The organism is Allobosea sp. RIT-PG3_2 (genome assembly GCF_057321085.1).
Map to the genome: position 1 here is coordinate 797,964 of NZ_JBXWCA010000002.1, position 54,835 is coordinate 852,798.

The following is a 54,835-nucleotide window of genomic DNA, read 5'->3' on the forward strand; positions in this document are numbered from 1 at the left end:
TGTCGGTCGCGCTGCGCCTCTACGAGCTCCTCCCGGAGGCGCTCGTTCACGCCTTCCAATTCCGTACGCAAGGCACCTAGATCGAGTTCTGCAGGCATTGCCTCGCTCTTAACCGTCTGATCGAGAACATCCGCCAGCACAGTGTGAAGGAATTGCGAGCACTCATCCTCATTCTCCGGTGCTGGAACCAGGATCTGCGCCAGAAGAGCTAGCGCCAGCCCTCGCCAAGCGACCACCTCGTATGACTGCTGAACGATTTCGGTTGGATCATCGGACATCGTTGGTTCTCCTGCTCGGAGGCGGAGGTTGTGCCTCGCCAACCTTCCACCTCGCCGCTGTGTTCCCGCCAGATATCGGGCTTGACTCTTAAGCTCTCACTGAGAACATAAGAGGAACATAAAGCATCGTTCTAGCAGGTAAAGCCAGTTGCGGCCACAGCCGGTATTTCAGTCGCTCCGCGACCAGATCGAGCGGATCGAGGGTAGAAGCGCCCGCGGTCGGACGGTCTTGCCGTTCGGAATCGCGACGGTCGATTCACGCTTGCCTGGTGGAGGCCTCGCGCTAGGAGCTCTGCATGAGGTCGCGGGTGGCGGCAACGGCGCGATTGACGGTGCCGCAGCGGCTTTGTTCAGTGCCGGGGTTGCCGCCAGGAGTCGTGGCAAAGTGCTCTGGTGCCTCACCCAAGCCGATCTGTTCGCGCCGGCAATGGCGCAGGCGGGGTTGATCGCTGATCGCGTGATCTATGTCGAGGCCGGCGATGACAAGACGGTGCTCGCCTGCATGGAAGAGGGCCTGCGCCATGGTGGGCTTGGCTCTGTCGTTGGCGAGGTCGCCCGCCTCTCGATGACCGCCTCCCGGCGCCTTCAGCTGGCGGCCGAAGGTACCGGCTCTATCGGCATCGCGTTACGACGATGGCGACGCGAAGTCGACGCCTCTGATTTTGGTCAACCCACGGCAGCGATGACCCGATGGCGGGTCTCGGTTCTTCCATCGACAGCGCTGCCGGTGCCGGGGGTAGGGCGGTCGCGTTGGCTGGTCGAACTGATCAGGGCCCGGGCGGGCGAAAGCGCGGATTTCGAATTGGAGGCATGCGATGACACGGGTCGTCTCGGTCTTCCTCCCGAACTGGTCGATCGATCGGTTCCGGCGGATGGCTGGCGACGCGGCGCCTCCGCCTGAGGTCCCGCTCGTCCTCATCGCTCGCGACGGAAGCAGGAGGCTAGTGCAGGCGGCGAACGCCGCTGCACTGGCAGCCGGGCTTCGCGTCGGCATGCCGGCCACGAAGGCACAGGCGCTCGTGCCTGGCCTGTTGCTTCAGGAAGCGGATCTCGCTGCGGACACTTTGGAGTTGGAACGGCTGGCGATCTGGCTGCACCAGCGCGTCGCCCCGATCGTCGCGCCAGATCCGCCCGATGGCATCGTCATCGACACGACCGGTGCCGACCATCTCCATGGCGGTGAGGCCGACATGCTGAATGCCATCGTCGGCCGCCTGGCAATGTCCGGCGTCGAGGCCAGGGCCGCAATTGCCGATAGCTGGGGCGCCGCCCATGCACTCGCCCGATACGTGTCTCAGTCGACTGTTGTTGCGACGGCTGGGCATCAGGCGCAGCCGCTAATACCGCTGCCGCTGGAATGCTTGCGACTGCCCGCCAAGATATCGAACGACCTGCGCGTTCTGGGCTTCGAGACAGCCGGCGACATCCTCGGCCAACCGCGCTCGCCGCTCACGCTGCGCTTTGGGCCGGAGATCGGCCGCCGGTTGGCTCAGGCGCTCGGGGAGGTCGCCGAGCCCATCGTCGCTATCCGCCCGCCTGACCTCATCGAAGTTCGCCGCGCTTTTGCCGAGCCGATCGGTGCGCCGGAGACAATCGCTCGCTACATCGGCAAATTGGTCGCTCAGCTCTGCGATCGGCTCGAGGCGCGCGGTCTTGGCGCTCGGCGCCTCGATCTCGTCTGCCATCGCGTCGACCGCGGACTTCAGACAGTCCGGGTTGGGCTCGCCAAGCCTGTTTGTGATGTGAAGCGACTAACCCGGCTCCTTTGCGAGAAGATCGAGGCGATCGAGCCTGGCTTCGGCATCGAGATCATGACGCTGGCAGCGACCTTGGCTGAGCCCCTCGAACGAAAGCAGGCGGTCAGTTCCCTGGTGGAGGAAACCAGCGCGGACGTCTCCGGCCTCATCGACATCCTCGCCAACCGCGTCGGTGAGCGGGCGGTCTATCGCATGGCACCGGTTGCCAGCGATGTACCCGAGCGCTCTGTGCGCCGTGTCGCGGCGCTGACTGAGGAGACCGGAGCGGTTTGGCCAAGCCACTGGCCGCGCCCTGCCAGGCTGCTACCGAGACCGGAACCGGTCGAGACCATGGCGCTGCTGCCGGACCATCCACCGGCCTGGTTCAGCTGGCGCGGGATCCGCCGCCGGGTCCGGCGCGCAGATGGCCCAGAGCGTGTGTTCGGTGAGTGGTGGAAGCGCGAGGCGGAGATGGTCGCCGTGCGCGACTACTTCCGGATCGAGGATGATGCCGGCGAGCGCTACTGGCTCTATCGCGCAGGCGATGGCGAGGACGTCGCCACGGGCTCGCATCGCTGGTTCCTGCATGGCGTGTTCGGATGACCGCGCGCTACGCCGAGCTTCAGGTCACCAGCCATTTCAGCTTCCTGCGCGGCGCCTCCTCGGCCGACGAGCTGTTCGCCCAGGCGGCGCTGCTCGGCATCGAGGCGCTCGCTGTCGCAGACCGGAACTCGCTCGCTGGCATCGTCCGCGCCCACGAGGCGGCGAAGGCTACCGGTGTCAGGCTGATCGTCGGCTGCCGGCTCGATCTCACTGACGGCATGTCACTGCTGGTTTATCCGACCAACCGACCTGCCTACTCGCGCCTTTGCCGATTACTCTCGATCGGCAAGAAGCGCGGCGGAAAGGGCCGCTGCCACCTCGAATGGGCGGACGTCGTCGCCCACGGCGATGGTTTGATCGCGGTGCTCGTGCCGGATCTGGCCGACGAAGACTGCGCCTTTCGCATGCGACGGCTTCGGGAAGGATTTGGCGATCGCGCCTATCTCGCCCTGTCGTTGCGGCGCCGGCCGAATGACCATCTCCGCCTGTATGAGCTATCGAACCTCGCGACCCGGATGCGTGTGCCCACGGTCGTGACGAACGATGTCCTCTTCCACGAGCCATCGCGGCGGATCCTGCAGGACGTCGTCACCTGCATCCGTCACAACGTCACGATCGACGCCCTCGGAGACCGACGTGAGCGCCATGCCGACCGCTATCTGAAGCCGCCGGAGGAAATGCACCGGCTCTTCGCGCGCTACCCTGAAGCCCTGGCCCGAACGCGGCAGATCGCCGACCGTTGCCGCTTCTCACTCGATGAGCTGGCCTATCAGTACCCGGAGGAGCGCGATGATCCCGCGCTGACGCCGCAGGAGACTCTGGCAAGGCTGACCTGGGAAGGCGCCGCGCAGCGGTACCCCGAAGGTCTGTCCGAAAGCGTCCGAGCGAGCCTGAACCACGAGCTGTCGTTGATCGAGAAGCTCGGCTACGCGCCGTACTTCCTGACGGTGAACGCGATCGTCCGCTTCGCTCGCTCGCGCGAGATCCTCTGCCAAGGTCGCGGCTCGGCGGCGAACTCGGCAGTCTGCTTCGTGCTCGGCATTACCTCGATCGACCCCGGCCGCAACGACCTGCTGTTCGAGCGCTTCGTTTCCGAGGAACGCCGCGAGCCGCCCGATATCGATGTCGACTTCGAGCACGAGCGGCGTGAGATCGTCATGCAGTGGGTGTTCGACACCTATGGCCGCGATCACGCGGCTCTGTGCTCGACCGTCATTCGCTACCGGACGAAGGGAGCCTTACGCGATGTCGGCAAGGCGTTGGGTCTGCCCGAGGATCTCATCGGCACATTATCGTCACAGGTCTGGGCCTGGTCGGAGGAGGGCGTCGAGAAGCGGCACGTCGAGGAACTGAACCTCAACCTGGGTGACCGCCGACTGCGCCTGGCCCTCGATCTCGCCCGGCAGCTTCATGGCACTCCGCGGCACCTCTCGCAGCATCCCGGCGGCTTCGTCCTCACCCATGACCGCCTCGACGACCTGGTCCCAATTGAGCCGGCAGCGATGGCAGATCGTCAGGTCATCGAATGGGACAAGGACGATATCGACGCGCTGAAGTTCATGAAGGTCGATGTCCTCGCCCTGGGCATGCTGACTTGCATGAAGCGAGGTCTGGACATGCTCGCGGACCATAAGGGTATCGCGCTCGACCTGGCTTCGATCCCGCCGGAAGATCCTCGGACCTATGCGATGATCCGCAAGGCCGACACGCTCGGCACATTCCAGATTGAGAGCCGCGCGCAGATGTCGATGCTGCCCCGGCTCAAGCCCCGCACCTACTATGATCTCGTTGTGCAGGTCGCGATTGTGCGGCCCGGCCCGATCCAGGGCGACATGGTCCATCCCTATCTCCGCCGGCGTGAGGGCCGCGAGCCTGTCCACTACCCCAAGCCCGAGCTGGAGAAGGTTCTGGGCAAGACTTTGGGCGTGCCGCTCTTCCAGGAGCAGGCGATGCGCGTCGCGATCGAATGCGCCGGCTTCACGCCCGGCGAAGCCGATATGCTGCGGAAGAGCATGGCGACCTTCAAGTTCACCGGCGGCGTGTCGAAGTTCAAGGAGAAGCTCGTCGCCGGCATGGTGGCCAACGGTTACGAGGCCGAGTTCGCCGAGCAGACCTTCCGACAGCTCGAAGGCTTCGGCTCCTACGGCTTCCCTGAAAGCCACGCGGCCTCCTTCGCTCTGATCGCCTACGCCTCAGCCTGGCTAAAGTGCTGGCACCCGGACGTATTCTGCGCCGCGCTCCTGAACAGCCAGCCCATGGGCTTCTACGCGCCGGCGCAGATCGTGCGCGATGCCCGCGACCACGGTGTGGAGGTTCTACCTGTCTGCGCCAACGCCTCCCGCTGGGACTGCACGTTAGAGAAGACCGGCGACGAGACGCGGTTTGCCGTTCGCTTGGGGCTCAGGATGGTCAAGGGGCTCGCCAACGCTCATGCTGCCGCGATCATCACGGCCCGCGCCCGCCTGCCGTTCGAGTCGATCGAGGACCTCTGGCGCCGGGCTCGCGTGCCGGCGGCAGCATTGGCGCAGATCGCCGAGGCTGACGGGTTCAGGCCTAGCCTTGGGCTGGCGCGGCGCGAGGCAATTTGGGCGATCCGGGTTCTGCGAGACGAACCTCTACCTCTGTTCGCGGCGGCGACGGATCGGAGCGCCGTGGAGACGCCTGAGCCTGGGGTTTTGCTCAGACCGATGGCCGCCGGCGGCGACGTGGTCGAAGACTATCGCCACGTGGGGCTGTCGCTTCGCGATCATCCTGTTTCGTTTCTGCGCCAGGACCTACGCCGCAGGGGCATCGTCAGCTGCCAGGCCGCAATGGATACGCGCGATGGACGCTGGCGCGAAGCCGCCGGCATCGTGCTGGTGAGGCAGCGGCCGGGCTCGGCGAAAGGCGTGATGTTCATCACCCTCGAGGACGAGAGCGGTATCGCCAACCTTGTGGTCTGGCCGAAGGTGTTCGAGCGCTTTCGCCGGACAATCCTGTCGGCCGGGATGATCGCCGTGCGCGGGCGCATTCAGCGTGAGGGAGAGGTCGTGCACCTGGTGGCACAGAGGCTCACGGACCTATCTTCCGACCTCGCCGGCGTCGGCAAACGCGATCAGCCATTCCCGCTTCCTCACGGACGCGGTGACGAGTTTCATCATGGCTCGCCGACGCCTGATCCGCGCGAGCTGCCGCCGAAAGGAATGCGGACGCGCGACATCTACGTACCGGATCTGCACATCGACGCGATCAAGGTGAAGACTCGGGACTTCCGATAAAACGTCGACGTTCTCGGGAAAGGATGCGGAAACTCTATTATTCGGCACGTACAGCCCTTGGGCTCTGGTCAACCTTGCCTTCACCGGTGCTTCGCCAGGATGAGTCTGCTGGAGGTGCCTATGCCTACGAGAGAAGAAGTCTACGAAGTTGCCGACCAAATCAGGGATAGCGCTAAGCGCGTCTCAGTCCGAAGCGTGCAGAAGATGCTTGTGAACGGCGGCTCTTACCGATCGATTGGCGAGCACCTGGCATCTTGGAAGGCCGAGCGATCCTACCAGCACACTCTGGAGAGCGCCGGTCTCCCTGAAGCTCTTCAACGTCAGTTGGCTGCGTTGGGTAAGGTTCTCTGGGAGCAATCCATGCAGGAGGCTACAGCTCGGTTCGCGGCCGATCGTGCGCGTATCGAAGTCATCCGGGCCGGCGAAGAGCAGTTGCGTGACGAAGGCCTCACGCTCGCCGATTTGGCGGAAGCGCGTATAGCCGCCGCCGAACGCCGAGCCGAGCAGCTTGCGTGTGAGCTCGCGGTCGCTCGTCAGCAAATTAAGGGACTCACGCGCAAGCGAAAGATTCTTAGCGCAACCGGGCCCGGTGCTGCCGCAATCCGACGAAATGAGCGCAAATCCTCAGGGGAGACGTGGGACGAGTTGATGGTTCAAATCCACGCCTGGATGGAGCGGATGGCAAACTCGGGGAAGGGAGATGGCAAATATCACCCTGCAGAGCTTTTGGCAGCGCTGCCCAAGAAATTGGTCGATGAGGCTGTCAAACGAGGCGAGACAATGGATGCGATAACTCTTTCGAGCCGGATGACCACTCGGGCGAAGCACAAGAAGTTCTTTGTCCGAGAGGGGGAAACGGGGGCGTTTGCGTTACTGCCAGGGTATCGGCCGGCAGCAACGGGTAACAGGTAACGTTTCCCGTTACCTTCCGCGCGTTTCAAATATGTAGCGCGACCGAGAGTGCGCGCATCGACACAATCAGGGTGCGAGCGCGGGATTTTGGTGGGCCCCACCTGCCGGTTTGGGGATCGCAAGGCTCCTGCCTTGTATGGACCAGCGGAAATGCTGATCTCTCACTCATGCTCAATAATCGCGTTCGGGTCATCGACCTTGAGACGGCCGGCGAGGGCCCACACGACGTCTGTGAAATCGGTTGGCAGGACGTCTCGCTAAGGGGTGATGGACACTGGGAGGTCACGGAGGAACGCGGTGCGTTTCTCGTCAATCCGGGTCGAGCCATCTCCGCCGATACGATGGCGGTGCACCATATTCGGGATGAGGATGTTGCTGGCGCGCCGTACTGGAAGGAGATAGCGCCGTCCATCCTGAAGCCAGAGGGCGGAGTATTGGCTTTGGCGGCGCACCGAGCGGCGTTCGAACAGCGATACTGCCGACCGCGGCTGAGCGCGGGTGCTCAATGGATCTGCACCTGGAAATGCGCCTTGCGCCTGTGGCCGGAGCTGCCCCGGTTCTCAAACCAGATGCTTCGGTATCAACGGAAGCCGACGGGGCTAGTACACGAGCTTGGCTTGCCCGCTCATCGCGCGATGCCCGATGCGTACGTGAGCGCGCACCATCTCCGCGACATGTTGAATGAGGCTTCGATCAATCAGCTGATTGCCTGGAGTGCGGGGCCAGGCTTGTTGCCCCGCGTGCCGACGGGGCCTGATCGCGGTAAGGGATGGGATCAAGTGAGCGCGACATCGTTGTCCGAACTCGCCGCCAGTCGGGATCTCGATGTTCGATTCAGCGCTCAAACTGAGCTCAATCGGCGGAACGGCGGGAAGGAAGTCGACCGAGAGCCGGCACAGGCACGCTTGCTGTAAAACTCCCCTGCACCGTCCTCTACGCTTCAACGCCACGGAGCGCCATAGCCTGAATATCGCCCCGATCACAGAAGCGACCGGTGATGACGCCGCCGCCGCCCGGTCGCACTGCCGGGCAAGCTATCTGGTCGTGCTCAGTTGCCGAGTGGCGCAGGACGGATCCTTATACGCTCACCACCGCCCCGCTGCTGGAAAGAGCCACCTTGGCAGACATCATTGCGGCTGACGGCTGATCGACATCGCGAAGTTTCGACATGCTCATGTGATGCTCGTTTAGGCCACGGCACTGACGGATAGCGTGGCCAGTGCGATCCTTCCATTCCCGAAGCATCCCAGCCGGCAACGGCTCTGCCCCGGAGAGAAAGAGGCGCATGTGCTTCGTAGCTTCCTTGTTGAGGCGGGCATCCTGGAGGAGCTGGTCATAGCGGGCGGGCCCGCCGATCATGCTCGTCACCCGCGGCAGATACCTAAAGAACCAGTCCTTCCCGTGATCAGGTAGCAGGATCATCTTGGCGCCCGCGAGCAAGGTCGCGTTCGTAGCGGCGAGAAGGTCGTCAGTGTGCAGGTTCGGCAGGGCATGGAGCAGCACGTCACCCTTTGTGAAGCTCCATTGATCTACCAGCGCCAGCCCGTCGGACCACAGTTTGGCGTGGCTCACCCTCTCACCCTTGAAGCTCCCGGTCGTGCAGGAGCTATAGAGGATCGCGGCGATATCATCGGACGCACGCTCAACGTCCGCAAAGCGTGGCATTGCAAGGAGCAGCTTGTCGAAAAACCTGGTGGTGCCCCGGTGCCAAGGTTGCCACACACCCAGTGTTTGTAGCTTGGCGCCAGCCATTTTCGCGAAGGGCTTGACTGCATCCTTCCTGCGAGGATCGCAGACGAATATACGGGGCTTGGAATCGCTCAGACAGTGAGCGATTTCAGCCCCGTTGTAGGCGTTATCCAGCGGCACGAAGATCGCGCCGGCTCGTATGATGCCCAGATAGAGCTTCATGGCCTCCACGCTCTTTTCTACTTGCACCGCGACGCGGTCCCCCGGCTTCACGCCAAGCGAGACCAGTACGTTCGCAGCGCGCGCGGAACCTGCGAGAATCGCGTGATATGACCAGCTTCGTTCGTAATCAGCTGTGACAAAATGGGTATCCAGCTCAGCTACGCGCGAGCTGATTAGATCGAAGAGATGATTGCCCATAATTTTGGGTCCTTACGGTCGTGCTCGTGGTCGCGAAGTCGTAGCGGTTGCTAGATCCGCGCAGACCCACGCTGAAAATTCGCCGCCACCATTCATTCGCTCCAGCCAGATGCCATTGCATCCGTCGCTAGAAACGAGGAACATCGCACTCCAATAAGCCGTCGCGCGCTAAGAATAAAAGAGGCGACTAGCTGCAACATTTCCGCGTAGCTGAAGCAAAATTTAGCAGTAACATAAAATTGAGCCGACCCGCAGGGGATGGTATTGATCTATATGGGGACGGCGCACTGCGAATAAGTCGCCAAGAGTCAAACTTCTTCGAAAATGTAGACGTGAGCGTCCGCCCTATCGTTAAACAGAGAGTGCCGGAGTCTTGCTTTCGGTGAATGGAAAGCCGGAGCGCTATAAGCGCTCAAAGGTGAATTCCGGCCGCATTCGCTCCGAACAATTGCGCGCCGGAACACAATTCGAATTGCACGAAGGGGAAATATCTGCCGCAGCTAGAGGGTGTCAGAAATGTGCCAAACTAATGAAACATGACCTTCGTGGGGCCGCGGCGGCGATCAGAGCGGCGGCCTCTGGCTTCTGTCAGGACCAGGCAGCTCCGGCCCTAGCCGAGAGACTGAATTCAAAGGAGCCAGTTCTCACGGGAAGACGCGGTGCCTCGGGACGTCAAACATGAGCTCCCGATCGAACGCGGATGAGGGACTCACATACTCGGAAATCTCCGAGAGTTCCTCTAGCAATTCCCCTTCACGGACCATGTCCTCAGGCTCCTGGTCGGCGCCAAGATCCATGGTTGTAAACTCGATGAAAATGTCGACATCGCCAACGAACGGCTCGTCGCGCAGCAAGCTTCCGAATAGGTCGATGGCCTTCACCTTCACGCGAGCGTTCGCAACTGCATTTGTATCCGCTGCCCAAGCCAGCACGCTGGCTAGGATCTTTTCGGCTTCGGCCCGAGCGATTTTGGGCCGATCGGTGTATTGTGAAAGCGCCATACCCTTGGAAGTGGGCGACAATCTCTCTGGTACGAGCCAACCTTCTGAGATCAATTTCTTTTGGATCTGGAGAGCGTCGACCTGCGAGACAGCCAGCTCTGCTCCGATAATTTCTACGGTCATACGCCGGGGCAGCGGTACCCTCAGGCCGTGGACGTCCTGATAGTCGGGCTCGCTGTCGAGAAATGCGACGAACAGGTCACGCATCATTAGCGGGTCCATCCCCGCGACCTTTTCCGGCAGGTCCATACGATTTTCGCCTCATCGCAGGTTTAGAAGTTGATGGGGTGAGCAGACGACCAGCTGCTTCGCGCCCCGGGTCATGGCAACATAGAGATGCCGTCGGTCCATAGGGGCAGGGTTTAGAATCACGGCGACGTCCGCCTCCAACCCCTTTAGAAGCAGAGTGCTGCCAACAGTCCGCTTTGCAAGCGGCCGCCCGACTAGACGCGATCGCTCACGGATTGCGGCTGCCGCAGCGGCGGGAGTCATACCTTGCTGCCCGCGGCATGCCTTCAGCATGTCATAGCCGCCTCGCAAGATGGCAGGCCTGTGAGCTCTAACGCCGGGCTGCGAATTGATTTTCTCCAGGAAGTCCGCCGCTCCCGCATACGAAGGGTTATCCGCGAAATCGAGTGCAGCCCGCTCAATCTCTGTCGCTGCTGCGCGCGCGCGACCCGCTTGGAGAATGCGGAGACGCTCGATAAGTGCTGTTGCGCCGACGTTCGTCATAACGCTCCCTGCAAACCGAACGACGTGGTCGGCGATACCCGGAGACTGCAGGTCGAAATCCTCCCCAAACGAGATCAAATCCCGCATATCTACGTTCTCGACCACGACTCCAAATGGGATCTGGCTGGCGAAGTCTCGCTGAGCGGACGGATTGGTAGAATCAGCCAAAACGAGTACGCGAGAGTCTGGAGAAGGAAGCGCTATCGATCCGGCGCGTATACGATCTCGGTGGTCATTTTTGCCATCCAATCGCACCCATCGAACGTTGGGCGGTGCATTTCCAAGATCAATCGGGCCACCACTTATCAAAGTCTGCCGGACTTCGAGCAGCCAGCGCCCGAACCTCTCTTCGCCGGCGTTGATCCACCGATACGGTGTGCCCAATTCGCCAGCGGTCGGGAACGTAGCTTTCACCTGCGCCTCCCAATCTGCCACGGGTCCAGCGAAGTTGAAAATCGCCTGCAATGGATCCCCCAAAACGCAGGTACGAAGCGCGGTGCTCGCGTGAACAATGATCTCGTGCTGAGCGACAGAGCAATCTTGGTATTCGTCGACGATTAGCTGATCATATGTCGCTGCGAGAACATCGTGAATGTGTCCGGCAGCCAGCAAGCCGGTCGCCGCTGCTCGGATAGCTGGATAATCGCTTCGCGCGTTGGACATCGAGAGGATTGCCGGATCATGGCCGCTGCGCTGAGGAAATGAGCTCAGCAATTTCATAGCCCAGCCGTCGATCGTGGCCAGCCGATAGGATGAGGAGGGAACTCTCTCACGATCCAGGCGCCCGCGAAGAGCGGCAACGCCTGCATTCGTATGCGTCAGAACCAGAATGGGCTTGGGCGCGCGATGCTTGGCGAGCGCAACAGCAATGAGGTGCGTCTTTCCGCAACCCGCGGGCGCAGTGACGGAACCTCTGTCGATCGAGAGAAGGTCGATCTCAGGCACCTTCAAACATCCAGTTGTACAGAGCTGTCACCGTTGCCTGGAATTGCTCGTCGGCGCTTTCCCAATCTGGAAAAACCAATTCGCGCGCAATGCCTTCCATCCGTGTCACCGACTTAAACCAAGGCTCCCGTTTTGACCGGGATGCAGCGCCGAGTGTGCGGCGTAGACCGGCATCTAGCGTTTGTGCGCTGGTGCATTGGTTCAGCGTGTGCTGTCCATTCGAAGCGGAGCGAATATGCTCGTTGACCGTGTCGGCATCGAGAAGAGCCACAGCGCGTTGGAGAAGTTTACCCGCAACTTCGCTTGAAAGGCCCATGAAGAGCTCGTCTTCCAGTGCACACCCTGCGCGCCATTTGAAAACGGCGCCGCCCACCCTTTTAAACGCTTCCTCGTCAGCAGCATCGGGCTGGACGTCGTCATCTCGCAATACGGCTACACGATAGCCCAACGACTGGAATGCGCGGGCGCGAGCGTAGATTTGGCTGACGCCTTTCGCATCCACCAGAGCTACGCCGTTTGCCGTGAGCGTTTTGACCTTCTCGTCGCCGAGAAACAAATCCAGGCCTCGGAGAAGGCCGGCTTCGCTCGCGCCCTCACAGACTATCACTGTGGGGGCGAGGAAGGCCTCAGGATAAAGTCGCATCGTACCTTGGACGCCTTCATCGGATCCCACGACCGCGATCGAGTGCTCCTTTTCGAGTTTGCGAACGACATGGAGTTGGTCGCCACGCAACTCGCGGAGCGTGATCGGCGAATGTGTGGTGATGAATGCTTGGATAGGCGGTTGCTCCTCCTTCGCGCCAATAGAGCCGAGCAGACGCAGGATCCGGTGTGGTTCCAAGCCATGTTCGAGCTCATCGATCAGAAGAATACTCGACTGGGCTGACGCCCGACGTTGAAGACCAGCCAGCAAAAGGCGCGTCGATCCGGTCCCAAGAGCGCGCAAGGGCACTCCGTCTGCGCTGTGAAGCGCGATCGTCCCCCCCGAGAATGAGACCGAGTGGGCATCCAGCGTCGCCTTGATGCCGTCGCTTAGGGAAATGCCCAGCTCCTTCGCTGTCTCTTCAACAACACGAAGCGTCCCTCCCAGCTGGCTGTCGGCAACATCTCCAAATACGGAACGAGCTGTGCGCGCAGCCTCTGCCAAGGCCGCCGTCATATCGGGGCGTTCGTCGGACAACCGGTTCAGGATGGATCCGCGGCGCCAGGCCAAATTGTGATCAGCGAGGGCCCCAACCCTCGTCGGAGCAATTCGAGCACGGTCGGACCACGTCAAGAACCGCGATTGACCAGCCCCCTCCGCTCGTTCCGAAAACAACGTCCAAACCGGGTCCAGGTCGCCCTGTACGGTCAATCGCACACTGAGGACGGTTTCAGATTGTGCCTCCGGCTCGTCCTCCACGATTCCCTTCGCGGTGAATCCGCGCAGATAGCTTCCATATGCCTCTAGGCTTTTGAGGGAATCATCAAGCTCGCCCACCGTTACCGTGATGGTGATGGGTTTCGATACGTCGAGAAGGTGAAAATCGGCGTCTGTGAACTGCAGAACGCGACGAGCCCCGATGCAGTAATCGATCGCATCCAGAATCGACGACTTGCCCGCGTCTCCAGGGCCGATCAGACAATTTATCCCCAGGGAGGGGTTCCAACGCAATTTCTGCACGCAACGGAAGTTATCAATCTCAACGCGTCGAATTCGAGCCATCGCCTTCCCCCCAACTAGGGCTGCTGCAATAGGCTGGCGTGCGTCCAACCCCAAGCAGCAGTGTCGCCAATTTTGATCCAGCCGCCGCGCTTCTCGAAGACGCTGACGGTGGTTCCAGTCGGCACGACCTTCACCGACGCAGCGGTTCGATCAGGCCCATTTCGGACGTTCGCGGTCTGCTTGACGACCATCTTCTCGATTGCGCTCGGTGCTGCTGCAGGAAGAGCGGGCGCTGAGACTGTTATGGGCGCAGACGCCCCTGCTGACGGGATTGGAGCGACCTGAGCCGGCGCGGAGATAGACGATGAACTGGTGCTCGGCCGTTCGGCGCTTATTATCGACACAGCCGGCGTCGACGAGATCACGGCCATGGGAGCAGAAGTCAGCTTCGGCCGCATAAGGTTGGAGACGGGCGCATATGCAATCAGTCCGGCAAGCAACGCCGGGATCGCAATCACTTCGTAGGCGCCCAGCACCTTCGGCAAGGCGGGTAGCAATGCATCGGGATCCTTTTGGAGCCCCTCGCTCGTAGCCGCTGGCTCGACGACCGAATTCGAAGCCTTCGCCTGCCGTCGAAGTGCGCCCTGAAAGCTGGTAATCGCATTCCCGAAAGCCAGTGCTGAACCGCAATGGCTGGCATTATATGCTTCTTCAACCCCATTCCTCGTCCTGAACCTGATCTCGCCGTAGAGAGCGATCGGGATCTGGAAATTCTCTGAAAATCGGCGGTCGGGCGATCCGTCCTTGTTCGACTTGTGCCAGGCGTGCCCAACGATCTCAGCATCGGGTGGGACCGTTTCACGCTCGATGAAGCGGCATCCGTATGTTTCGACCGTGAGATCACGCAGGTCGATGAGGGCGTAATCGCTGCTCGCCTTGTCCCTAATGAGCATGAAGCCCGGAAAGAGGTCTAGATCGCCGCCGTTGGCGTTCTCAAAACGGTGCCCGCCGCCAGACGTGGCCACGATGCCATCGACGACTTCCCTCAGCCCGACAGGCGTCCGCGTGACAGTCTCGTGTGCGGCGGAACGGGTGCGGAAACGGTCGACAGCTACCGAGGATGTGACGTCCCAGAATTTCGCGGTCTGGGAGAGCCGGTCGAACGTCTTCCTCACTTCCGCCCATGCCGACCAGGTCTGGGCGTCGAGATCGATTTCCACCTTGATCTCTGTCGCGATGATGGCCGCGGCGACCTTCAAGGCTTCGTCTTCCGCCTCTTCGAAAGCAGCGCGCGCAGCGGGGATCGAGGATTTCATCACAACGCGAAGCGGCAACTGTTCGCGGCGTCGGAGTTTCCGCCAGGCGCGACGTCGATCGGCAATCGCCTCGGTCATGTCCGACTGGAGCAAGGCCTTCTGGTGCGCTGCATCGTTGATCAGCTTTTTCAGTCCCTCGAGGTCAGGACTGGTCAAACTCGCCACCTCGGCGCTCTTGATCTCCCCGACCAGGGGTCCTTGTTGCGGCTCAGCGGCGGGGCGGATCTGCTCGGGTGAGGCTGGCGGTTCCAGATAGATTTCAGCGGGTGTCGACGCGGGTTTGGCGCGGCGCGGCGAACTCAAACTCTGAGTGTAAGAGATGCCGGTTCCCGGTAGGCCGACGGTCAGGCGACTGCCGCGCGGACCGATGTTGACCATGGCACCCGGCACGCCGGCGCTCACGCTGACGCCGCTAAGGCTGAAGTTCACCCTGACGCCGGGGAAAAGCCGAACGGAACGCCGAAACCTAAATCCCATGAAGCGTCCTTTCCGCTGTCACGATCAGGCTGACGCGGCTGCTGGGTTAGAGGGTAGGAGAGCTTCTGGAGCTCTCGGCTGGCTTTGCAGGCGTCTGCTGTTCTTTCAGGTTCTTCCCGATCAGATCGCCGCGTGACCGGATGACGTAAGCCGTGACGACGTCACGAACACGGTCCTCCGCGATCTTTCGGACCAATGTTCGATCTGATGGCCCACCGGATTCATTCTCAACAAGCTCGGTGGTGACCTTCACGAGCGCATCGATATCGTTCTGGCAGAAGATCATCGCCGCCTTAGCGACGACCTCCGCCCTCTCGTCGGTCAGGAGCATGGTCGCACCTTCCTTGCCGATGCAGGCGAGCGTCTTCGTGCGAATAAGGTCTCGTGTCTTTTCCAGGAGTTCAGTCCGTTCGACGCGAGCCACCTTGGCGCGTGTCTCGGCTTCAATCCGCTGCGCTTCGGCGTGCGCGGCAGCGGCCTCCCGCTCGGCCTTTTCCTTTTGCAGCCTGGCTTGCCGTTCCGCGCGCTCCCGCTCTTCATTGGCCTGCCGCTCGGCCGTCCTGCGCTCAGCATCTGCCCGGGAAGATGCGATCTGACTGGCCAGGCGCACGCGCACGGCTCTCTCCAGATCCGTCAGATACGCACCGGTGTAGAATGCTTGACCGCCGAAGCCGTAGATTGCGTCGTGGGTCGATATCATCACCGAGATCGACTGAGCGCAGATCGATACGGCCCGGTTGATGAGCGGCTGGAAGCTATCATAGGCGACAGCTCCGTCGAAGCCATCGTCGCGGCGGACGACGGCGGCTACGCAATCGGTCGCTGCTCGAACATAGGGAACGTGCTGCTTTCGCTTTTGTGCTTCTGATTGCGCCGGTGTTTGCGCCACAGCCGGCAAAGCCGATGCCACCAACGCGGCGAGCACAAGAAACGTACGCATAGTCCTTCCCCCAGAGCGTGTGTGTTTTACCAATCCTTAACCGCAAGTCGAGTCGGACATCGCGCTTCGGTTAAGATCTAGGAATGGCCTCGATTGCACGCTGTCACTTGCCGCGAGCGTGCGGTTCGGATCGGTCTCAGCTCTCCGGAGGCTCACCGATGAAATCTTGTGGTTACGACAACTTGCGGTGTTGCCGACACGAGTAGCGCTGCGTAATGGCTTGATGACTGCCGATATTTGTCCGGGGGGACGAGATGGGACGCCGGGTGTTCTTTAGCTTCCATTTTGCCAACGATCATTGGCGCGCTGCTCAAGTACGCAGCATGGGTGCGGTGGAAGGAACGGCCGAACTCAGCGATAATGACTGGGAGGCCGTCAAGAAGAAGGGCGATGGCGCAATTTCCCAATGGATCGATGATCAGATGAAGGGAACTAGCTGCACGATCGTGCTGGTCGGATCCCAAACTGCCGGACGAAAGTGGATTGATTACGAGATTAAGCGCGCTTGGGAACTCAAAAAGGGCCTTTTTGGCATCCGGATTCACAATCTTCTGAATTCGTCGAGCAAGACTGATTTTGCTGGGAATAATCCCTTCGCCTCTTGGAACGTTTCCGGGCAATCGTTGGCGAACTTGATCAACCTTTACAGTCCCTCCGGCGCTGATAGCAAAGCCGTCTATAAATCGATTTCCGAGAATATCGATAACTGGGTTGAGAGCGCGATCAAGGCGCGTGCCTGATGTCTGCGGCCAGGAAGCGCTTCCTGAAAGAGTTTCCAGAAGCGCTGCTCGATGACAACGCAGCCGCCTTCATCGGAGCGGGAGTGTCCATTGGAGCCGGATATCCTTCCTGGCGCGACTTGCTCCATGATATCGGCGAAGAGCTGGGCGTTGATGCCGGAGATGTGCACGATCTCGCGGCACTTGCTCAATGGAGTATTGGTACGACAGCCGGACGAACCCGGGTAAATCAAGTCCTCCGCCAAAAGATCGCTCCGAGGCACCCTGTGCCCATGGCACTTCAGGTCCTCTCGCGTCTTCCGATCAGGGACATTTGGACGACCAACTATGACAGCCTTATCGAGCGAGCTTTTGACGATATCGCTCGGCCAATAGAGCTGATCTCGGCTGAGGCCGACTTAGCGGTCAAGGTTCGACCCGGAGCTGCTCGCCTCTACAAGATGCACGGCTCGATTGATCGTCTGGATGACATCGTTCTATCCACCGACGACTATGAGCTATATCGGCGGCGGCGGGGTGGATTCCTGCCGCTCCTCCAAGCCCATCTTACGAGCAGCACCCTTCTCTTCCTCGGTTTAAGTTTTACCGACCCGAATTTGCGCCACGTACTTGGCTCGATCAAAGACCGCTTTAGAGAATCTCCTCCCGAGCATTTTGCGATCGTGCGGCCGCCGCAGGAGAATGAATTTCCCAACAAACCGACTTTCGAGGGGCGTGCCCGACAGCACGCATTGTGGGCTGCGGATTTGAAGCGCTACGGGCTTCAAGTCGTCGAGATCGACCACTATGACGAAGTTGACGACCTGCTTCATCAAATTGAACGCCGTGTGGCAGCTAAGCGCATCTGGATCAGCGGCAGCTGGCCGTTGGAGATTGACCAAGCCGGATTACAGCGTGCTTCGAAGGTATCTGAAGCAGTCGGCGAAGAGCTAGGCAAGGCTGGCTACATGCTTGTGACCGGAGGCGGCTTGACCGTGGGCTCCGGAGCAATCGCGGGTTTTTTGGGCGCTCTCCAGCGCTCAGGCGGCTGGGATCTTCAGCGAAGGTTGATCGCGCGACCATTCCCACAGCCGCTCGGAGATGCAGAGCCCAATCGGGAGCACTGGACCGCTCTTCGCCTTGAAATGGCGCGGCTGTCTGGAGCCGTAGTGATTATTGGCGGAGCGAAGGTCCAGCGCGGAGGCTTGTCCATCGCAGAAGGTGTCCGTGAGGAGTTTAAGGTTGCTGCTGAAGCTGGCGCGCTGATCATCCCAGTCGGGTCGACCGGGGGTGCCGCCGAGGCGATCGCGTCGGAATGCCTTGCGGGCAAACATGACGAACATGATTTGCCATCCAAATCCGATCTCAAGGCTTTGATGGATCCTAATCTCGATCCACAAAGGATTGGCTCGATCATCCGAGAAGTCCTTCGAAAGCACCGACCTTAGCGCGCATGCAACCGAAATGGATGGTAGCGGCGATCTCCCGATTATCCACTCTCCTACTTCTTCAACGACCGTCTGACCGGGCCATAGGGTATTGGAAATGGCGTTTGTTCGAGAAAGCGATATACGCGCCAGGGCAAAGCGGCGCGCGAACAGCGAGGGGATGGCCGCGGAGGAGATCCTCAAACGCGTGATCCGCAGGCGTCTGGCCGCTTACGACATCTTCCTGTCTCAAACGACACGGGACGCCGAGATTGTCCTTGGCGTCTATGACCTGCTCACGAGTGCTGGTTACTCAGTCTTTTGTGACTGGATCAGCGCCCCTCAAGCCGATCGCAGCCAAGTGACGCCTGCGAACGCGGAATTTGTTCGCTCGATGATGAGGGTCAGTTCCTCTCTGCTCTTCTTAGACACCGACGGAGCTGCACAATCGCTATGGATGTGTTGGGAGCTGGGTTGGTTCGATGGGCACCGCGGTCCTGTGGCGGTGCTACCAATTCTGCCCGACGGCCAACAACATTACCGCGGGCGGGAGTTCCTAGGTCTGTATCCCTATGTCGAGATAGACGGCGAGGGTCGTCTCAAGGTCGTTCGTCCGGTCGTGGCTAGTCCTAGCGGAATCTCGATCATTGAAGCTCCAAACGACCGGTCTTTTGATTCCTGGCGCCAGGATCCTAGGGATGGAATGCGCCCTCGCATCGTCGGCGGTTTCGGTCGGTAGAAAGCGATCAAGCAGCCTGAGGGCCTCCTTTCAGCCTCCGCTGATTGGATTTCGACCCAGCAAGCCCGCCGTCTGCACCGCATCGGGAATTATGGGCGCATTGAACATACGATCTCAGCTGGGATCTGAGCGTCCATTGAGAGAAACGCAAAAAGCCCGGTCGGAAGCTCTCGTCTTCCGGCCGGGCCAGGTCACTGGAACAGGATCAGCGACGCGTCTTCGATCATGCCACTAAGCCGATCTTCACGGACGAAGAGCATTGGACGGCTGCAACCGTCCTCGGTCTCGATTTCGAACCCGAGCGCTTCGTGCTCGAACTCGAAGTCCATGTACTGCAGCTCGAACGGCGCGTTGATCAGACAGGTGAATGGGGAGCGGTGCGCACCCCGGCGGCTTTTCGACTGCATGGCAACCTCCTGAGGATCGCAAGGCCTACACCTTGGCGAACGGGACATGCCCGGGAGGTCCGATCAGTGCCGAGGCACGAGGATCACGGTGAGGCCGTGGATCTCGTCAACTGGGGCAGCATTGGAAGGGGCGCCTACCCCTCCGTGAGCACCATCGGTGCGACGGCAGGGAGCGTTCCTGCGCAATAGCGGCCCTTGGAAGGGCGTATGGTCGAACCGATGAGCATGGCGCCCCTATAGGCCGTAGACCGTTGCCAAGAAAAGAGGCCGGCGGACGCAGGATTGGCGCGTGGCTGAAGCAAAATTTAGCAGCAACCTAAAATTGAGCGGACCCGCAGAGGCCCATCGCGGATCCAATCTCAGGGCGACGCATCGCGAACATGCTGCCATGAGTCAATCTTACTCGAAGATGTAAGCACCAGGGTCCGATTTATGCCTGAAGTACCTGCTCTGGAGTCTTGCTTTCAACGAAATTTACGGCGCTATAAGCAGTGATATGCCGCCCACCTCAGCTGGGTTCGACAAGGGAAATGCCCTAGTTGGAGGGGATTTTCACACCCAGAATTTTTGAGGTATTTCGCCGCCTGCCCCCCACGCTGAGGCCCGTCGTGTATCAAGTCCGCTCTACCTTCCGCAGCTCAACCACCACCGACCGCGCCGCTACGGCGGCTGACGCACTGCGGATATTTCGTGAGGCCCAAGCCAAGCCGTTTCTGCGCGCCTGTGCGGTCCTGCGTAACGCGGTGATTATGTCCCAAGCTGAGCTCGAAAAGGCCGCGCGTGGCGAAATCGCCTGAGATTGGCTGCCTTACGCGGCGTGCTTACGCGCGATATCGATCAAACGCGGTCAGGCGCGCAGTGAGCGGCTCCGCGTCTTCCCAACCGTAGATATCGGTACGAAGATAACGGAGCTCCTCGTCGCAGAGCTCTTCATCGATCTCGATCCACCAGGCTCGGGGCCGACCGTCGCTCCCATCCGACCAGCGATAGCCTCGGCCTTTAAGATGGTCCTTCATGTCGAAGGGCGCGTTCTCCGCATAGATCCGGACCCGGCTTTGTTGGCTGGATCGCAGAAGCGCAGCGAAAGGCGGAGTTCCATTCTCTCCCACCGGACGGGCCAACACCTCCAGCAGCGCGTGACAATCGTCGGTCGCTCGGTGCCCCTCGTGGAACAGACCGGATTGTCCGACGAGGTAGCCGAGCTTGTTTCCCTCGAAGCCAAGGTCGGCCCACGGGACTTCCTTGACCGAGCATGCCCAGGCCTTCGCAGCAAAAGTCCGCGAGAGGCCCTCGCAAAACGGTCGATCGAAAGCGGCGTTGTGCGCGATCACCAGATCCGCAGGCTCAATCAGAGCATCTATGGCCGGGAAGTCGATTTCCAGACCCGCGACCATCTCGTCAGTGATGCCCGTCAGCCGCGTGATCTCGGCTGGGATCAGTTCCGATGGCTGACGCAACCCGCTGTAGACGCCAACGACATCGCCGACCACGCCGTCATTGTCGTAGGTGAATGCAACCGCTCCGATTTCGATGACCTCGTCCTTAGCGTGGTTCAAACCGGTGGTTTCGGTATCGATCAGGACCGCAAGGTTTGGAAAAGCGCTTTCAGCTCGCGGGATGACGATGCGCGGAACAAGCTTCCGTAGGATCCTGAAGCGCCCAGTCTGCTCTAGTCGTTGAGCGGCTTCATCGTCGTCCCAGCCGGCTTGGGGAGGTGCTGCCGCCTGGCGCTTCCTCGGCGCGGGCCGCGGCGTCTCCCGATAGCCGGGCGCATCATCAAACAGATCGATCTGAGCAGAACTCGTCTTCATGCCGTTGATATCTATCCCGGCACCATCTGCGCGCCAATCCGGCCCATGATAAGGGCCGACGAGCCAGCGTGCCACGGCGGATGTCGGGGTCGATCTGCCGCTCATTATTCAGCGGGTTCAACGATGCCGCCGGTAGAGTGTCCGATGGGGATAAATCCCTTCTCCATGCGAAATGTACCTCCGTGTGATCGCGCCTCGGATAGCTGTAAGTCCGCGATCGGTGGGATACGCTGTATTACAAATTGTGGGGTGGCGAATGAGCAAAGCAGAGCTCGCCGACCCGATCGCCTTGAGGTTTCCTGTCGATGTCCTCGCCGATATCGAGAAGATCGCCGCAGCCTCCGAGCGGTCGCGGTCGTGGGTGATCGTCCGCGCGCTCAAGCTCTATCTGGCCAGTGAGGGAGCCGACTGCCTGGCGATCCTTCGAGGAAGGGAAGAATCTGAAGTTGGTAGCGGCCATGACGCTGACGACGTGCTCGCCGAACTGGAAAGCATTGTACGCAGCAAAATCGCTCGATGAAGGCCTGACCGTCGTCGGAGCTGGCTCTATTTGTGAGTCAGCGTCTCACAACCATCATCGCCCTCGGGTCGGAGTTCCGCACGATAACGCTATTTCAGAGCGCATCTTTGCCGTTATAGGGCGCCAGAGAGTCTGACTTTTCCGACAATTGCCAGGTCAGGCGGTTCAGGGTGAGCTTCGCATAGGCTCCCGCACTGCAGGTTGAGCGGTGCGGGTAAGCAACAACGACTGCGAGGTCGACGGAGGCCTCGATCTAGCCGATCCGCCGCCGCCGATCAGGCCTTCCGCCGGGCGCTGCAGCCGCAACTTGCTTCGGAGCACACCCTCAACTGCCGGCGACTCGCTTGAAGGGCGGAGAACAATCCAAACGCGCCCGCTTTGCTCGTCGCCAAATGGTTTGCCAGGCGTGTCGCTCGCGCCCGGGCCCCTTTGCAAGCCCCGTACGTCAAGCCGGTTACACGGCCAGTTCAGTTACTCCCGGGTGACGGTGACGCGCCGGTCCAAGCGCCCAGCGACCCCATAGCTCCATCAGCTGATATTCGGAGCTGCCCGGCCCCCTGGCATGATCGACATCTCCCGAGAGTCTGAATTTTTCGAAATTACGGGCGTCTGGGACTGCCCTCTCCGCAAGAACTTATTACGTGTCGCTATTTCTCGATCATTCGGGACAGAGAGGCCGTCTTTCCCGTGCGTGGCAGGCTGGGTGTTGAGCTATCCGGCGGCCAGCTGGAAGCCCGAGACCAGTCCTGAGCGCGCTTCAACCGGCCGCTGCGGCGGATTTGCTGCATATTGGAGCGACGAGCCAAGCCCGCGTGGATCGGAGAGCGCGAGTGAGCGAGGGGGAAGGATCGCGCTGCTTAGTCGGCGCCCGTGAGATCGACTTATCCGTTAGGTGGGCGCTTTGAGTCCATATTTTGCGCAAGCCGGAGCACTCGGGACAGCCAATCTTGAAAATGAGCTCGTTTGGGACGGCTTATTCTGGCATTGCGCGAACCAGAATGCGTGCATTCCGCTGGTTCCGAGGTCGCCTCGTCGTCCCAGTAAGGCTTTTCCGGGCGAAAATTCGGAGCAGAAGGCGATGAGTCAGGCTTTTGCGAATCGCCAAACTTCGAGTCACGCAACTGCGTTTAGCGAGTCAGAGATAGCCTAGAGCCGAAAGGATAGGCCCATTGATATTTCAAGGGAATCTCTGCAGAGAGAGTCAGAGATTTATGTTTCCCCACACCGAAGCCGGCACGGCGTTTCAAAGCCCGCGCAGACAGTGTCTGCGCGGGCTTTGCCATTACTTGAAGCCGATCAGCACACCGTCGGCGCCGAGCGACAGCTGCAGCCCTTTGCGGCGCGTCGCCAGCTTCATGGTCACACCGTTTGTGTTGCGCAGCCAGAGCGTACCGCTTCCCTGGTCGCCAAGGGCCCAGCCCTCGCGCAGCTGGACATAGGCGCCGGCGAAATCCTCGCGCCGCGTCAGCCCGTAGACCGTCCCGTTTGCGGTCAGGCGGGAGGCGCCGATGCCGCCGAAGCCGAGCCCTCCAACGGTGAGGCCATAGTTCCGGCCGCGAAAGCTGAGCGTGCCTCCGCCCACCTGGCCCGAGCCGATGAAAGCGACCTGGACCTGCTGGATTCGGACCTTCCCCGTCGCCGGCCCGAGATTACTCTGCTGCGCGCCGACCGGCCCAGCCAGCATCAGCGTCGCCGCAAGCATGATACCGGCCTTTGCCAGGGTAGCGGTCTTTGCAATCTGCTTCATCATGGCTGCCTCGCTCCTCAGAAGGGGTTGATGTAGTTGGTGATGGCGATCTGCCGGAGGAGGACCTTCCGGATCACATGAGCGGCCTTCACCCGGTCGGTGAAGATCGCGGCGGCGCCGCTGCTGCCCGCCGGCAGGGACCGGGCGAAGGCGGCATCGTCGATTCTCACGCGCACCACGAAGGGAGCCGCCTGGATGGCGCCCGGCGTCACCGCTGCCCCCGAGGTGTGGACCTGCCCGGTGGAGACCGCCTGCAGGATGCTCTCCACCTTGCCGGTCTGCACCGTTCCCGGCGTCATCTTGAAGGTCAGCTCCACCGACTGTCCCGGCGCGAGATAACGCGCATCGGTCTGGTTGATCTCGACACCGACGATCGTATCGGCGGTGTCGATGAAAGCCATGACCGGCGAGAGCGGCAGGCTGGCGACGCGAGCGCCCTTGCGAAGCGCGACATTGGTGACATAGCCGTCGGCGGGCGCGCGCACCGTCGTCTTCTCCAGATTCCACTTGGCGCCTTCGAGCTGGGCCCGCAGCTGATCGACGGAAGCCTGCCGTTCCTCGACGTCGAAAGCCCGGCCGGTGCCCTGGGTCTGCAGCTGGGTCATCTGGAAGAGACGCGTCTCCTGAAGCTTGAGCTGCGCCTGGATCGCATCGACCTGGGCCTGGAACGGCGTCGGATCGATCCGGAAGAGCACATCCCCGGTCTTCAATGGCTGGTTGGCCTGGACGGGAACCTCGATCACCTCGCCGGCGACGTCGGGCACGATCGCGACCGAGTTGCGCACCACCAGCACGCTGCCCTGAGGGGCGCCCCAGTTCATCGGGATGAACAGGCCAATGAGCAGAAGCAGCAGGACGAGGACCGGAGAAACCTTCCAGAACATATTGAAGGGCACGACCCTGAGTTTCACCAGGATGAAGAGCAGGGCGAGATAGACATTGAGCAGAACGACGATCATCGCGCCGCCTCCGTCCCGGAGGACGAGTGGCCCGGCCTCGCCGGTACATCGACATAGGCCCAGATCAGCACGGCCGGCCAGAGCACGAAGCCGAGGAAGAGCGTGACCCAGCCGCCGATCGAAACCGCCTCGGCCCAGGGATGATTGCGCCGCCGCGCGACCATGCCTGGCCACATCGCCATGAAGACGACGACAAAGACCGTGCTGGAGGCGAGGACCACCAGAACGATCCATGCGAAGATATCGAGACCGGACATGTCTTCCCCTGTTGTCCCTGCGCGCCCCTTCAGGCGATCGGATTGAGCGGCGGCAGCGGCTCGACCACCCGATGCGGCGGCGATCGATTCTGACGATGGAAGGTGGTCACGGCGCTGGCGAAGGCGGCTCCCGCCGCCCGGTCCCAGGCCGGGCCCGCGCCGAACAAAGCGTGTTCGAGCCCGGCCAAGGCGGGAGCCAATGCGCCTGATCGCGCGCGCTGCCGCTCGTCGGGAGGCAGGCGGCGGAGCCAGTGCGAGAACGCCTGATAGGTTGTCGAGGCATCCCCGGCCCTGGCTGTCCGCAGCAATTCGCGGCGCGCCGCAGCCTCGGACGATCGATGGCGCATTACCGCCTGCTGCCAGAGAGCCGAAAGCTTCGAGCGAAGGACAATAAGAGCAGCGGCCAGAATGGCGAGCACGAGGGCAGCGGCGAGCCAGGCCAGCCCGGACCATCGCACCTGCGCCGGCCGGCCGGCAGCGGGGGCCGCAGCGACCGTCACCGCGACACCCGGCAAGGTCTCCATCCGCGCCTGCTTGTCCGACAGGCTCCACCAGGGCTGGGACAACGCGGGTAGCTCATAGCTTCCAGCCCGCTCGAAGACATAGGTGACCTTGTCCATGCGGTGCCCTTCGACATTGCCGCGATTGCTGCGGTCTTCAGCCAAGGGCGGATCGGCATAGATGCGCACGCCTTCAGGGGCGGCGAAGTGGAACTCGGCCATCCCGAGCGCGGGCACGCCATCGGCCTGCCGCCGGATCAGCCGCACCAGTGCGCTGCCCGGCTTGAATTGCGCCGTCGCGGGATTGGGCGACCAGCTCTGCTCGACATCGACGCGGTCGGCAGCCAGCACCGGGCCGGACGGGTCGATGCCGGGCGGCACGGTCACGTCGATCCGCGTCGGTTCGCCTTTCGCGGAACCCGCCGGCTCGCCGCTGCGATCGAGCAGCGTCACGCTCGGCGCGGGAACGGCGATCGCTCCGCCGCGGCGCGGGAACAGCACGAATTCGAAGCTCTGGCCGACATAGTCCTGCTCGCCGATCCGTTCGCGCATCGTCGTCGCCTGCGTCTCGAAACGCAGGATCTGCGCACCGGCGGCCTCGGGAACGGCGACGCGCGGCGGGTGAAGCATCTCGCCGGGGAAGAGAACCTCGACATTCAATCGCACCGGCTGTCCGATGACGGCGCCCTGCGCCGGATCGAGCATGGTGCGGATGAGCGGCTCGCCTGCGGGACCCTGCGCCCGCGCAAGGGCCGGGAGGAGGGCGAGCAAGAGCGCCAGGACCACCCTCATGGCGCCGTCCCGCCCGGCTGCGCCTGCAGCTGATAGGCGAACTTGGCGCGCAGGAAATCGGCTGGCTGCGTCTGGACGCGCTTCAGCCAGAGGGCGCGGACCTGTTCGTCGGACATCGGCTTCTCGCCTTCGACCGTCGAATCCTCTCCGCCCTTCTTCGTCTTGTCGAAGACGATCTCATCGGCCTTCGTGTCGGTATTGCCGGTATCGCCGCCCGTCGTTTTCTTCCGCTCGGCGCGAATGCGCGCGATCTCGCGGTTGTTGAGCGCCACCGGCCAGCCCGGCCGCAAGGCGAGCGCCCGGTCGTAGCGCTTCATCGCATCGTCGTACTGGCCGAGCATCACCAGCGCATTGCCCTGGTCGAAAGCGCCTTCGGCCGTGTCGCGGGCCGCGAAGGCCTGGGCGGCCTCCTTGAAATCCCCGGCGCGGAACAGCGCGATGCCCCGCCAGAGCGGATCGCGGAAGGCTCGCGCCGCATCGGCCGGCCGATTCTCGCCCAGCAGCATCCGGCCGCGCTGATCCGGCGTCAGCCAGAGATCGCGCCAGCCGAGTCGGTAGCCCGCAGCCAGCAATGCCAGGACCGTCGCGACGGCGATGAGGATGTAGGGGGATGATGGCAGCGGGCGGGCTCTTTTCATGCCAGCACCCATCCGCGCCGGAACCACAACAGGGTCAGCAGAGCGAGGAGAGGGACCAGCCAGTAGCCGGCTTCGCGCCAGTGCTCCCCTTCCCCCGTGATGCTCGCTGCCACATCGCGGCTGTCGAGGCGGCGCACGACGGCGGTGACGTCCGTCTGGTCCGGCGTCGTCGCGATCGTCACTGCCCCGATCGCCCGTGCGGCCTCCGCCACGCCGCTCGTATCGATCCCCGGCGCTACCAATGCGAGCAGCGTCACGCCGGGACCTTTGGTCCGGGCCAGATCGGCGACCGCCTCGGGTGCGATTGTATCCGCCATGACCAGGATCGAGCCGCCATCGGCACTGCCTGCGAGCGCACGCCTCGCCAGCGCCAGCGCCCCGGCGAGATCCTCCCCCTCCTTCGGCATGATGCGCGGCGAGAGGGCCTTGGCGAGATCGAGCACCGCAGCGCTGTCCGGCGTAGCCGGCAGGACGAGATGCGCCGAGCCGGCATAGGCGACGAGCGCCGTCGAAGCGCCTTCGCGCGCGGCCAGAATATCGGCGAGCTTCTGCCGCGCGCGGTCGAGCCGCGTCGGGGCGAGGTCGTCGGTCAGCATGGAAGGCGCGACCTTGAGCACGACCGCGACGGCGGGCTTGGCGTCGGCGAAGGGCGATGGCTCGCGCTGCCAGGCCGGGCCGGCGACGGCGATTGCCGCGATGATCCAGCCCAGGAACAGCCAGTCCGACGGCGTCACGCGCCTATGCTGGTCGGTCCCGACGATGAGATGGGACAGCAGTGCCGGGTCGATCACGCGCCGCCATTGCTGCAGCGTGTCGGAGTGGCGGCGCTCGATCAGCCAGAGCGCGGCCGCAGGAAGCAGCGCCAGCAGCCAGAGCGGCCGCTCGAAATGGAAAGCGGCGAGCGCGCCCATCATCGCGGCGCTCCCGCAATCGCCTGCGGTTCCGGGGCTGGGCTGCGCCTATGCCGGCGCAAGATGAACAATGACTGCGCGAGCATGGTGAGCACCAGCATCGCGGCGATGGGCACCCAGAAGATGTCGCGGCGCGGGCGGAAACTCACCGTATCGATATGGCGGGTCTCGATCTCATCGAGGCGGCGATAGATGTCGGCGAGCTGGGTGCGGTCGAGCGCGCGGAAGAAGCCGCCGCCGGTCGTGTCCGCGACCTCCTTCAGCGCGGCCTCGTCGAGCTTGTCCTCGCCAGCCGCCTGCGGATCGCCGACCGCGACGGTATGGATCACGATGCCCTTGTCCTTGGCGACGCGCGCGGCCTCCGCGGGCGGGACCTTGCTCATGGTGTCGTTGCCATCGGTCAGGGCGATGATCGTCCTGGCCTTGACCGTGCTCTTGGCGAACAGCCCGATGCCGAGGCCGATGGCGTCACCGAAGGCCGTGCGCGGCCCGGCCATGCCGACATCGGTGTCGCGCAACATCGCGCGGCACAGCTCCAGGTCGGTGGTGAAGGGCACCAGCGCGAAAGGCGCATCGCCGAAGACGACGACGCCGACGCGATCGCCCTTGCGGCGCGAGAGGAAGTCGTCGAGCACCTGCTTCACAGCCGTCAGGCGGTCCACGGTCTTGCCGGAGGCATCGACGAAATCCTTGGTGTCCATCGAGCCGGAGAGATCGACGAGGACCAGCAGGTCACGGGTGGGCACGTCGCGATGCAGAGGCGGCTCGATCCATTGCGGCCGGGACAGCGCCGCCAGGGTCATCAGCCAGACCAGCGCCAGGACCAGCAGACGGCCGAGATGGCGCCGCGCGACGACGCCGCCGGAATAGGGCTGCTGCCCGCTCAGCCTTGCCAGCCTGTCGAAGAAGGGCACGCGCAGACCGGCGCGCCGCTCCGCATGGGCCGGCAGCGCGAACCAGACGAGCAGCGGGAGCGGAGCGAGCAGAACGACCCACGGATGAGCGAAGGAGAGCATCGTCACCTCCGCCCTGAAACGCGGCCGCGCTGGCCCCGCAGCCAGACCTTGGCTTGAGCAGCCAACGCGGCAGGGTCCTGTACGGATGAATCGGCGTTTGCCGAAAACAGCCCATGCAGGCTGCTGGTCAGGTCTGTCATCGTTTCGCCGGCGGGCGCTTTTTCGACGATGAAACTCGTCCAGGCCGGTCCCGTCAGGGACGCCACCCGCTCCCGCCCATAAGTGACCATCGCGGCGCGCTTCAGCACGGCCGAAACGGCGCCGGGCGCATTGCCAGCCAGCGCCGCCGCTTCGATTTCCGCAGCGGCACGACGGAGATAGGCGTCGGCGCGATAGCGCTGCCATGCACGCCAGCCTGCCACCGCCAGCGCCGCAGCAGTCGCACCGCCCAAGATCCAGACGCCGGTGGCCGGCGGCCAGAAGGATATCGCCGGAGGCAGCGTCAGATCGGCGAGATTGGCGAGGTCGCCGGGATCGGCGCTCATGGCGCCCTCCCGCTGGCGCTCGCGAGCTTTTGTGCCTGGCGCCGGCCGATCAGCTCGCGCATTTGATCGGCCACGTCACGGTCGGGCGAGATCGGCAGCACCGGGATGGCGCGGCTGCGGGAGAGCTCCGCCAACCGGGCGCGCCATGCTGCCCTTTCATCGGAGAAGCGTTGCCGCAGGGATGCGCCGGAGGCGTCGACCTCGATCTGCGCCTGCCCAGAGCTAAACGTTGCCCGCCCGACATCCGGAAGCTGCTGCTCCAGCGGGTCCTGGATGAAGACGGCGAGGACGTCGTTATGGGCGCAGAGCCGGGTCACCAGCCGGCGGGTCTCGTCATTCTCGCCATCGAGGTCGGAGATAATGCAGATCAGGCCGTCATGCGCCACCATGCGCGCGGCCGCGCTCAGGGCCTCGTTGAGCCGGCCTGCCCCTTGATCGGAGACCGGCGCGTGTTCCAGCGCGGCATTCTGCCTGACGACCTCGCTCAGAACGCGCACGACGCCCTGGTCGCGCGCCTGCGGCTTGACCGTCACCACCCCATCATCGTTGAAGACCACGGCCCCGACACGATCGCCAAGCGAGGTGACCCGCCAGGCGGCAAGCGCGGCAGCCTCCGCCGCCGCAACCGATTTCATCGCGCGCCGGCTGCCGAAGAACATCGTGCTGCGCTGGTCGACGAGCAGGATGACGGGCCGGTCGCGCTCCTCGGAATAGACCCGGACATGCGGGCTGCCGAGCCGCGCCGTCGCGCGCCAATCGATCGTGCGGGTGTCGTCGCCCTCGAAATAGTGCCGCAGCTCCTCGAAATTCAGGCCGCGCCCGCGCAGACGCGAAGCGTGGCGCCCAGCGAGGAGGCTGTGCACCGGCTGGCGCGGCAGGAAGCTGAAGCCGCGGGCGCGATGCTTGAGACGAAGGAGGTCGTCGAGCGTGGCGAAGGCGCGGGCGCCCGCAGCCGGAGCCGGCCCTTCCGTCCTCGCTCTTTCCCGCATCAACGCCATGACGCGCCTCGCTACGCCGCAACGGCGACCTGTTTCAGCACCTCGTCGAGAACCGCATCGGCGCTGACGCCCTCGGCGCCCGCCTCGTAGCCGAGCGAAATCCGGTGGCGCAGGCAATCATGCGCGACGGCCTGCACATCCTCCGGCGTCACGTAGTCGCGCCCCTGCAGCCAGGCATAGGTGCGGGCGCATTTATCGAGCGCGAGCGAGCCGCGCGGGCTGGCGCCGACCGCGATCCAGTTCTTGAGACGATCACCAAATTCGGCCGGCCGCCGCGTCGCCGCGACGAGCCCGACCATGTAGGTCTCCACGACATCCTTCGTCGTCACGCGATCGATTTCCGTGCGCGCGTCGAAGACCACCTGCTGCGGGATCAGCGCGGGAGCCGCGGCGGGGCTGCCGGCCGTGACGCTTTCCGCGCGAACCAGCCGCATCACCTTCACCTCGTCGGCATCGGAGGGATAATCGATGCGCACATGCATCAGGAAGCGGTCCATCTGCGCCTCGGGCAATGGATAGGTGCCCTCCTGCTCGATCGGGTTCTGCGTCGCGAGGACCATGAAGAGCGGCGGCAGGTCGTAGCGCTTGCCGGCCACGGTGACGTGGCGCTCCTCCATCGCCTCGAGGAGGGCCGACTGGACCTTGGGCGGGGCACGGTTGATCTCGTCGGCCAGGACGAGATTGCCGAAGACCGGCCCCTTGCGGAATTCGAACTGCCCGTCGGCGCGCAGGATCTCGCCGCCCGTCACGTCCGAGGGCAGCAGGTCCGGCGTGAACTGGATACGGCTGAAATCCGATTCCAGATTCTGCGACAGGCTCTTGATCGCCCGCGTCTTGGCAAGGCCGGGCAGGCCTTCCAGCAGCACGTTGCCGTTGGCGAGCAACGCGATGACGATGCGCTCGACCACACGCTCCTGCCCGATGATGTCCTGGTTCATCCGGCTCTGCAGCTCTTTCACTGCATCGCGCGCGGCCTGCCCCGCTGCATCCATTGCCCGACCCTCGACTGTGGCTGGGATCGGAGTGTGACGGAACCCCGGATCAAGTCAGCCTTGTAACCGTTACGGCCATCAGGACGGGAGCTGGGCAGGCCATCTCATGGCAAGCCAGCGATCGGCGCCCGCTCTTCCGTCGTCAAGCGCGTAACCGTAAACGCCGGCAGTCCCGCCACGGGTGCTGGCACACGGATGCGAGGGCCCTCACGGAATCCTGGGAACGACATCGTTGCCGAAGCTGTCCGTCTGGCGCGCGAAACTGTTCTGACCAGCCTGCACATAGTTCGGGCCACCACCCCGTGCCGGCGCCGGGCCGGCATCGAGATAGCTGCGCTGGGTAGGCGTAGACGTCACGATCCGCGGCGTTTCCGGCGGCGGCGAGGCCGCATCCTGCGTCGTGCAGGCGCCCAGCACGAATGCGGGGACCATGAGCACGAGCAGGGCGAAGCGTTTCGTCTTGCTGATCTGGGTCATTGCGGCCTTCGGCTTGCGCCGTCCTCTTCGCTGTCCGTGGTTGGTGATCGACTTCCGAGACATCAGCGCTCGCGGACCACGCAGCGAAAACCGACATGGCTGGTGGAGGTGTCGACGGGCTCGGCATGGCGCGCCGCCGGCCGGTAGCGCCGGCAGTAACTCGGCGCGCACAAATGGGAGCCGCCCTTCAGTACCTTGCGGGGAATGTGGATCGTCGGCTGGCGGGGATCGTAGCTCTCGGCCTCCGGCCCCCCGCGCGGGTTCTGCGGCACGCAACAGGCCTTGGGGGCGTCGGCCTGATGGCGCACCGACCAGAAATCGGATGTCCACTCCCAGACATTGCCGATCATGTCGTAGAGGTCGTAGCCGTTCGCCGGGAACGCCTTGACCGGCGAGGTGCGGGCCCAGCCGTCATCCTTGGTGTTCTCGCTGGGGAAATTCCCCTGCCAGATATTCGCCATGTGACGGCCGGCCGGCACGAGCTCGTCGCCCCAGGCGAATTCGGCGTCTTCTCGCCCGCCCCAGGCGGCGAATTCCCACTCCGCCTCGGTCGGCAGCGATTTGCCGGCCCACGCCGCATAGGCCTCCGCGTCGCGATAGGCGACATGGACGACGGGATGGTCGTCCATGCCCTTGATCGAGGATCCCGAACCGTAGGGCTTGCGCCAGGTCGCGCCGAACTTGAACGTCCACCACTGCGCCCAGTTGCGCAGATCGACGGGATGCGACGGCGGATCGAACATCAGCGATCCCGCCCGCAGCATATGCGGGAGGGCGCCCGGGTAATCCTTCGGGTCCGGCGCGATCTCGGCGAAGGTGACATGGCCGGTCGCCTCGACGAAGGACCGGAACTGCCGGTTCGTGACCAGCGTCGCATCGATCCAGAACGGGTCGACGCTGACGCGATGGCTCGGCGCCTCCTCCGGATAATGCTTGTCCGACCCCATATGGAAGGTGCCGCCGGCAATGCGGATCATCCCCTCGGTCGCAGCGGGCACGTCCAGAATAGCAGCGTCAACCATCGTCTCGGCCTTTCGTCAGGCGGCTCCCGCCGAGATCGCCCTCGGCCAGAAGTTCTTTCCGCGCCTGCGCCATCGCCTCGCGCGCGTCGTCATCGACCTTCGGGAATTTGAGCTTGCACTTTTCCAGACAATCCACGATCGCAGCAGCGACGAACAGCCGAGTGAACCACTTGTTGTCGGCGGGAACAACATGCCAGGGCGCCGTCTTGGTCGCGGTACTGGCGATGGCCTCCTCATAACTTGCCTGATAGGCGTCCCAGTGGCGGCGCTCGGCGATATCGGCGGGATCGAACTTCCAGTTCTTGTCGGGCTGGTCGATCCGCTCCAGCAGGCGGCGGCGCTGCTCGTCCTTCGAGAGATGAAGGAAGAATTTCAGGATGATGGTCCCGTTTCGCGTCAGGTGGTGCTCGAACTCGCGGATGCTCTTGAAACGCTGCTGCCAGACGTCCTTGCCGATCAGCTTCGGCGCCAGCCCCTGTTTCTTCAGCAGCTCGGGATGGACGCGGACGACGAGGACCTCCTCGTAATAGGACCGATTGAAGATGCCGATCTCGCCGCGCCCCGGCAGCGCGCAGGTGGCGCGCCAGAGGAAGTTATGGCTCAGCTCCAGCTGGCTCGGCGCCTTGAAGGAGGTGACCCGGCAACCCTGCGGGTTCACACCGGACATGACGTGTTCGATCGTGCCGTCCTTGCCGGCGGTGTCGATCGCCTGCAGCACGATGAGCACGGACCAGCGCCTGCCGGCGTAGAGCCGCTCCTGCAGCTCGTGCAGTCGTCCTACGCCGTCCTGCAGCAGCTGCTTCGCCGCGTCCTTGTCGATATCGAGCCCGCAGGTATCGGCGGGGTCGAAACGCTTCAGGCGGAAGCCGTCTCCGTCGGTCACCCGGAAGCGCTCGATGATGTCATCCGGCCGCATCGCGGGAGCCTTCCAATCCAGGGTTTCGGCAACCGTTGCAATGCGGCATCCCGCTCGACATTTTCCGGCTGAGCATCTCCGATCTTCCACCTTCCCGTGCAGAAAGAAAGCTCTTCGATCCGGCTTCAGCTTGTGGGCGATGGCCCCTCAGGAAAAGCCGCGACATCCGGAAGAGAAACTTCATGAGCACCGGAGCACCCGTCGGTAAACGAGGCCAATTCGGGCAAGGGCCCGGTCGGCGGAGTGCGCCGACCGGGTTTGTGCGTCTCGCTACTTGGGAGCAGCCTTGGCGGCGTTGGCCTTGATCTTCGCCTCCACGTCGCGCGCCACCTGATCGATCGAGAAGCTCGGCGCTTCCTGGCTCGGCGGATATTCGATGAAGGTTTCGAGGAAACCGGCCGCCTTGGTCACCAGCCAGCCGGCCAGATAGACGTTGTCGACCAGCCAGGCATTGTACTGGTCCGAGACGATGTCGGCGCGCTCGAAGGGGTCCATGCGCAGGTTGAAGATCTTCGGCACGCGCAGGCAGACGAAGGGCTCCTTCCAGACGTCGAAGCCGCCGGGATACTTCATCTCGCAGAACACGGCCTTCCAGTTCTCGTGGCGATAGGCGACGAGCACGCCGTCATCGTTGAAATAGGCGAAGTCGGTGCGGTTGCCCTTCGGCTGCTGGCCGGTCAGGTAGGGCAGCTGGTTGTAGCCGTCGAGATGGACCTTGAAGGTCTTGTTCTCGACGCTCGTACCCTTGAGCAAGCGCTCCTTGACGTCCGTGTCGCCGGCCGCAGCGAGCAGGGTCGGGAACCAGTCGAGGCCTGAAAACATCTCGTTGGAGACCTCGCCCGGCTTGATCTTTCCAGGCCAGCGGACCATGGCCGGCACGCGGAAGGCGCCTTCCCAGTTCGAATCCTTCTCGTTGCGGAACGGCGAGGTCGCCGCATCCGGCCAGGAGAAGCGGTTCGGACCGTTATCCGTGGCGTAAATAACGATGGTGTTGCTGGCAATGCCGAGATCGTCGACCGCCTTCAGCAGCTTGCCGACATCCTCGTCGTGCTCGAGCATGCCGTCGGCATAGTCGTTGCCGGGCATGCCGCTCTTGCCCTTGTTGGCTTCGCGAATATGCGTGAACACGTGCATGCGCGTCGTGTTCATCCAGGTGAAGAACGGCTTGTTGGCCCGGACCTGACGCTGCATGAAATCGATCGCGCCGGCGGTCGTCTCGTCGTCGATCGTCTCCATCCGCTTCTTGGTCAGCGGGCCGGTATCCTCGATCTTGCCGTCGGCAGAGGCCTTGAGCACGCCGCGGGGCGAGTTGGCCTTGACATAGGCCGTGTCCTGCTTGGGCCAGTACGGCCGCTCGGGCTCCTCCTCGGCATTGAGATGGTAGAGATTGCCGAAGAACTCGTCGAAGCCGTGCCGGGTCGGCAGATATTCATCGCGGTCACCGAGATGGTTCTTGCCGAACTGCCCGGTCGCGTAGCCGCGGGCCTTGAGCGCCTGGGCAATGGTGATGTCGCGGTCCTGCAGGCCGACCGGCGCGCCGGGAATGCCGACCTTGGTGAGGCCGGTGCGCTTGGGCGTCTGCCCCGTGATGAAGGAAGAGCGTCCCGCCGTGCAGCTGTTCTCCGCGTAATAATCGGTGAACATCATGCCTTCCTTGGCGATCCGGTCGATGTTCGGCGTTCTGTAGCCGACCAACCCCTGCGTGTAGGCACTGATGTTCGACTGGCCGATGTCGTCGCCGAAGATCACGAGGATGTTCGGCCGGATGGGCGGCGATGCAGGCGCAGGCTGCTGAGCCTTCGCCGCGCCCCCCGAGAGACCCAGGACGGCAGCCAGTGCTGCCGCGGCCAGGAATTTATGGCGTTCCATGAAATGCTCCTGGTTTCACATTGCAACCGTGGAGACATAGCTGACACAGCGTTCGTCCGCGCACGCCGCCGAGCATTGCATGGACCAATTTGGGGCTTAAGCCTGTAACGGTTACGGAACCCGGCCTTGTGCGCGCCGGCGCAGGCCGATGGCCGCGGACATGGCGCTGGTCGCGTCGGCGGCGAGATCGTCGACGCCCTCATAGCCGGATGCGCTCGCGACCACGTAGTCGCGGAAGCTGGTGGCCAGGACCTCGCCTGTTGCGAGATCGCCCAGGCGCCAGGAGTAACGCATCTTGGCATCGACGGGGCGAACCGCGATATCGAGCGAAAGCGCCTCATGCGGCGCACAGTAGATGGCCTGGATCGCGTCGGCGGCCGCACGGCGCTCGTCCGGCGGCACGACATGGACGGTGAAGGAAGCCTTCTGCAGCGTCATCGCGAGCGCATCGACGAAGAGCTCGGCGCGTGCCGCCATGTCTTCATTGCCCCGCCCGGTATGATCCTGAACGATCACTTGCGCCGAGAGCAGCGGCATGCCGGCCCTCTTCTCGGCGAGATCCCCGCCGGCCTCCGCGCCGTGCGCCAAGGCAGCCCAGTCGAATGCCGGCACGTAACTGCCCTTGGGAAGCGAAATCCTGACCGCCGCTTCAGATCCCACCTGCTCGTAATAGGATGCCAGGGCCGCTCTCAAGCGTGTCGCCTCGATCCTGACGATCGGATCCGTCGCCGGATCGAAGGCTTCATCGCGTCCGAAGACATCGACGCCGATCGTATAAGCCTTGATGCGATCCGCCGTGCCTCTGATGGCCTGCGTCACCACGAAGGACAGGAAGCGCCGGTTGCGCTCCGAAAGACGCAGTTCATCGGAAGTCAGCAATCGTTCGAGAGCTCCGAAGACCTGTTCGGCCCCCGGTGGTTCCCGCCTGCTGTTCAAGCTCTCGCCCATCGCTTCGTCCTCGCCGCTGGACCGAAACCACGTCGATATAATGTACGCTGTTCCAAGTATGACGTGCAGTTGGCCGTGTCAGCAAGCCTGAAGACGCATGGCACACTCGCGATTCCCGACGACCTTAAGAAATTCGCTTCAGGATATCTTGCTCTGTCGCGACCATCAGCGAGCGATACTCTTGCGCCCGTTCGGGGGCAGCGGGCGACGGAGACTTGTCCCAGTAGGAAGCCGCCTCGCAGGCGACTTCATAGGCTTCGCACAACTCCGCAAGCCGCGCATCGCTGCCGAACCGAGCCTTGAGCGCTGGGCGCTTTTGTGGCCACCGGAGCATCAGGCGAGCCAGGCCGCGTCTCTGCGCGTTTTCCATCGCCACGCTTTCATCAGACGAACGGACACATGAATAGTGTGACTCCAGTCCTCGCCGTCGGGACACCATGTAACCGTAACAATCCTGTTTTCGCCTGCAGCAATCGTCAGGCCGCTCGCCTTGACGACCCCAGCAAATCGGTCCAGCGTCCGCATGAGGGGTCAGGGACATCAATCATGCGGCGTATAGGTACGGCTGTCTTCGCAGCAACGGCATGGGTTGCTGTCGGTGCCGTTCCCGATGCGGTCTTCGCCACCGAAAGCGGCGCCAGCCTTTTCGTTCCCGGACTTCGCGGCCCCGGCGCCGGCATCGTCCCGCCACCCGGCTTCTACTTCGAGAACGACTTCTATTCGTACTCAGGACGCCTTTCGGCAAGCACGCAGACGCAGATTGGCGGCTCCGTCCTCACCAATGTCAAGGTCCAGGCGCGCGTCAACTTCGCCACGCCGACCTGGGTCACGCCTGTCGAGATTCTCGGCGGCAACCTGGCCTTCGCCGTCACCCTGCCTTTCGGCCAGCCGCGCGTCAGCGCGGGAGCGCTGATCGCCGCGCCTCGTCTCGGCCGCGGGTTCGGCGTGAAGCTGCGGGATTCGGAATTCCTGTTCGGCGATCCCGTCATGACGAGCTTCGTCGGCTGGCATGCCGGCAACTTCCATTGGCAGGTCGGCGCCGCCGTCAACATTCCTTCCGGCACCTATCAGGATGGCCAGCTGTCCAACCTGTCGTTCAATCGCTGGATCGGCGATCTCTACGCGGCGGCAACCTGGTTCGACCCGAAGATCGGCCTCGACATCTCGGGCGCCGTCGGCTTCGAGATCAACGGCAAGAACGACGATACCGACTACAAGAGCGGCAATGCGGTCCATGGCGACCTCGCCGTCACCTATTCGCTCACCAAGGAGCTGACGGTCGGCGCCCAGGTCTCGCATTATCAGCAGGTCACGGCGGATAGCGGTGCCGGCGCCTCCCTCGGGCCCTACAAGGGGCGCACGACGGCAATCGGCGGCTCGATCGGCTATACCTTCGTCGTCGCCGGGACGCCTGTCTCGACGCGCCTCAAGATCCTGCGCGAAGTCAGCGTCGAAAATCGGCCGCAAGGGACGATCGGACTGGTCAGCGTCGCCTTCCCGCTCGGCCATGTCGCGCAGGCGGCGCCACCTCCGGAACCCGTCCCCGGCGCCCGCGTGGTGAAGTACTAACCGCGCCCGTCGCTCAGGCTGCGTCGGCATCAGCTTGAAGCATGGCCCTTTTCGGGCGGCCGGCGAATGGCTATCAGGCTCCCATGGCGACGGCGACGACCGCCGTGCCGGTTTTGCCGGAAGCCCCGATAGCCGCGAGATCATGGCCCAGACGACACCCGCCACATTGGCGCTGAAGCAACTCGGCATCGCGTTCGAACTGCGCAGCTATGCCTACGATCCCAACGCGGAACGCGTGGGGCTGCAGGCGGCGGAGGCGCTGGGCGAGCCGCCGCAGCGCGTGCTCAAGACGCTGATCGCGCAGGTCGACGGCAAGCCGGTCTGCATCGTGCTCGCTTCCGACCGCGAGGCCAGCATGAAGAAGGTCGCGGCGGCTTTCGGCGGCAAGGCGGCGGCGATGATGCCGGTGCCGGATGCCGAGCGCCTGACCGGCTACAAGGTCGGCGGGGTCAGCCCCTTCGGCCAGAAGCGCAAGCTGCCGACGATCGTGGACGAAGCCGCCTCGGGCGAGACGCTGGTCTACGTCAATGGCGGACAGCGTGGCCTGCAGATCGCGCTTGCGCCCGCCGATCTCCTGAGCGCGGCGGGTGCTCGTAGCGCTGCCATTTCAGTCTGATCGCGGCCTCGCGCCGCCTTTCCCCATTCTCCGTGATCGCGTAGAGCGCTTTCCAGACAGATCAGATCGCCATCCCGTCATTGCGAGAAGGGCGGCCGGCACACGCTTCAAGGTTTCCCAACTCTATGATTCGCCTCGAGAACATTAGCAAGCAGAACGGAAAGCAGATCGTCTTCATCGAAGCCTCGGCAGGGCTTCTGAAGGGCGAGAAGGTCGGGCTGGTCGGCCCCAACGGCGCCGGCAAGACCACGCTCTTCCGGATGATCACCGGCGAGGAGGCGCCCGACGAAGGGGTGGTCTCGATCGATCGCGGCACCACCATCGGCTATTTCAGCCAGGATGTCGGCGAGATGGCCGGCCGCAGCGCGGTCGCCGAGGTGATGGACGGCGCCGGCCCGGTCAGCACGGTCGCGGCCGAGCTCGCCGAGCTCGAAGCGGCGATGGTCGATCCCGACCGGGCCGACGAGATGGAGGAGATCATCACCCGCTATGGCGAGGTGCAGGGCCGGTTCGAGGAACTCGACGGCTATGCGCTTGACGGCCGGGCGCGCGAGGTTCTGGCGGGGCTGGGCTTCAGCGAGGAGATGATGGAGGGCGATGTCGGCGCGCTCTCCGGCGGCTGGAAGATGCGCGTCGCGCTCGCCCGCATCCTGCTGATGCGGCCCGACGCGATGCTGCTCGACGAGCCTTCGAACCATCTCGACCTCGAAAGCCTGATCTGGCTGGAATCCTTTCTCAAGGGCTATGACGGCGCCTTGCTGATGACCTCGCATGACCGCGAGTTCATGAACCGCATCGTCGGCAAGATCGTCGAGATCGATGGCGGCGCGCTGACCAGCTACTCGGGCGATTACGAGTTCTACCAGCAGCAGCGGGCGCTGGCCGAGAAGCAGATGCAGGCGCAGTTCGAGCGCCAGCAGGCGATGCTCGCCAAGGAGATCGCCTTCATCGAGCGCTTCAAGGCGCGCGCCTCCCATGCCTCGCAGGTGCAGAGCCGCGTCAAGAAGCTGGACAAGATCGAGCGTGTCGAGCCGCCGCGGCGGCGCCAGACCGTCGCCTTCGAATTCCAGCCCGCACCGCGCTCAGGCGACGACGTCGTCAGCCTCAAGAACGTGCACAAGGCCTATGGCAGCCGGAGCATCTATGACGGGCTGAACTTCCAGATCCAGCGCAAGGAGCGCTGGTGCGTGCTCGGCGTCAACGGCGCCGGCAAGTCGACGCTGCTGAAGCTCGTCACCGGCACGGCCGAGCCCGATACCGGCATCGTCAACATCGGCGCCAGCGTGAAGCTCGGCTATTTCGCCCAGCATGCCATGGAGGTGCTCGACGGCGAGCGCACGGTGTTCGAGGCGCTGGAGGACCGCTTCCCGCAGGCGGGCCAAGGCTCGCTCAGGTCGCTGGCAGGCTGCTTCGGCTTCTCCGGTGACGATGTCGAGAAGCGCTGCCGCGTGCTCTCCGGCGGCGAGAAGGCGCGCCTGGTCATGGCGATGATGCTCTACGACCCGCCGAACTTCCTCGTGCTGGACGAGCCGACCAACCATCTGGACATCGCGACCAAGGAGATGCTGATCACCGCGCTCTCGCAATATGAGGGCACGATGCTGTTCGTCTCGCACGACCGCCATTTCCTGGCCGCGCTGTCGAACCGTCTTCTGGAACTGACGCCGGAAGGCGTCCACGCCTATGGCGGCGGATACACGGAATACGTCGCCCGCACCGGGCAGGAAGCGCCGGGATTGCGGAGCTGAGGGGAAAGCACGCCGTCATTCTCGGGCGAAGCGAAGCGCAGACCCGAGAATCTCCCTCAAGAAAAGGCTCCCGAGCCTCCGCGTCCCGAGATGCTCGGGTCAAGCCCGAGCATGACGAGCCTTCCCTCTACCGGGCGAAGACCGACCAGCCGGTGGCGTCCGCAAGACGTTCCAGCGCCAGCGTGCCGAGCAGGGAATTGCCGTTGGCGTTGAGGCCGGGCGACCAGACCGCGATCGCGGCCTTGCCCGGCGCGATGGCGAGAATGCCGCCGCCAACGCCGGACTTGCCGGGCAGGCCGACGCGGAAGGCGAAATCGCCCGAGGCGTCGTAATGGCCGCAGGTCAGCATCAACGCGTTGATGCGGCGCGCGCGCTGGGCCGATACCACGCGCGAGCCGCCCGGCTCGTAGAGCCCGCCATGCATCAGGAAACGCCCGGCCATGGCGAGCTGGCGGCAGCTCATGGCGATGGCACATTGGTGGAAATAGACGCCGAGCGTCAGCTCCGGCGGATGGGTGATGTTGCCGAAGGCCTTCATGTAGTTGGCGAGCGCGATGTTGCGGAAGCCGGTGGCCTGCTCGGCCCGCGCCACGGCCTCGTCGATGATGACCGCGTCGTCGTCGGCGAGATAGCGGACGAAGCGCAGCAGTTCGCCGATGGCGACGCGCGGCTCATGGCCAGCGAGATTGACGTCGGCGACGACCAGCGCACCGGCGTTGATGAAGGGGTTGCGCGGCACGCCCTGCTCGCGCTCGAGCTGGACGATCGAATTGAACGGCGTGCCGGAGGGCTCGCGCCCGACGCGACGCCAGAGCGTATCGCCGACCTTGCCGAGCGCCTGGGTCAGCGCGAAGACCTTGGAGACGCTCTGGATCGAGAAGGGCTCGTCGCTGTCGCCGGCAGCGTGAACCTCGCCATCCGCGGTGACTACGCAGAGCCCGAACTGGTGGGGATCGATGCGGGCGAGCGGCGGGATATAGGTCGCGACCTCGCCGCGCTCGCCGGCGTCGCGCATCTCGTCGGCAATGTCGCGGACGAGCCGCCCGATATCCGTCACGCTGCGATCCCGGCTGTTGCGCGCTTCAGGCAAGCCCGAGCGGGCCGGCGGGTCAAGCCCGGCGGAACAGGCGATGGACATCAATCATCAATGGAGGCGGAGCGCCCCACCTGACGGGCCACCGTCGATCGCGGGGCGTTGGGCGGCGATGATGCAGAGCGACTTGCCGCGCGACTTCGCCTGATAGAGCGCGGCATCGGCCGCCGTCATCAGGCTGTTCATGTCGCGGCCATGCTCGGGGGCCAGCGCGATGCCGATCGAGGCGCCGATGTGAAGCTTGTGCCCGCTGTCGAGCTCATAGGGCTCGGAGATCTCGCGCACGATCCGCTCGCCGAAACGCTGGAGCTGGACGCGCTCGGTCTGCTCGGAGAGGACGACGAACTCGTCGCCGCCGATGCGGGCCGCAATGTCGGAAGCGCGGACGAGGCCGCGCAGCCGCTCGGCCACGAGCTGGAGCAGGGCATCGCCGGCCATGTGCCCGTAGCTGTCGTTGACGGCCTTGAAGCCGTCGAGGTCGAGATAGACCAGGGCAAGCCCGCGTGGCGCCGCCTCGCTCTCGAACCTGCTGGTGAAGGCTGTCGCCAGCCCGGCCCGGTTCGACAGCCCCGTCAGCATGTCATGCCGCGCGTGGAAGGCGTTCTCGCGCTCCGCCCGCATCGTCGAGATCAGCATCGCGTTCAGCTTGTAGGCCGCGACCGTCATGCTGAAGAGATAGAACGGGATCTGCATGAAGGTGATCAGCATGATCGGCTCGGAGAGGAACGGCGCCGCCAGCACGCAGGGCCCGAGCGTCAGCACGATCATCACGCCGGCCATGCGCGGCGCGGCGAAATTGCGGAAGCAGATGCCGCCGACCATCGCGGCGGCGGACAGGCAGGCGAGCGCCGCCGCCACCCAGTCGCCGCTCGTCAGGCTGAGGAAGGTCCCGGCCCCGATGCCGGCCGCCCAGGCGATGCCGAGCAGGAGATAGAAATCCGTCGGTGTCGAGTCGCCACGGGCGGCGCGACGGCGTGCGCTCATCAGGACGAGCAGGCGCACGAAGCAGCAGATGACCTCGAAGGCGCACCAGAGCATGAACGGCAGGGTCGGAATGCGCAGCGTGATCAGAAACGAGACCGCCAGCGAATTGATCACGCCGCCTGCGAAGATCGGCAGCGTGCCGTAGAGGCTGCCCACCAGCGCGACCCGGATCTCCGGCGGAACATCCGGACCAGCATCCGCAAGCCAGCGCGTCACGCGCCAGCGCGGCAGGCTGAAACGGAGGACTGGGGCACTCATCGGCTGAACCGGCTCCTCTGGCGAACAGGCCAGCGGGGCAGCCGGTCGCAAAGGGCTGCGTAACAGCGAGGTATTACGATTCGGTGAGGAAAGCCGCGCGAATCACGCCCGGCCTGCAACGCAGGGATGCCGAAAGCTCATATCTTCAACGATTTTGACGATAAACCCAGACGCGTGCGGGCGGGATGTTGCGCAGCACCCAGTCCGATACGAACGCCTTGAGGCCCGAGCCCTTGCGCGGGATCGGCGAGATCACCGAATAGGTGAACTGGATGAAGGGTGCGCCCTGCACGAGTAGGGGGAACGCCTCGCGAGCCAGCGCCGAGCGCGTGGCCGGCGGGCGGTTGAACAGCGGCAGGCTCGAGACGAGCGCGATCGCCTTCTCGTGCAGATGGCCGGAAAGCGTGGCGGCGAGCGCATAGGCATCGCCCTCCACAACGGTGGCGCGCGGAAAGCGCCGGCGCAGGAGCTCGCAGAACTCGGGGCTGTATTCGACGAGGATCAGCCGGCTTTCGTCGATGCCGCGCTCGATCAGCGCTTCGGTCACCGGGCCTGTGCCGGGGCCGATCTCGATGACCGGGCCGGGTTGCTCCGGATCGACGAAGGATGCCATCCGCCGCGCGAGCGCCGGGCTCGACGGCGTCACCGAACCCGTGCGGCGTGGATCGTCGATCCAGGATTTGATGAAGCGGGCCTCATCGCCAAGCTTCGCCTTGGCCTCGCTGACGCGGCTCTTGAACTTCTCCGCGGTGCTGCGGACCTCGCTCTCGACCTTGTAGCGGACAGCCGCCACCTTGAGCTTGGCTTCGGCGACGCTGTCGACGAGGTCGGCGGCCGTCACCCGCATTTCGCCTTCGATCCGCGACGCTACACGGGACTGCCCGAGGCGAGCGGCAAGCGACGTAGCGCGCGGACGATGACGAACCGTCGAAGACATGGCACCCCTTGATCGCCGCAGAGACGACGCGTCTGACGCGGACGAACGTTACCTGTGCGGCATATGGGGTCAAGAGCGGCCGCCCGCCAAGCTCTTTTCCGCTTTCCAGCCAACAACCATCGGACAAACGCTTCAGATCAGCGGCCTGGGCGTCGAATTCTGCTCGTAGACCGAGGCCATACGCGCCGTCAGGCGCGGATTGAGCAACGTCAGACGCCCTCCCGACAGCGAGAACAGGCCAGCCTTGCGCAGGCGCGACCAGGTCTTGCTGGTGTGGACGAGCGAGAGGCCGAGTGCATCGGCAAGCTGCTGCTGCGAGAGCGGAAAGGCGAAGCTGTCGTTGCTCACCAGGCCAAGCGCATCGGCCCGGTGATAGAGCGAGATCACCAGCGCCGCGACGCGCTCGCCTGCGTTGCGCTGGCCCACCGACGTCAGATTATCGTCGATCAGACTCTCCTCGCGCGAGCCCAGCCACGCCAGCTCGTAGGCCAGAGACGGCATTTTCACGAACAGGTCCCAGATCCGCCTGCGCGAGAAGACACAAAGCTCGACCTCGGTGAGTGCCTCGATGCCGTGCTCGGAAGCGCTGAGCAGAGAGGCCTGCAGGCCGACGAGGTCGCCCGGCAGCAGGAAATTCAGGATCTGGCGGCGCCCATCCGGCAGGGATTTGTAGCGGAAGGCCCAGCCCGAATAGAGCGTATAGAGTTCCGCATCCTCCTGTCCGGGGTGGATGATGTCGGCGCCTGCCGGCAGCGCGCGATGATCGATCTTCATCGCCTGGATGAATCGGATCTCGTCGTCGGTCTTGTCCTTGAAAGCGGGTTTCAGCCGCAGCGGGCAGGCAAGGCAGGGCGTACCCAACCGTCCCTGCTTACTGACGATGTTCATGAGCGGATCGATCCCCCGAGGCCGATGCGGAAAGCGCCGGCAATCGCCCAACGCGCACAGGCGGCCACGCGTTCCCTGCCGGGACCAAGGGAACCATCAGGGCTTCCGTCGCGTTTTCCTGCTGAAACCCGACGTTTGGCGTCGGAAAGCGTTGGGAGACAGATATGCCGAAAGCCAGTCTTGCCCCGGCTGCACGAGCCCTCCTCTTCTTCGGATTCATGGGCGCAGCCGTCACCGGCCTGACGCTCGGAGCACAATTGCAGGCGCCGACCGACCAGAGTTCGACCACCGTCGCGATGGCCAAGGGCGAGCGTGATCAGGCTGCCGATCTCCGGTTCGCGGCGGTCGATCGCTCAGACCGCGCGCAGAGCACCGCGAAGCGTGCGATCGCCTCGCCTTCGCAGCAGGCGATGGCGGGCGGGCTCGTCACGCATATCGTGCGCTGAGCACGTGAGGATCTAAAAATGCGTAGCGGCGGAACCTGACGGGATTTCCCGCGTTACATGCGCGACGCATCCTCGCGTCGCACTTCAAAGCCGCCTCTGGCGGCTTATTTTTTGGCTTCTTGCAGGCGGAAACCCCATGCTGCTGCGCATTCGGCACGCAACGACCTACCGCTATGCCCAGCCCGTGGCCTTCGGTCCGCACCGGCTGATGCTGCGGCCGCGCGACAGCTTCGACCTGCGTGTCTTCGACACCGCGCTCTCGATCTCGCCGCACGCCCATCTCACCTGGATGCATGACGCCTACGGCAACCCCGTCGCCATCGCGAATTTCAAAGCCGAGGCCGATACGCTCGAAATCGTCAGCATCCTGACGCTCCAGCGCTTCGGCTCGGCCCTGCCCCGGACCGAAATCAAGCCCGGGGCCGCGCTCACCGGCGTGGTCTACAGCGAAAACGAGCGAGCGGTTCTCCAGCCTTTCCTGATGCTCGCCAGCGCCGACCCCGACAAGCATCTCGATCGCTGGCTCGCAGATTTCAGAGCCCGGATCGGCCAGGGCTCGGGCCATCTTCTGCGCGATCTGGCCCATGCGATCCACGATGCGCTTTCCTATGCCGTGCGCTTCGACGAGGGGACGCAGCATCCCGTCGATACGCTAGAAAACTCCAGCGGCTCGTGCCGCGACTATGCCTGGCTGTTCATCGAGCTCGCCCGGCGCATGGGTTTCGCCGCGCGCTTCGTCACCGGCTACATCCATGACCGGAGCCTGGAGGCGTCTTCGCTGATCAGCGCCGTCGGGCTGACCCATGCCTGGGCCGACGTCTTCATCCCCGGCGATGGCTGGGTCGAATTCGACCCGACCAATGATCTCGTCGCCGACCGGCAGCTCCTGCGTGTCGCTGTCGCGCGCGTGCCGGAGGATGCCTCGGCCGTCGCAGGCAGCTTCGTCGGGCCGGCCGGCTCCTTCCTGGGGCTCAGCGTCGGCGTTGCGATCGAACCCGCGCAGGCCGCGCAGCCATAGCGCTCAGACGGCGTGCCTGACGCGCCAGCGGCCGAGCGAATGGCTCTGGGGATCGGCCGTCTGAACGGCCTCGATCTGGGCGATCAGGCCGGCGAAGATGCGCGGCGGGGCGCCATGGCTGATCTCGCGGTCGGCGTCGAGGCCGACTTCGATCGTGGCTTCATCGATATCGACGACGCTGACCGTAATCCGCACTTCGGGCGTGCTGCGCAACGCGCGCGAAGCGACATCCGCCACCAGGAACCCCAATGGGATGATGCGGTCGACCGAGAGTGTCGCCGTGGTATCGATCCGGCTCGTGACCCACTGGTCGCGGCTGCGGATCAGGTTCGAGATCATCGTGACGACATCGTCGAGGAACAGGTCGACGCGGACCGGCTGCATCTCGCCGTCGGCCAGGGTGAAGCGATAGGCGGCAGAGAGCACATGGACACGGCACTCGGCATCGGCGAGCGCCAGCCGGGCCTCGTTGCGATAATCGCGCTTGCTCAGGCCGATATAGCTCTGGACGACCTGCAGGCTGTTCTTCACCCGATGATGCAGTTCGCGCACCAGAAAGCGGTTGTCGTCGAGCGCGGTCTGGAGCCGGCGCTGACGCACCTCCTGCTCGTCGACCATGGCGTTGAAGGCTTCCGCCACGCTGCGGATGTCGCTCGGCATGTCGTCGGCGATCGCCGCTCTCGTCCGCCCCAGGGAAGCCCGAGCCCGTGCGGCCGCCTCGATGCCGCGCAGCCAGCGAACGCAGTGCTTGTCGATCGCCCGCAGATAGACGAGGCAGAGCAAGCCAAGCGTGATGAGCGGCGCCAGCAGAAGCACCATGAACTGCACGCGCGCGGCTTTGGCAGGTCCGTCGTCGAAGCTGGCTATGACGAAGAAGTCCGGCTCGGCGACCATCCGGGCCGTATAAATGCGGCCTGGACCTGACCGGCTTGGTGCCGTCCAGCGCTCGCGCCCGGTCGGGAGGCGATCCTGCTGCGGCAGCCATGACATGTCGGCATCCTCGCCGCGGCTGGCCACAACAGCGCCACCACGGCCGATCAAGGCGACATTCATATCCCGGCCGCCATCGCCGAGGTCGAACACGTTCTCCAGCAGATCCGGAGTCGTCAGGAGAAGGGCCTCCTGCAGCCCCCCGCCCGAGGCCTGTTCGTCCGCCATCAGAACGGCGAGGTAACGACGACCCGCGAGCGTGACCTGATCGTAGCGAAGCCTGCCGAGATCGGCTCCGTTCCAGGTCGCGACAGAAGAAAGCCCGGCAAGTTGCCGGGCGACGTTGCTCATCACCTCGCTTGATAGATCTGCGTCGAGAGAGCCCGCGCAAACGCGTCCGTCGGCGCTGCGCAGGAAGAACGCACGGAAGCCGCTCGCCCGTTTCAACGCCCCCAGCGCGGCCTCTTCGCAAACAGCGCCGTCGAGGCGCGCATCGATCGCCACCGTGCCGAAGGCGAGCAAAGCCCGTGAAGCGCCGCGATACCAGACCCGTGTCCGCACCGCGAAGTCATCGACGGCCCGGGCCTGTGCGGTTTCGATCGTCGCTATGGCGGCCCGGTAGGTTGCATAGGCTGCGAATGCGGAGGCACATCCGACCGGCACCGCAATGGCGATCAGCAGGGCCAGAAGGCGCCCGCGAACGGTGCTGATTTTCGCCAGACGCATCAGGAACCAACAGGTTCGGAACCGACCCTTTGCATCGCGGCCGCACTGGTGCGGTCCGGCCCGAGATCGTCGACCCCGCCGATCGAGAGCAGTTCGGCGAGCTTGGTCCGCGCCCTATTGACCCGGCTCTTGATGGTGCCGATGGCCACGCCGCAGATGTCCGCAGCCTCTTCGTAGGACAGGCCGGTCGCACCGACCATGATCAGGACTTCCCGCTGCTCCTCGGGGAGCTTCGCCAGCGCCTTGCGGAAATCGGCGAGGTCGAGATGGCTCTCCTGGTTGCCATGGGTCGCCATGCGCTCGGCATAGGTGCCCTCGCTGTCCTGCACCTCGCGGCCGCGCTTGCGATAGAGGGAGTAATAGGTATTGCGCAGGATCGTGAACAGCCAGGCGCGCAAGCTCGTGCCCGGTTCGAACTTGTCGGAATTGCCCCAGGCCTTGAGCAGCGTATCCTGCACCAGATCGTCCGCCAGCTGCATCGAGCCAGACAGGGAAGCCGCGAAGGCACGCAGATTGGGGATTTCGCGGATCAAGCCATCCTTGAACTCGTTGGCTTGGGCAGCGGTCCTGGCGTCACTTGCGCTCATCGGACGACGCTCCGGCTGCGCGCTGTTCGGTGGCTTCAAGCTGCGCCAGCAGGACGAGGAACTTGTCCGGCACGGGCGCGTTCACGATGTCGTCGTAATGGGCCTTCAGCGAGCGACCAATGGATTCCTGCACCTTCGGGTCCAGAACCAGTTCGAAGTCGTCACTATCGCCTCCGTCGGGTTCGGACATCGCTGCATCCAGATTGCTCATATCAGCCCTCGCGCCACTACCGAGCCTGCTTTTCCAGCAAGTCCCGCATTCCGTTTCTTCGTCGGCGAAACCAAAGCCCAGTGGCGGTGGCGACACCAATGCGCCGTAATAACAGCCTAGATTCCAAAAAGTTCCGCATCCGACAAAAAATAAATTCCTTGTCAGCGGCCCATCCTAAGCCATTATTTCGGCACGATAAAAGGGATGCGTTCATGTCGATCGCCAAAGAAATTGCGCCTCATCTTCCTTACCTGCGCCGGTTTGCCCGAGCGCTCACCGGCACGCAAACCAGCGGCGACGCTTATGTCGTAGCGATGCTGGAAGCGCTGGTGGCTGATCCTTCCGGCTTCCCTCGCGGGATCGACCCGCGAATCGGCCTCTATCAAGCCTTCCTGAAGCTATGGTCCTCGGCCAGCGTCGATACGCGCGAGCCGATCGTCGAGCTCACGCGGGCTCCGGCCGAACGCAATCTCGAAGCGCTGACCCCGCGACCACGGCAGGCTTTCCTGCTGCGGACCGTCGAGGGCTTTTCCATCGAGGAGGTCGCGACGATCATGGGCATCAACCCGGGCGATGCCGCCACGCTGGTCCAGACCGCCGGCCAGGAGATCGCGGAGCAGGTTGCAACCGACGTGCTCATCATCGAGGACGAGCCGATCATCGCGCTCGACATCGAGACGATGGTCGAGGAGCTCGGCCATACCGTCACCGGCGTCGCCCGCACCCAGCGCGAAGCCATCGCTCTCGTCGCGAAGAAGCGGCCAGGGCTCGTGCTGGCCGATATCCAGCTCGCCGATGGCAGCTCGGGTCTCGATGCCGTGAACGAAATCCTGTCTTCGATCGACGTGCCGGTGATCTTCATCACCGCCTATCCCGAGCGTTTGCTCACCGGCGACCGGCCCGAGCCCGCCTTCCTGATCACCAAGCCTTTCCAGCCGGAAGCGGTGAAGGCAGCGATCAGCCAGGCGCTGTTCTTCGACCGGCGCGCGGGTCGCAAGGCCGCCTGAACCGGCGTTTTCCCACCGTCGAAGCCCGCGGCGCGACCGCGGGCTTTTTTTGTCGCGGGCTCGGGAACAAGCCCCGTCATCGAGCGTTCGCGTCACGATGTCGGTTTGGTATCCGGTTCGGGAGGGCGTGGGCCATGGCGATGACCTGCTTGTCAGCAGCAGTCGCGGCGAGTTCGATCGCGACAGCGTTGTTTTCGGGAGCGGTGGCGCCTGGAGCGCTGAGCGGGGAGGTTTTGTCGCTGGCACTTGCAGCCTTGACGAGCCTCGCCGTCGCCGGCGCCGCGGCCCTCGACGGTTGAGTTCTGCGATACGCTCCGGCCACGCCAAGGCCGCCCTGATCGCGATGGCCGTCTGGGTCTGTCCCTGTGTCGCGTCGGCACAGGCAAAACCCGCTCCTTCCGCTTCCGCCGGCCCCCTGCCCCCGCCGCGACCTGCGGAGCTTCTCCCGCGTGCACCCGTCGAGCGGAACGTGGTCAAGCCGCCGCAACCGGAGCAGCCGGCGCCGGCCGAGCCGACGCCATCGAGCGCATCGACATGCCTGTCCAGGCTGGCGGCCATTCCCGGCAACCGGATCGAGCCGGCCGTGGCGGAGCTCGGGCAAGCCGACGCGGCCTGTCGCGTCGAAGAGCCGGTTCGCCTCCACGCCCTCGCGCTCCGCGGAAGCAGGGCAGCGCTCACGGTCACGTTCGATCCGGCGCCGCTCGTCAGCTGCGCGATGGCATCAGCCGTCGCCGATTGGCTCGACACCAGCGTTCAGCCGCTTGCGCAGGGACATTTCGCTCTGGGATTGACGGGGCTGCGTGTCGGCGGAGGGCAGGAATGCCGAAGGCGCAACCGCGCTTCGGCCGGCCCGATCAGCGAACACGCGACGGGTCAGGCTCTGGACATCTTCGCCTTCAAGCTGGCGGAAGGCGGCAAATCGGAAGTGATCTCGGTCGAGAAGCCTTCGGGACTTGCGCAGAACCGCTTCCTCGATGGCGTGCGTCAATCGGCTTGCGGAGCCTTCATGACGGCGCTGGGACCCGGCTCAGACGCCGCACACGCCAATCACCTTCACGTCGACATCCAGGCGCGGCGCTCGCGCGCATCACGCTTCTGCCAGTGAACGGAGCCTATTCCGAGATGTCGAACCGCATGAGGAACGATTGCCGCTCCGGGGAATCATCGGCATCGTCCACATCGACGAGTCTCGGGCCGGCGCGCCGCGCTGCCATCACCGCCAGCGCCGCATCGCAATCGAGCCCGGTCGCGATCAAATCCTCGAGCTCCCAGAACGGCGGCAGGGCCGGGTCCGGAGCCGGATCGTGAATTATTGGGATTTCTCCCAGCGGGCGACTCACGGACATCGACGTTCCCATGCCAAGATGAAGCGCCAACGCAACAAGCTTCCTTTGGTTCCTCTAAGCCGGAACTGTGGGATTCTTGAGGCGTTCCGTCCGTCACCTCGCCAGGAGCCTACGCGATGACTTTTGGGCAACCCCGTCTCCTCCTTGCCCTTGCCGCCCTCGCTGGCCTGGCAAGCATGTCCACCCCTGCGCTGGCCCAGTCGAGCGAACCGCCGACAGGCCGGCTGTCCTGCACAGTCAGCGGCGGCCTGGCGCCGGTCGTGACGGCGCAGAAGCCGATGGAGTGCCGTTTCCGCCCCCGTCGCGGACCCCTGCAGCACTATACCGGCATCGTTCGGAGCTTCGGGCTCGACCTCGCCTCCGTCCGCAGCGCCGCGCTGGCCTGGCGCGTCTACGGCCCCTATGCGCGTGCGCCGCTGGGAGCGCTCGCGGGCCAGTACAAGGCGACAGGCGCAACGCCCGGAGCGGGAGGCAACACCCTCGTGGGCGGCGACAACAACGCGGTGACCCTGCAGCCGCTGCCTTTCCAGGGCAATCGCGGCATCAATGTCGCTGTCGGCGTCACCAGCTTCGAGCTGACGCTCGTCGCTCCCGGCCGGCGGCGCTAAGCTGAAGGCAAAAAAGACCCAAGATTACGTTTTGCTAACCCTGACTTGGCAAATTCGATTCAAAATCGAGGCTTTTCGGGCCTTACTGAGCGAGAGCAGGAACATCGCCAATCCTATGACGTTATCGAGCCGTGCTGGGATTGCAGTGAGTGAGAAGCCGGTCAATGGCTGATATCCGCGTTCTGATCGTCGAAGATGACCCGTTCATCGCGATGGACATCGAAAGTGCCGTCGCAGAACAGCTCGGCGCCGATGCCGAGCTGATCGTGGTCGAATCCGTCGCAGAGGCGAGACGTGCCGCGTCTCGCCAGCTTTCCTGTGCCCTGCTCGACATCGATGTCGTCGGGGGGAAGACCTTCGAGGTCGCGAGCGCGCTCCAGCAGACCGGAACGCCGTTCGCGTTCGTGTCGGGTTCCGCTCCGCATGAGGTGCCGGCGCCGCTGCGGAACGCCCGCTTCCTGCGCAAGCCCTTCTCGATCCGGGAAGTCGCAGCTTTCGTCGTGAGCGCGATAGAGCCCGCTCCCGACGAGACCGTTCAGGGTTAGCGTCAGGCCGAGGCTGGCGGGGTCTCCCGCTTCGGAAAGATCACCCTGATCCGTGTTCCCGGACGTTCTCCTGCTTCAGCATGCAGCGGCCGGCTCATCATGCTCGCCCGCATGCTGCGCAGCAGGCTCGCGATCACCGTCTGCCCAAGCCCCTTGTTCTGAGCTTCGGCCGGGAAACCGACGCCGTCATCCTCGATCGTCATGGCCAGGACCGGCACGCCTTCCACCTCATCCTGGGCAAGCCGGATGGTGATGCATCCCGACATGCCGTCGGGAAAGGCGTGCTTGATCGCGTTGGTCACCAGTTCGTTGACGATGACGACGAAGGACACCGCATCGCGCCCGGGAAGGCGGATCGACTCCATGTCGAGATCGATCCGGATCGGGCGGCCTTCCGCAGCCTTGCCGATCTCGGCCAGCAGGTCCTCCATATAGGGACGCGCATCGATCTCGTCGGTCTCGATGTCGAGGCGCAGGCGGCGCTGGCCGGCCGCAATCGCCTGGATGCGGGACTGCGCCTGCGCCAGCGCGGCCTTGACCGCGGGCTGCCGTGTCTGCCGGCTTTGAACATTGAGCAGGGCCGAGACCATGGCCAGGTTGTTGCCGACGCGGTGATTGACGTCGCGCAGCAGCGCCTCGATCCGCAGGCGCTCGCTCTCGAGCTGGCGGGTGCGCTCGCCGACGATCTGTTCGAGCTCGGCGTTGCTGACCGCCAGCGCGGCGGTGCGGCGCTGGCGCCGGCGCAGCTGCTGCCAGGCCGCGAAGGCGAGCCCTGCGAGCGCGACGACGATGCCCGTGCTGCTCCAGAGCCGCCTGCGCTCCTCACGCCGATAGAGCGAGAGGAGACGGGTGTTCTCGGCCTGCTGGATCTCCTGCACCGTGTCGCGCAGCCGGTCCATCGCCGCAATGCCGCCGGCATCGCGCACGAGCGCGATCGCCTCCTCACGGCGTCCGGCCCGCTCCAGCGTGATCGTGCGATCGAGTTCCTCGAACTTGATGCCCATATCCTGACGCAGCTTCGCCACCTGCGCCTTCTGGGCCGGATCGGCATCGACAAGCGCAGCCAGGATGTCGAGCTCGGGGCCAGCCGTCGCCCGCCCTTCGGTGAAAGGCTCGAGATAGCTCGGCTGGCCGGTCAGGAGAAATCCACGCTGACCCGTCTCCGCATCGCGGAGGCGGCCGAGAAAGCGCTCCGCGCGTTCGCGGATCTCGATCGCATGCGAGACAAGATCCGCCGTGCGCCGGGCCTGCTGATTGATCAACGCAGCCACGATCACCGCCACGGCGACGACACCGATCGCGATGACCGTAGTCGTTGCCGAGCGGAGCCGTGTGCTGAAGGCCGGAAGGGCCGGAAGCGAGAAGCGGCTACGGGGCCTCACCTGATCGGACATGCCAGCCTTGTTAAAGGACGCATGCCGACATCCCTATGTAAAATGACACGGCCCGTCCACCGCCATGGGCGCCTCGGATCAAGCCTCTTCGTCGTCCTCTGCCCCGCCGGCCACGATCTGACGGCCGAGAATTGCGCCAAGGACGACGATTCCGCCAGCCAGGGCCAAGCGCCAGCTCATGCGCGAACCGATCAGCTTTGCGGCGAGGGGGGCGGCGGCGAGCGCAGCCGTCGCGGCCGGACGAGGCGGCCTGCGTCGGCCCTTGACGTAAAGCGCGATGCAGAAGGCGAGGAGTGCCGTCGCAAACAAGCCGCCAGCGATCCAGAGGCTTGCGGCAATCCCCCCGTAGCGAAGCATCAGCATCGTGTGCAGGGCATTGAGCGCGTAGCCGCCGGCGCAAAGCACCAGCAGCGCCGCCAGGCCGAACAGGCCGTAGACGATGACATTGCGCTTCACCGCGCCGGAGATTTCCGAAGCGATGAAAGATCCGATCCCCCCGAACATGATCAGCGCGCCGACAGGAAGCCGACGAACAGCCCGACCGCCGCCGCCAGCCCGAGCGCGCGCAGCGGCCGCTCGCGGATCTCGTCCTCGATCAGCTTTTGCAGCTCGGTCGCCTGCTCCTTGGCGATGTCGACCATCTTGTCGGTATCCACGCCAACGGCGCGCAGGCGCTCGCCGACGGTCGCGGCGATATCCTCGGCGCTGCGCGTCAGCGTATCTTCCAGCGCGCTCGCCTGGCGCTTGGCGCGTGCTCCGGCGCTGCGTGCCTCCGCAGCGACATCCTCGGCGCCGCCTTCGACCTCTGCCTTGGCTCGCTTGGCGGCAGCAGCCGCCTGACGTTTCGCGGATGTCGTGGTTGCCATGACGATGAGTTCCTGTCGCTGTTGAATAGGGAATGGTGCCGATGCAACGTCGCCGCCGCAAGGGGCACTGCCTGTGTCGCAACGCGTCCACTCCGGTTCTGTTCCGGGCGCGGCACTCAGGCGGCCTGTGCCTCCGGCTTCTCTTCCGCGTCGGCCTTGGCCTTCTCGCGGCGGTAACGCGTGAATTCTTCCTGCGCCACCATGGCCACGATGACGATCGGGGTCGAAAGCACGGCACCGATCGGTCCCCATAGCCAGAGCCAGAAGATGAAGGAGATGAAGACGAGGAAGGGCGAGATCGTCAGCCGGCTGCCGACGAAGACCGGGGTGATCGCGTTACCCTCGAACAGATGGAGGACGTAATAGGCCGCAGCCGGCCACAGCGCGGCAAGGAGCGATGGAGCGTCCAACAATGCGCCCGCCAGCAGCAGGACCGCGACGAAGATGGGCCCGATGAAGGCGAGGTAATTGAGCATGAAGGCGAGCGCGCCCCAGAACAGCGGAAACGGCAAGCCGGCGATCCAGGCGATGGTCATGGTCAGGAAGCCCATGCCGAGATTGATGATCGTCACCAGGCCGAAATAGCGCGCTACCCGCTCCTCGATCTCCTCGAAGAACGAGCCCGCGGACCGGCGCGCGCCGCGGCCGAGGCAGAGCCGGAGCACGCGCGCCTTGAGATGGCGACGCGTCGCCAGCCAGAAATAGACGGTCGCGACGAAGATCAGCATGCCGCCGGCGGCCGCCGAGGACGACATGGCGATGTCGAACAGGGGATTGCCCTGGGAAACGCTGAGCTCGGCACCCTTGCCGGTGATCGATGCGACGCCGCGCTTGAACTCGTCCATGAAGGCGAAGACGCCGGCGAGCTTGGCCTGCAGCGCCGCCATCATGGCCGGCGCCTGGTCGCTCCAGCCCGCGACGGGCACAGCAAGGATGCCGATCCCGCCGAGAAGCAGG

56 protein-coding genes (2 of these 56 only partly in view) are annotated in these 54,835 nt (G+C 64.0%); 19 read left to right on the forward strand and 37 right to left on the reverse strand.

Annotation, left to right across the window (positions count from 1 at the left end; all coding sequences use genetic code 11):
• Window positions 1-278, reverse strand: the 5' portion of a protein-coding gene (locus AC2FAN_RS09335; protein ID WP_485173503.1) for a hypothetical protein. The gene continues 40 nt to the left of window position 1, outside the view; the window shows 278 of its 318 coding nt (coding positions 1-278); the start codon lies at window positions 276-278; its stop codon lies beyond the left edge, outside the window.
• Window positions 279-426: 148 nt separating this feature from the next.
• Between AC2FAN_RS09335 and AC2FAN_RS09340 the strand changes: the two genes are divergently transcribed.
• The 5 genes from AC2FAN_RS09340 to AC2FAN_RS09360 all read left to right on the forward strand — a co-directional run bounded on the left by AC2FAN_RS09340 (window position 427) and on the right by AC2FAN_RS09360 (window position 7,700).
• Window positions 427-1,179, forward strand: a complete 753-nt coding sequence (locus AC2FAN_RS09340; RefSeq protein ID WP_485173504.1) for an ImuA family protein — start codon at window positions 427-429, stop codon at window positions 1,177-1,179.
• Complete coding sequence (locus AC2FAN_RS09345; protein WP_485173505.1) at window positions 1,094-2,617, forward strand: Y-family DNA polymerase; 1,524 nt, start codon at window positions 1,094-1,096, stop codon at window positions 2,615-2,617. Before AC2FAN_RS09340 ends, AC2FAN_RS09345 begins: the two co-directional genes overlap by 86 nt.
• Entirely contained in the window at window positions 2,614-5,874 is a 3,261-nt protein-coding gene (locus AC2FAN_RS09350; protein ID WP_485173506.1) for an error-prone DNA polymerase, read from the forward strand. Before AC2FAN_RS09345 ends, AC2FAN_RS09350 begins: the two co-directional genes overlap by 4 nt.
• 99 nt (window positions 5,875-5,973) lie before the next feature.
• Window positions 5,974-6,786, forward strand: coding sequence for a DNA-binding protein (locus AC2FAN_RS09355; RefSeq protein ID WP_485173507.1), 813 nt, complete (start codon window positions 5,974-5,976; stop codon window positions 6,784-6,786).
• Between the two features lie 167 nt (window positions 6,787-6,953).
• Window positions 6,954-7,700, forward strand: a complete 747-nt coding sequence (locus tag AC2FAN_RS09360; RefSeq protein WP_485173508.1) for a 3'-5' exonuclease — start codon at window positions 6,954-6,956, stop codon at window positions 7,698-7,700.
• 163 nt (window positions 7,701-7,863) lie between these two features.
• Here the strand turns inward: AC2FAN_RS09360 and AC2FAN_RS09365 are convergent, their stop codons facing one another.
• From AC2FAN_RS09365 to AC2FAN_RS09390, 6 genes are all read right to left on the reverse strand, one after another.
• On the reverse strand, window positions 7,864-8,895 hold the full coding sequence (locus AC2FAN_RS09365; RefSeq protein ID WP_485173509.1) for an AMP-binding protein: 1,032 nt from the start codon (window positions 8,893-8,895) through the stop codon (window positions 7,864-7,866).
• 644 nt (window positions 8,896-9,539) lie between these two features.
• On the reverse strand, window positions 9,540-10,145 hold the full coding sequence (locus AC2FAN_RS09370) for a hypothetical protein (protein WP_485173510.1): 606 nt from the start codon (window positions 10,143-10,145) through the stop codon (window positions 9,540-9,542).
• A 12-nt stretch (window positions 10,146-10,157) separates the two neighbouring features.
• Window positions 10,158-11,573, reverse strand: a complete 1,416-nt coding sequence (locus tag AC2FAN_RS09375; protein WP_485173511.1) for a UvrD-helicase domain-containing protein — start codon at window positions 11,571-11,573, stop codon at window positions 10,158-10,160.
• Entirely contained in the window at window positions 11,566-13,278 is a 1,713-nt protein-coding gene (locus AC2FAN_RS09380) for an ATP-dependent nuclease (protein WP_485173512.1), read from the reverse strand. Before AC2FAN_RS09380 ends, AC2FAN_RS09375 begins: the two co-directional genes overlap by 8 nt.
• A 14-nt stretch (window positions 13,279-13,292) precedes the next feature.
• Window positions 13,293-15,011: a DUF4236 domain-containing protein gene (locus AC2FAN_RS09385; RefSeq protein ID WP_485173513.1), complete on the reverse strand. Its 1,719-nt coding sequence runs from the start codon at window positions 15,009-15,011 to the stop codon at window positions 13,293-13,295.
• 46 nt (window positions 15,012-15,057) lie between these two features.
• The gene (locus AC2FAN_RS09390; RefSeq protein ID WP_485173514.1) at window positions 15,058-15,951 is read right to left on the reverse strand and encodes a hypothetical protein; all 894 of its coding nucleotides are present in this window, start codon (window positions 15,949-15,951) and stop codon (window positions 15,058-15,060) included.
• A 254-nt stretch (window positions 15,952-16,205) separates the two neighbouring features.
• On the opposite strand from AC2FAN_RS09390, the gene AC2FAN_RS09395 reads away from it, so the two are divergent.
• The 3 genes from AC2FAN_RS09395 (at window position 16,206) to AC2FAN_RS09405 (ending at window position 18,836) form a co-directional block, all read left to right on the forward strand.
• Window positions 16,206-16,691, forward strand: coding sequence for a TIR domain-containing protein (locus AC2FAN_RS09395; protein WP_485173515.1), 486 nt, complete (start codon window positions 16,206-16,208; stop codon window positions 16,689-16,691).
• Window positions 16,691-18,118, forward strand: a complete 1,428-nt coding sequence (locus tag AC2FAN_RS09400; RefSeq protein WP_485173516.1) for an SIR2 family protein — start codon at window positions 16,691-16,693, stop codon at window positions 18,116-18,118. The genes AC2FAN_RS09395 and AC2FAN_RS09400 overlap by 1 nt, the downstream gene beginning before the upstream one ends.
• 97 nt (window positions 18,119-18,215) lie before the next feature.
• Window positions 18,216-18,836 carry a hypothetical protein gene (locus AC2FAN_RS09405; protein WP_485173517.1) on the forward strand — a complete coding sequence of 207 codons (621 nt, stop codon included), beginning with the start codon at window positions 18,216-18,218 and terminating at the stop codon, window positions 18,834-18,836.
• Window positions 18,837-19,027: 191 nt separating this feature from the next.
• On the opposite strand, the gene AC2FAN_RS09410 is transcribed toward AC2FAN_RS09405, so the two are convergent.
• Window positions 19,028-19,243 (reverse strand): hypothetical protein, encoded by a 216-nt coding sequence (locus AC2FAN_RS09410; RefSeq protein WP_485173518.1) that lies wholly within the window; start codon window positions 19,241-19,243, stop codon window positions 19,028-19,030.
• Window positions 19,244-19,782: 539 nt separating this feature from the next.
• Between AC2FAN_RS09410 and AC2FAN_RS09415 the strand changes: the two genes are divergently transcribed.
• On the forward strand, window positions 19,783-20,040 hold the full coding sequence (locus AC2FAN_RS09415; protein WP_485173519.1) for a hypothetical protein: 258 nt from the start codon (window positions 19,783-19,785) through the stop codon (window positions 20,038-20,040).
• Between the two features lie 24 nt (window positions 20,041-20,064).
• Here the strand turns inward: AC2FAN_RS09415 and AC2FAN_RS09420 are convergent, their stop codons facing one another.
• A complete protein-coding gene (locus AC2FAN_RS09420; protein ID WP_485173750.1) occupies window positions 20,065-21,054 on the reverse strand; it encodes a 3'-5' exonuclease in 990 nt (329 codons plus the stop codon).
• Between the two features lie 256 nt (window positions 21,055-21,310).
• On the opposite strand from AC2FAN_RS09420, the gene AC2FAN_RS09425 reads away from it, so the two are divergent.
• On the forward strand, window positions 21,311-21,574 hold the full coding sequence (locus tag AC2FAN_RS09425) for a CopG family ribbon-helix-helix protein (protein WP_485173520.1): 264 nt from the start codon (window positions 21,311-21,313) through the stop codon (window positions 21,572-21,574).
• 1,282 nt (window positions 21,575-22,856) lie between these two features.
• Here AC2FAN_RS09425 and AC2FAN_RS09430 read toward each other — a convergent pair.
• The 16 genes from AC2FAN_RS09430 to AC2FAN_RS09505 all read right to left on the reverse strand — a co-directional run bounded on the left by AC2FAN_RS09430 (window position 22,857) and on the right by AC2FAN_RS09505 (window position 36,471).
• Window positions 22,857-23,321, reverse strand: coding sequence for a hypothetical protein (locus AC2FAN_RS09430; RefSeq protein WP_485173521.1), 465 nt, complete (start codon window positions 23,319-23,321; stop codon window positions 22,857-22,859).
• Window positions 23,322-23,338: 17 nt separating this feature from the next.
• The gene (locus tag AC2FAN_RS09435; protein ID WP_485173522.1) at window positions 23,339-24,280 is read right to left on the reverse strand and encodes an HlyD family secretion protein; all 942 of its coding nucleotides are present in this window, start codon (window positions 24,278-24,280) and stop codon (window positions 23,339-23,341) included.
• The gene (locus tag AC2FAN_RS09440; RefSeq protein WP_485173523.1) at window positions 24,277-24,537 is read right to left on the reverse strand and encodes a DUF3302 domain-containing protein; all 261 of its coding nucleotides are present in this window, start codon (window positions 24,535-24,537) and stop codon (window positions 24,277-24,279) included. Before AC2FAN_RS09440 ends, AC2FAN_RS09435 begins: the two co-directional genes overlap by 4 nt.
• A gap of 29 nt (window positions 24,538-24,566) precedes the next feature.
• Window positions 24,567-25,829 (reverse strand): BatD family protein, encoded by a 1,263-nt coding sequence (locus AC2FAN_RS09445; RefSeq protein ID WP_485173524.1) that lies wholly within the window; start codon window positions 25,827-25,829, stop codon window positions 24,567-24,569.
• Window positions 25,826-26,467: a tetratricopeptide repeat protein gene (locus AC2FAN_RS09450; RefSeq protein ID WP_485173525.1), complete on the reverse strand. Its 642-nt coding sequence runs from the start codon at window positions 26,465-26,467 to the stop codon at window positions 25,826-25,828. The genes AC2FAN_RS09445 and AC2FAN_RS09450 overlap by 4 nt, the downstream gene beginning before the upstream one ends.
• The gene (locus AC2FAN_RS09455; protein ID WP_485173526.1) at window positions 26,464-27,381 is read right to left on the reverse strand and encodes a VWA domain-containing protein; all 918 of its coding nucleotides are present in this window, start codon (window positions 27,379-27,381) and stop codon (window positions 26,464-26,466) included. Before AC2FAN_RS09455 ends, AC2FAN_RS09450 begins: the two co-directional genes overlap by 4 nt.
• Window positions 27,378-28,394 carry a VWA domain-containing protein gene (locus tag AC2FAN_RS09460; protein ID WP_485173527.1) on the reverse strand — a complete coding sequence of 339 codons (1,017 nt, stop codon included), beginning with the start codon at window positions 28,392-28,394 and terminating at the stop codon, window positions 27,378-27,380. Before AC2FAN_RS09460 ends, AC2FAN_RS09455 begins: the two co-directional genes overlap by 4 nt.
• Window positions 28,395-28,396: 2 nt before the next feature.
• Complete coding sequence (locus tag AC2FAN_RS09465; protein ID WP_485173528.1) at window positions 28,397-28,879, reverse strand: DUF4381 domain-containing protein; 483 nt, start codon at window positions 28,877-28,879, stop codon at window positions 28,397-28,399.
• Window positions 28,876-29,877 (reverse strand): DUF58 domain-containing protein, encoded by a 1,002-nt coding sequence (locus AC2FAN_RS09470; RefSeq protein ID WP_485173529.1) that lies wholly within the window; start codon window positions 29,875-29,877, stop codon window positions 28,876-28,878. Before AC2FAN_RS09470 ends, AC2FAN_RS09465 begins: the two co-directional genes overlap by 4 nt.
• Before the next feature lie 11 nt (window positions 29,878-29,888).
• A complete protein-coding gene (locus AC2FAN_RS09475) occupies window positions 29,889-30,869 on the reverse strand; it encodes an AAA family ATPase (RefSeq protein ID WP_485173530.1) in 981 nt (326 codons plus the stop codon).
• A 207-nt stretch (window positions 30,870-31,076) separates the two neighbouring features.
• Window positions 31,077-31,346 carry a hypothetical protein gene (locus AC2FAN_RS09480; protein ID WP_485173531.1) on the reverse strand — a complete coding sequence of 90 codons (270 nt, stop codon included), beginning with the start codon at window positions 31,344-31,346 and terminating at the stop codon, window positions 31,077-31,079.
• A gap of 62 nt (window positions 31,347-31,408) precedes the next feature.
• The gene (locus tag AC2FAN_RS09485) at window positions 31,409-32,368 is read right to left on the reverse strand and encodes a formylglycine-generating enzyme family protein (protein WP_485173532.1); all 960 of its coding nucleotides are present in this window, start codon (window positions 32,366-32,368) and stop codon (window positions 31,409-31,411) included.
• Window positions 32,361-33,284, reverse strand: a complete 924-nt coding sequence (locus AC2FAN_RS09490) for a polyphosphate kinase 2 family protein (RefSeq protein ID WP_485173533.1) — start codon at window positions 33,282-33,284, stop codon at window positions 32,361-32,363. The genes AC2FAN_RS09485 and AC2FAN_RS09490 overlap by 8 nt, the downstream gene beginning before the upstream one ends.
• Window positions 33,285-33,554: 270 nt before the next feature.
• Window positions 33,555-35,153, reverse strand: coding sequence for an arylsulfatase (locus AC2FAN_RS09495; protein WP_485173534.1), 1,599 nt, complete (start codon window positions 35,151-35,153; stop codon window positions 33,555-33,557).
• A 111-nt stretch (window positions 35,154-35,264) separates the two neighbouring features.
• Window positions 35,265-36,032: a hypothetical protein gene (locus AC2FAN_RS09500; protein ID WP_485173535.1), complete on the reverse strand. Its 768-nt coding sequence runs from the start codon at window positions 36,030-36,032 to the stop codon at window positions 35,265-35,267.
• 193 nt (window positions 36,033-36,225) lie between these two features.
• Window positions 36,226-36,471 (reverse strand): hypothetical protein, encoded by a 246-nt coding sequence (locus tag AC2FAN_RS09505; protein ID WP_265051173.1) that lies wholly within the window; start codon window positions 36,469-36,471, stop codon window positions 36,226-36,228.
• A 176-nt stretch (window positions 36,472-36,647) separates the two neighbouring features.
• Here AC2FAN_RS09505 and AC2FAN_RS09510 point away from each other — a divergent pair, with 176 nt between their 5' ends.
• The 3 genes from AC2FAN_RS09510 to AC2FAN_RS09520 all read left to right on the forward strand — a co-directional run bounded on the left by AC2FAN_RS09510 (window position 36,648) and on the right by AC2FAN_RS09520 (window position 40,034).
• A complete protein-coding gene (locus AC2FAN_RS09510) occupies window positions 36,648-37,670 on the forward strand; it encodes a SphA family protein (RefSeq protein ID WP_265051172.1) in 1,023 nt (340 codons plus the stop codon).
• Between the two features lie 142 nt (window positions 37,671-37,812).
• Window positions 37,813-38,286, forward strand: coding sequence for a Cys-tRNA(Pro) deacylase (gene ybaK / locus AC2FAN_RS09515; RefSeq protein ID WP_265051171.1), 474 nt, complete (start codon window positions 37,813-37,815; stop codon window positions 38,284-38,286).
• A 125-nt stretch (window positions 38,287-38,411) separates the two neighbouring features.
• The gene (locus AC2FAN_RS09520; RefSeq protein ID WP_485173536.1) at window positions 38,412-40,034 is read left to right on the forward strand and encodes an ABC-F family ATP-binding cassette domain-containing protein; all 1,623 of its coding nucleotides are present in this window, start codon (window positions 38,412-38,414) and stop codon (window positions 40,032-40,034) included.
• Window positions 40,035-40,161: 127 nt separating this feature from the next.
• On the opposite strand, the gene AC2FAN_RS09525 is transcribed toward AC2FAN_RS09520, so the two are convergent.
• From AC2FAN_RS09525 to AC2FAN_RS09540, 4 genes are all read right to left on the reverse strand, one after another.
• A complete protein-coding gene (locus tag AC2FAN_RS09525; RefSeq protein ID WP_265054966.1) occupies window positions 40,162-41,091 on the reverse strand; it encodes a glutaminase in 930 nt (309 codons plus the stop codon).
• An 87-nt stretch (window positions 41,092-41,178) separates the two neighbouring features.
• On the reverse strand, window positions 41,179-42,369 hold the full coding sequence (locus tag AC2FAN_RS09530) for a diguanylate cyclase domain-containing protein (RefSeq protein WP_485173537.1): 1,191 nt from the start codon (window positions 42,367-42,369) through the stop codon (window positions 41,179-41,181).
• Between the two features lie 145 nt (window positions 42,370-42,514).
• The gene (locus tag AC2FAN_RS09535) at window positions 42,515-43,210 is read right to left on the reverse strand and encodes a class I SAM-dependent methyltransferase (RefSeq protein WP_485173538.1); all 696 of its coding nucleotides are present in this window, start codon (window positions 43,208-43,210) and stop codon (window positions 42,515-42,517) included.
• 228 nt (window positions 43,211-43,438) lie between these two features.
• Entirely contained in the window at window positions 43,439-44,194 is a 756-nt protein-coding gene (locus AC2FAN_RS09540) for a Crp/Fnr family transcriptional regulator (protein ID WP_265051168.1), read from the reverse strand.
• Between the two features lie 164 nt (window positions 44,195-44,358).
• Between AC2FAN_RS09540 and AC2FAN_RS09545 the strand changes: the two genes are divergently transcribed.
• Both AC2FAN_RS09545 and AC2FAN_RS09550 read left to right on the forward strand, forming a co-directional pair.
• Window positions 44,359-44,640 (forward strand): hypothetical protein, encoded by a 282-nt coding sequence (locus AC2FAN_RS09545; RefSeq protein WP_265051167.1) that lies wholly within the window; start codon window positions 44,359-44,361, stop codon window positions 44,638-44,640.
• 136 nt (window positions 44,641-44,776) lie between these two features.
• On the forward strand, window positions 44,777-45,658 hold the full coding sequence (locus tag AC2FAN_RS09550; protein ID WP_485173539.1) for a transglutaminase family protein: 882 nt from the start codon (window positions 44,777-44,779) through the stop codon (window positions 45,656-45,658).
• 3 nt (window positions 45,659-45,661) lie between these two features.
• Here AC2FAN_RS09550 and AC2FAN_RS09555 read toward each other — a convergent pair whose 3' ends face one another.
• The 3 genes from AC2FAN_RS09555 to AC2FAN_RS09565 are packed head-to-tail and all read right to left on the reverse strand — an operon-like array spanning window position 45,662 to window position 48,112.
• Entirely contained in the window at window positions 45,662-47,314 is a 1,653-nt protein-coding gene (locus AC2FAN_RS09555) for a sensor histidine kinase (RefSeq protein ID WP_485173540.1), read from the reverse strand.
• On the reverse strand, window positions 47,314-47,901 hold the full coding sequence (locus tag AC2FAN_RS09560; protein ID WP_265051164.1) for a sigma-70 family RNA polymerase sigma factor: 588 nt from the start codon (window positions 47,899-47,901) through the stop codon (window positions 47,314-47,316). Before AC2FAN_RS09560 ends, AC2FAN_RS09555 begins: the two co-directional genes overlap by 1 nt.
• Window positions 47,888-48,112, reverse strand: coding sequence for a NepR family anti-sigma factor (locus tag AC2FAN_RS09565; protein WP_265051163.1), 225 nt, complete (start codon window positions 48,110-48,112; stop codon window positions 47,888-47,890). Before AC2FAN_RS09565 ends, AC2FAN_RS09560 begins: the two co-directional genes overlap by 14 nt.
• A 212-nt stretch (window positions 48,113-48,324) precedes the next feature.
• Between AC2FAN_RS09565 and AC2FAN_RS09570 the strand changes: the two genes are divergently transcribed.
• Complete coding sequence (locus AC2FAN_RS09570; protein WP_476805341.1) at window positions 48,325-49,119, forward strand: response regulator; 795 nt, start codon at window positions 48,325-48,327, stop codon at window positions 49,117-49,119.
• 127 nt (window positions 49,120-49,246) lie between these two features.
• A complete protein-coding gene (locus AC2FAN_RS09575; RefSeq protein WP_485173541.1) occupies window positions 49,247-50,224 on the forward strand; it encodes an extensin-like domain-containing protein in 978 nt (325 codons plus the stop codon).
• A gap of 7 nt (window positions 50,225-50,231) precedes the next feature.
• On the opposite strand, the gene AC2FAN_RS09580 is transcribed toward AC2FAN_RS09575, so the two are convergent.
• On the reverse strand, window positions 50,232-50,465 hold the full coding sequence (locus AC2FAN_RS09580) for a hypothetical protein (protein ID WP_265051161.1): 234 nt from the start codon (window positions 50,463-50,465) through the stop codon (window positions 50,232-50,234).
• A 176-nt stretch (window positions 50,466-50,641) separates the two neighbouring features.
• On the opposite strand from AC2FAN_RS09580, the gene AC2FAN_RS09585 reads away from it, so the two are divergent.
• Together AC2FAN_RS09585 and AC2FAN_RS09590 are read left to right on the forward strand one after the other, a co-directional pair.
• A complete protein-coding gene (locus tag AC2FAN_RS09585) occupies window positions 50,642-51,073 on the forward strand; it encodes a DUF992 domain-containing protein (RefSeq protein ID WP_265051160.1) in 432 nt (143 codons plus the stop codon).
• 164 nt (window positions 51,074-51,237) lie between these two features.
• On the forward strand, window positions 51,238-51,618 hold the full coding sequence (locus AC2FAN_RS09590) for a response regulator (RefSeq protein ID WP_265051159.1): 381 nt from the start codon (window positions 51,238-51,240) through the stop codon (window positions 51,616-51,618).
• A 2-nt stretch (window positions 51,619-51,620) separates the two neighbouring features.
• Here the strand turns inward: AC2FAN_RS09590 and AC2FAN_RS09595 are convergent, their stop codons facing one another.
• From AC2FAN_RS09595 to AC2FAN_RS09610, 4 genes are all read right to left on the reverse strand, one after another.
• On the reverse strand, window positions 51,621-53,012 hold the full coding sequence (locus AC2FAN_RS09595; protein WP_485173542.1) for a sensor histidine kinase: 1,392 nt from the start codon (window positions 53,010-53,012) through the stop codon (window positions 51,621-51,623).
• Window positions 53,013-53,090: 78 nt separating this feature from the next.
• Window positions 53,091-53,516: a hypothetical protein gene (locus AC2FAN_RS09600; protein WP_265051157.1), complete on the reverse strand. Its 426-nt coding sequence runs from the start codon at window positions 53,514-53,516 to the stop codon at window positions 53,091-53,093.
• Between the two features lie 2 nt (window positions 53,517-53,518).
• Window positions 53,519-53,878, reverse strand: coding sequence for a DUF883 C-terminal domain-containing protein (locus tag AC2FAN_RS09605; RefSeq protein ID WP_265051156.1), 360 nt, complete (start codon window positions 53,876-53,878; stop codon window positions 53,519-53,521).
• A 116-nt stretch (window positions 53,879-53,994) separates the two neighbouring features.
• Window positions 53,995-54,835 carry the 3' portion of an AI-2E family transporter gene (locus tag AC2FAN_RS09610; protein WP_476805347.1) on the reverse strand. Its footprint extends 236 nt past the window's final position, so only the last 841 of its 1,077 coding nucleotides appear in the window; the start codon falls outside the window, past its right edge; it ends in the stop codon at window positions 53,995-53,997.

What these genes read in the sequence shown, in the direction of transcription:
- AC2FAN_RS09605 (WP_265051156.1), bottom strand. Translation starts at nt 53,878, where the DNA reads ATGGCAACCACGACATCCGCGAAACGTCAGGCGGCTGCTGCCGCCAAG.
- AC2FAN_RS09545 (WP_265051167.1), top strand. Translation starts at nt 44,359, where the DNA reads ATGCCGAAAGCCAGTCTTGCCCCGGCTGCACGAGCCCTCCTCTTCTTC.
- AC2FAN_RS09465 (WP_485173528.1), bottom strand. Translation starts at nt 28,879, where the DNA reads ATGAGCGCCGATCCCGGCGACCTCGCCAATCTCGCCGATCTGACGCTG.
- AC2FAN_RS09425 (WP_485173520.1), top strand. Translation starts at nt 21,311, where the DNA reads ATGAGCAAAGCAGAGCTCGCCGACCCGATCGCCTTGAGGTTTCCTGTC.
- AC2FAN_RS09400 (WP_485173516.1), top strand. Translation starts at nt 16,691, where the DNA reads ATGTCTGCGGCCAGGAAGCGCTTCCTGAAAGAGTTTCCAGAAGCGCTG.
- AC2FAN_RS09550 (WP_485173539.1), top strand. Translation starts at nt 44,777, where the DNA reads ATGCTGCTGCGCATTCGGCACGCAACGACCTACCGCTATGCCCAGCCC.
- AC2FAN_RS09585 (WP_265051160.1), top strand. Translation starts at nt 50,642, where the DNA reads ATGTCCACCCCTGCGCTGGCCCAGTCGAGCGAACCGCCGACAGGCCGG.
- AC2FAN_RS09560 (WP_265051164.1), bottom strand. Translation starts at nt 47,901, where the DNA reads ATGAGCGCAAGTGACGCCAGGACCGCTGCCCAAGCCAACGAGTTCAAG.
- AC2FAN_RS09430 (WP_485173521.1), bottom strand. Translation starts at nt 23,321, where the DNA reads ATGAAGCAGATTGCAAAGACCGCTACCCTGGCAAAGGCCGGTATCATG.
- AC2FAN_RS09505 (WP_265051173.1), bottom strand. Translation starts at nt 36,471, where the DNA reads ATGGAAAACGCGCAGAGACGCGGCCTGGCTCGCCTGATGCTCCGGTGG.
- AC2FAN_RS09405 (WP_485173517.1), top strand. Translation starts at nt 18,216, where the DNA reads ATGGCGTTTGTTCGAGAAAGCGATATACGCGCCAGGGCAAAGCGGCGC.
- AC2FAN_RS09435 (WP_485173522.1), bottom strand. Translation starts at nt 24,280, where the DNA reads ATGATCGTCGTTCTGCTCAATGTCTATCTCGCCCTGCTCTTCATCCTG.
- AC2FAN_RS09420 (WP_485173750.1), bottom strand. Translation starts at nt 21,054, where the DNA reads ATGAAGACGAGTTCTGCTCAGATCGATCTGTTTGATGATGCGCCCGGC.
- AC2FAN_RS09480 (WP_485173531.1), bottom strand. Translation starts at nt 31,346, where the DNA reads ATGACCCAGATCAGCAAGACGAAACGCTTCGCCCTGCTCGTGCTCATG.
- AC2FAN_RS09475 (WP_485173530.1), bottom strand. Translation starts at nt 30,869, where the DNA reads ATGGATGCAGCGGGGCAGGCCGCGCGCGATGCAGTGAAAGAGCTGCAG.
- ybaK (WP_265051171.1), top strand. Translation starts at nt 37,813, where the DNA reads ATGGCCCAGACGACACCCGCCACATTGGCGCTGAAGCAACTCGGCATC.
- AC2FAN_RS09455 (WP_485173526.1), bottom strand. Translation starts at nt 27,381, where the DNA reads ATGATGGGCGCGCTCGCCGCTTTCCATTTCGAGCGGCCGCTCTGGCTG.
- AC2FAN_RS09555 (WP_485173540.1), bottom strand. Translation starts at nt 47,314, where the DNA reads ATGCGTCTGGCGAAAATCAGCACCGTTCGCGGGCGCCTTCTGGCCCTG.
- AC2FAN_RS09345 (WP_485173505.1), top strand. Translation starts at nt 1,094, where the DNA reads ATGACACGGGTCGTCTCGGTCTTCCTCCCGAACTGGTCGATCGATCGG.
- AC2FAN_RS09470 (WP_485173529.1), bottom strand. Translation starts at nt 29,877, where the DNA reads ATGGCGTTGATGCGGGAAAGAGCGAGGACGGAAGGGCCGGCTCCGGCT.
- AC2FAN_RS09350 (WP_485173506.1), top strand. Translation starts at nt 2,614, where the DNA reads ATGACCGCGCGCTACGCCGAGCTTCAGGTCACCAGCCATTTCAGCTTC.
- AC2FAN_RS09450 (WP_485173525.1), bottom strand. Translation starts at nt 26,467, where the DNA reads ATGAAAAGAGCCCGCCCGCTGCCATCATCCCCCTACATCCTCATCGCC.
- AC2FAN_RS09540 (WP_265051168.1), bottom strand. Translation starts at nt 44,194, where the DNA reads ATGAACATCGTCAGTAAGCAGGGACGGTTGGGTACGCCCTGCCTTGCC.
- AC2FAN_RS09565 (WP_265051163.1), bottom strand. Translation starts at nt 48,112, where the DNA reads ATGAGCAATCTGGATGCAGCGATGTCCGAACCCGACGGAGGCGATAGT.
- AC2FAN_RS09360 (WP_485173508.1), top strand. Translation starts at nt 6,954, where the DNA reads ATGCTCAATAATCGCGTTCGGGTCATCGACCTTGAGACGGCCGGCGAG.
- AC2FAN_RS09380 (WP_485173512.1), bottom strand. Translation starts at nt 13,278, where the DNA reads ATGGCTCGAATTCGACGCGTTGAGATTGATAACTTCCGTTGCGTGCAG.
- AC2FAN_RS09510 (WP_265051172.1), top strand. Translation starts at nt 36,648, where the DNA reads ATGCGGCGTATAGGTACGGCTGTCTTCGCAGCAACGGCATGGGTTGCT.
- AC2FAN_RS09445 (WP_485173524.1), bottom strand. Translation starts at nt 25,829, where the DNA reads ATGAGGGTGGTCCTGGCGCTCTTGCTCGCCCTCCTCCCGGCCCTTGCG.
- AC2FAN_RS09385 (WP_485173513.1), bottom strand. Translation starts at nt 15,011, where the DNA reads ATGGGATTTAGGTTTCGGCGTTCCGTTCGGCTTTTCCCCGGCGTCAGG.
- AC2FAN_RS09530 (WP_485173537.1), bottom strand. Translation starts at nt 42,369, where the DNA reads ATGAGTGCCCCAGTCCTCCGTTTCAGCCTGCCGCGCTGGCGCGTGACG.
- AC2FAN_RS09460 (WP_485173527.1), bottom strand. Translation starts at nt 28,394, where the DNA reads ATGCTCTCCTTCGCTCATCCGTGGGTCGTTCTGCTCGCTCCGCTCCCG.
- AC2FAN_RS09570 (WP_476805341.1), top strand. Translation starts at nt 48,325, where the DNA reads ATGTCGATCGCCAAAGAAATTGCGCCTCATCTTCCTTACCTGCGCCGG.
- AC2FAN_RS09355 (WP_485173507.1), top strand. Translation starts at nt 5,974, where the DNA reads ATGAGTCTGCTGGAGGTGCCTATGCCTACGAGAGAAGAAGTCTACGAA.
- AC2FAN_RS09580 (WP_265051161.1), bottom strand. Translation starts at nt 50,465, where the DNA reads ATGTCCGTGAGTCGCCCGCTGGGAGAAATCCCAATAATTCACGATCCG.
- AC2FAN_RS09410 (WP_485173518.1), bottom strand. Translation starts at nt 19,243, where the DNA reads ATGCAGTCGAAAAGCCGCCGGGGTGCGCACCGCTCCCCATTCACCTGT.
- AC2FAN_RS09495 (WP_485173534.1), bottom strand. Translation starts at nt 35,153, where the DNA reads ATGGAACGCCATAAATTCCTGGCCGCGGCAGCACTGGCTGCCGTCCTG.
- AC2FAN_RS09520 (WP_485173536.1), top strand. Translation starts at nt 38,412, where the DNA reads ATGATTCGCCTCGAGAACATTAGCAAGCAGAACGGAAAGCAGATCGTC.
- AC2FAN_RS09600 (WP_265051157.1), bottom strand. Translation starts at nt 53,516, where the DNA reads ATGTTCGGGGGGATCGGATCTTTCATCGCTTCGGAAATCTCCGGCGCG.
- AC2FAN_RS09485 (WP_485173532.1), bottom strand. Translation starts at nt 32,368, where the DNA reads ATGGTTGACGCTGCTATTCTGGACGTGCCCGCTGCGACCGAGGGGATG.
- AC2FAN_RS09365 (WP_485173509.1), bottom strand. Translation starts at nt 8,895, where the DNA reads ATGGGCAATCATCTCTTCGATCTAATCAGCTCGCGCGTAGCTGAGCTG.
- AC2FAN_RS09370 (WP_485173510.1), bottom strand. Translation starts at nt 10,145, where the DNA reads ATGGACCTGCCGGAAAAGGTCGCGGGGATGGACCCGCTAATGATGCGT.
- AC2FAN_RS09395 (WP_485173515.1), top strand. Translation starts at nt 16,206, where the DNA reads ATGGGACGCCGGGTGTTCTTTAGCTTCCATTTTGCCAACGATCATTGG.
- AC2FAN_RS09390 (WP_485173514.1), bottom strand. Translation starts at nt 15,951, where the DNA reads ATGCGTACGTTTCTTGTGCTCGCCGCGTTGGTGGCATCGGCTTTGCCG.
- AC2FAN_RS09595 (WP_485173542.1), bottom strand. Translation starts at nt 53,012, where the DNA reads ATGTCCGATCAGGTGAGGCCCCGTAGCCGCTTCTCGCTTCCGGCCCTT.
- AC2FAN_RS09440 (WP_485173523.1), bottom strand. Translation starts at nt 24,537, where the DNA reads ATGTCCGGTCTCGATATCTTCGCATGGATCGTTCTGGTGGTCCTCGCC.
- AC2FAN_RS09590 (WP_265051159.1), top strand. Translation starts at nt 51,238, where the DNA reads ATGGCTGATATCCGCGTTCTGATCGTCGAAGATGACCCGTTCATCGCG.
- AC2FAN_RS09490 (WP_485173533.1), bottom strand. Translation starts at nt 33,284, where the DNA reads ATGCGGCCGGATGACATCATCGAGCGCTTCCGGGTGACCGACGGAGAC.